Source organism: Martinezella sp. CNPSo 3957 (assembly GCF_057784395.1).
The window spans coordinates 1-57,671 of sequence record NZ_JBXSOU010000007.1; the positions used below are offsets into that span (position 1 = coordinate 1).

The 57,671-nt window shown below is 56.4% G+C and carries 48 protein-coding genes and 5 pseudogenes (1 of these 53 running past the window's edge); 26 read left to right on the forward strand and 27 right to left on the reverse strand.

Translation table 11 applies throughout. From position 1 onward, the window contains the following. From AC13QE_RS17285 to AC13QE_RS17295, 3 genes and pseudogenes are all read left to right on the forward strand, one after another. Positions 1–272, forward strand: a pseudogene (locus AC13QE_RS17285) (hypothetical protein); the annotation flags it as partial. A gap of 520 nt (positions 273–792) precedes the next feature. Next, the gene (locus AC13QE_RS17290; RefSeq protein ID WP_488484584.1) at positions 793–1,842 is read left to right on the forward strand and encodes an alpha/beta fold hydrolase; all 1,050 of its coding nucleotides are present in this window, start codon (positions 793–795) and stop codon (positions 1,840–1,842) included. Between the two features lie 86 nt (positions 1,843–1,928). Next, positions 1,929–2,669 carry a response regulator gene (locus tag AC13QE_RS17295; RefSeq protein ID WP_488484585.1) on the forward strand — a complete coding sequence of 247 codons (741 nt, stop codon included), beginning with the start codon at positions 1,929–1,931 and terminating at the stop codon, positions 2,667–2,669. A gap of 179 nt (positions 2,670–2,848) precedes the next feature. On the opposite strand, the gene AC13QE_RS17300 is transcribed toward AC13QE_RS17295, so the two are convergent. Then, positions 2,849–3,796 (reverse strand): NAD(P)-dependent oxidoreductase, encoded by a 948-nt coding sequence (locus AC13QE_RS17300; protein ID WP_488484586.1) that lies wholly within the window; start codon positions 3,794–3,796, stop codon positions 2,849–2,851. 490 nt (positions 3,797–4,286) lie between these two features. Beyond that, positions 4,287–5,753 (reverse strand): sodium:solute symporter family protein, encoded by a 1,467-nt coding sequence (locus AC13QE_RS17305; protein ID WP_488484587.1) that lies wholly within the window; start codon positions 5,751–5,753, stop codon positions 4,287–4,289. Positions 5,754–6,247: 494 nt separating this feature from the next. Here AC13QE_RS17305 and AC13QE_RS17310 point away from each other — a divergent pair, with 494 nt between their 5' ends. Continuing rightward, positions 6,248–6,970 carry a response regulator gene (locus tag AC13QE_RS17310; RefSeq protein WP_488484588.1) on the forward strand — a complete coding sequence of 241 codons (723 nt, stop codon included), beginning with the start codon at positions 6,248–6,250 and terminating at the stop codon, positions 6,968–6,970. 223 nt (positions 6,971–7,193) lie between these two features. Continuing rightward, positions 7,194–9,731 carry a two-component system VirA-like sensor kinase gene (locus AC13QE_RS17315; RefSeq protein ID WP_488484589.1) on the forward strand — a complete coding sequence of 846 codons (2,538 nt, stop codon included), beginning with the start codon at positions 7,194–7,196 and terminating at the stop codon, positions 9,729–9,731. 22 nt (positions 9,732–9,753) lie between these two features. Here AC13QE_RS17315 and AC13QE_RS17320 read toward each other — a convergent pair whose 3' ends face one another. Together AC13QE_RS17320 and AC13QE_RS17325 are read right to left on the reverse strand one after the other, a co-directional pair. After that, positions 9,754–11,088 carry an MFS transporter gene (locus AC13QE_RS17320; protein ID WP_488484590.1) on the reverse strand — a complete coding sequence of 445 codons (1,335 nt, stop codon included), beginning with the start codon at positions 11,086–11,088 and terminating at the stop codon, positions 9,754–9,756. Positions 11,089–11,251: 163 nt separating this feature from the next. Beyond that, positions 11,252–12,544: a sensor histidine kinase gene (locus AC13QE_RS17325; protein ID WP_488484591.1), complete on the reverse strand. Its 1,293-nt coding sequence runs from the start codon at positions 12,542–12,544 to the stop codon at positions 11,252–11,254. A 552-nt stretch (positions 12,545–13,096) separates the two neighbouring features. Here AC13QE_RS17325 and AC13QE_RS17330 point away from each other — a divergent pair. Continuing rightward, entirely contained in the window at positions 13,097–13,996 is a 900-nt protein-coding gene (locus AC13QE_RS17330) for an alpha/beta hydrolase (RefSeq protein ID WP_488484592.1), read from the forward strand. A gap of 176 nt (positions 13,997–14,172) precedes the next feature. On the opposite strand, the gene AC13QE_RS17335 is transcribed toward AC13QE_RS17330, so the two are convergent. After that, positions 14,173–14,445, reverse strand: a complete 273-nt coding sequence (locus AC13QE_RS17335; protein ID WP_488484593.1) for a hypothetical protein — start codon at positions 14,443–14,445, stop codon at positions 14,173–14,175. Between the two features lie 553 nt (positions 14,446–14,998). Between AC13QE_RS17335 and AC13QE_RS17340 the strand changes: the two genes are divergently transcribed. Continuing rightward, entirely contained in the window at positions 14,999–15,565 is a 567-nt protein-coding gene (locus tag AC13QE_RS17340; protein ID WP_488484594.1) for a response regulator transcription factor, read from the forward strand. 874 nt (positions 15,566–16,439) lie between these two features. Here AC13QE_RS17340 and AC13QE_RS17345 read toward each other — a convergent pair. The 6 genes from AC13QE_RS17345 to AC13QE_RS17370 all read right to left on the reverse strand — a co-directional run bounded on the left by AC13QE_RS17345 (position 16,440) and on the right by AC13QE_RS17370 (position 25,783). Beyond that, entirely contained in the window at positions 16,440–17,687 is a 1,248-nt protein-coding gene (locus tag AC13QE_RS17345; protein ID WP_488484595.1) for an oxalate decarboxylase family bicupin, read from the reverse strand. A 34-nt stretch (positions 17,688–17,721) separates the two neighbouring features. Next, the gene (locus AC13QE_RS17350) at positions 17,722–20,832 is read right to left on the reverse strand and encodes an efflux RND transporter permease subunit (RefSeq protein ID WP_488484596.1); all 3,111 of its coding nucleotides are present in this window, start codon (positions 20,830–20,832) and stop codon (positions 17,722–17,724) included. 4 nt (positions 20,833–20,836) lie between these two features. Beyond that, entirely contained in the window at positions 20,837–22,006 is a 1,170-nt protein-coding gene (locus AC13QE_RS17355; protein ID WP_488484597.1) for an efflux RND transporter periplasmic adaptor subunit, read from the reverse strand. Positions 22,007–22,569: 563 nt separating this feature from the next. Continuing rightward, positions 22,570–24,228, reverse strand: coding sequence for an MFS transporter (locus AC13QE_RS17360; RefSeq protein WP_488484598.1), 1,659 nt, complete (start codon positions 24,226–24,228; stop codon positions 22,570–22,572). Beyond that, the gene (locus tag AC13QE_RS17365; RefSeq protein WP_488484599.1) at positions 24,225–25,379 is read right to left on the reverse strand and encodes an HlyD family secretion protein; all 1,155 of its coding nucleotides are present in this window, start codon (positions 25,377–25,379) and stop codon (positions 24,225–24,227) included. The genes AC13QE_RS17360 and AC13QE_RS17365 overlap by 4 nt, the downstream gene beginning before the upstream one ends. A 263-nt stretch (positions 25,380–25,642) precedes the next feature. After that, a complete protein-coding gene (locus AC13QE_RS17370) occupies positions 25,643–25,783 on the reverse strand; it encodes a hypothetical protein (protein ID WP_488484600.1) in 141 nt (46 codons plus the stop codon). Between AC13QE_RS17370 and AC13QE_RS17375 the strand changes: the two genes are divergently transcribed. Further along, positions 25,716–25,925, forward strand: coding sequence for a hypothetical protein (locus AC13QE_RS17375; RefSeq protein WP_488484830.1), 210 nt, complete (start codon positions 25,716–25,718; stop codon positions 25,923–25,925). The two genes, AC13QE_RS17370 and AC13QE_RS17375, sit on opposite strands and share 68 nt — an antisense overlap. A gap of 178 nt (positions 25,926–26,103) precedes the next feature. On the opposite strand, the gene AC13QE_RS17380 is transcribed toward AC13QE_RS17375, so the two are convergent. Next, complete coding sequence (locus AC13QE_RS17380) at positions 26,104–28,398, reverse strand: FdhF/YdeP family oxidoreductase (protein ID WP_488484601.1); 2,295 nt, start codon at positions 28,396–28,398, stop codon at positions 26,104–26,106. Positions 28,399–29,238: 840 nt separating this feature from the next. Here AC13QE_RS17380 and AC13QE_RS17385 point away from each other — a divergent pair. Further along, the gene (locus tag AC13QE_RS17385; protein WP_488484602.1) at positions 29,239–29,685 is read left to right on the forward strand and encodes a hypothetical protein; all 447 of its coding nucleotides are present in this window, start codon (positions 29,239–29,241) and stop codon (positions 29,683–29,685) included. Positions 29,686–29,996: 311 nt separating this feature from the next. Here the strand turns inward: AC13QE_RS17385 and AC13QE_RS17390 are convergent, their stop codons facing one another. Next, a complete protein-coding gene (locus AC13QE_RS17390) occupies positions 29,997–31,565 on the reverse strand; it encodes a sensor histidine kinase (RefSeq protein ID WP_488484603.1) in 1,569 nt (522 codons plus the stop codon). A gap of 818 nt (positions 31,566–32,383) precedes the next feature. Between AC13QE_RS17390 and tatA the strand changes: the two genes are divergently transcribed. After that, positions 32,384–32,566 carry a twin-arginine translocase TatA/TatE family subunit gene (tatA, locus tag AC13QE_RS17395; protein ID WP_488484604.1) on the forward strand — a complete coding sequence of 61 codons (183 nt, stop codon included), beginning with the start codon at positions 32,384–32,386 and terminating at the stop codon, positions 32,564–32,566. A 299-nt stretch (positions 32,567–32,865) separates the two neighbouring features. Here tatA and AC13QE_RS17400 read toward each other — a convergent pair whose 3' ends face one another. The 4 genes from AC13QE_RS17400 to AC13QE_RS17415 all read right to left on the reverse strand — a co-directional run bounded on the left by AC13QE_RS17400 (position 32,866) and on the right by AC13QE_RS17415 (position 35,873). Continuing rightward, on the reverse strand, positions 32,866–33,765 hold the full coding sequence (locus tag AC13QE_RS17400) for a GNAT family N-acetyltransferase (RefSeq protein ID WP_488484605.1): 900 nt from the start codon (positions 33,763–33,765) through the stop codon (positions 32,866–32,868). 334 nt (positions 33,766–34,099) lie between these two features. Next, the gene (locus AC13QE_RS17405) at positions 34,100–34,315 is read right to left on the reverse strand and encodes a hypothetical protein (RefSeq protein ID WP_488484606.1); all 216 of its coding nucleotides are present in this window, start codon (positions 34,313–34,315) and stop codon (positions 34,100–34,102) included. 465 nt (positions 34,316–34,780) lie between these two features. Next, a complete protein-coding gene (locus tag AC13QE_RS17410; RefSeq protein ID WP_488484607.1) occupies positions 34,781–35,149 on the reverse strand; it encodes a response regulator transcription factor in 369 nt (122 codons plus the stop codon). Positions 35,150–35,216: 67 nt separating this feature from the next. Continuing rightward, complete coding sequence (locus tag AC13QE_RS17415) at positions 35,217–35,873, reverse strand: response regulator transcription factor (RefSeq protein ID WP_488484608.1); 657 nt, start codon at positions 35,871–35,873, stop codon at positions 35,217–35,219. A 934-nt stretch (positions 35,874–36,807) separates the two neighbouring features. Here AC13QE_RS17415 and AC13QE_RS17420 point away from each other — a divergent pair. Next, positions 36,808–37,758, forward strand: coding sequence for an AraC family transcriptional regulator (locus tag AC13QE_RS17420; RefSeq protein ID WP_488484609.1), 951 nt, complete (start codon positions 36,808–36,810; stop codon positions 37,756–37,758). Positions 37,759–37,927: 169 nt separating this feature from the next. Here AC13QE_RS17420 and AC13QE_RS17425 read toward each other — a convergent pair whose 3' ends face one another. After that, on the reverse strand, positions 37,928–38,521 hold the full coding sequence (locus AC13QE_RS17425) for an FMN-dependent NADH-azoreductase (protein ID WP_488484610.1): 594 nt from the start codon (positions 38,519–38,521) through the stop codon (positions 37,928–37,930). Positions 38,522–38,610: 89 nt separating this feature from the next. On the opposite strand from AC13QE_RS17425, the gene AC13QE_RS17430 reads away from it, so the two are divergent. Further along, positions 38,611–39,009 carry a winged helix-turn-helix transcriptional regulator gene (locus tag AC13QE_RS17430; RefSeq protein WP_488484611.1) on the forward strand — a complete coding sequence of 133 codons (399 nt, stop codon included), beginning with the start codon at positions 38,611–38,613 and terminating at the stop codon, positions 39,007–39,009. Positions 39,010–39,521: 512 nt separating this feature from the next. Here the strand turns inward: AC13QE_RS17430 and AC13QE_RS17435 are convergent. Next, on the reverse strand, positions 39,522–39,932 hold the full coding sequence (locus tag AC13QE_RS17435) for a nuclear transport factor 2 family protein (RefSeq protein WP_488484612.1): 411 nt from the start codon (positions 39,930–39,932) through the stop codon (positions 39,522–39,524). Positions 39,933–40,013: 81 nt separating this feature from the next. Here AC13QE_RS17435 and AC13QE_RS17440 point away from each other — a divergent pair, with 81 nt between their 5' ends. Further along, positions 40,014–40,964, forward strand: coding sequence for an AraC family transcriptional regulator (locus tag AC13QE_RS17440; protein WP_488484613.1), 951 nt, complete (start codon positions 40,014–40,016; stop codon positions 40,962–40,964). A gap of 241 nt (positions 40,965–41,205) precedes the next feature. On the opposite strand, the gene AC13QE_RS17445 is transcribed toward AC13QE_RS17440, so the two are convergent. Beyond that, positions 41,206–41,613 carry a nuclear transport factor 2 family protein gene (locus AC13QE_RS17445; RefSeq protein WP_488484614.1) on the reverse strand — a complete coding sequence of 136 codons (408 nt, stop codon included), beginning with the start codon at positions 41,611–41,613 and terminating at the stop codon, positions 41,206–41,208. An 87-nt stretch (positions 41,614–41,700) separates the two neighbouring features. Here AC13QE_RS17445 and AC13QE_RS17450 point away from each other — a divergent pair, with 87 nt between their 5' ends. Further along, the gene (locus AC13QE_RS17450; protein ID WP_488484615.1) at positions 41,701–42,624 is read left to right on the forward strand and encodes a LysR family transcriptional regulator; all 924 of its coding nucleotides are present in this window, start codon (positions 41,701–41,703) and stop codon (positions 42,622–42,624) included. 165 nt (positions 42,625–42,789) lie between these two features. Here the strand turns inward: AC13QE_RS17450 and AC13QE_RS17455 are convergent, their stop codons facing one another. Beyond that, a complete protein-coding gene (locus AC13QE_RS17455; protein ID WP_488484616.1) occupies positions 42,790–43,974 on the reverse strand; it encodes an alpha/beta fold hydrolase in 1,185 nt (394 codons plus the stop codon). Positions 43,975–44,178: 204 nt separating this feature from the next. Between AC13QE_RS17455 and AC13QE_RS17460 the strand changes: the two genes are divergently transcribed. The 5 genes and pseudogenes from AC13QE_RS17460 (at position 44,179) to AC13QE_RS17480 (ending at position 47,266) form a co-directional block, all read left to right on the forward strand. Continuing rightward, a complete protein-coding gene (locus tag AC13QE_RS17460; RefSeq protein WP_488484617.1) occupies positions 44,179–44,757 on the forward strand; it encodes a TetR/AcrR family transcriptional regulator in 579 nt (192 codons plus the stop codon). Positions 44,758–44,804: 47 nt separating this feature from the next. Next, positions 44,805–45,482, forward strand: coding sequence for a TetR/AcrR family transcriptional regulator (locus tag AC13QE_RS17465; RefSeq protein WP_488484618.1), 678 nt, complete (start codon positions 44,805–44,807; stop codon positions 45,480–45,482). A 125-nt stretch (positions 45,483–45,607) separates the two neighbouring features. Continuing rightward, positions 45,608–46,286 (forward strand): annotated as a pseudogene (locus AC13QE_RS17470) (IS6 family transposase). A gap of 54 nt (positions 46,287–46,340) precedes the next feature. Then, positions 46,341–46,448, forward strand: a pseudogene (locus AC13QE_RS17475) (haloacid dehalogenase type II); the annotation flags it as partial. A 26-nt stretch (positions 46,449–46,474) separates the two neighbouring features. Beyond that, on the forward strand, positions 46,475–47,266 hold the full coding sequence (locus tag AC13QE_RS17480; protein ID WP_488484619.1) for an aldolase: 792 nt from the start codon (positions 46,475–46,477) through the stop codon (positions 47,264–47,266). A 100-nt stretch (positions 47,267–47,366) separates the two neighbouring features. Here AC13QE_RS17480 and AC13QE_RS17485 read toward each other — a convergent pair whose 3' ends face one another. The 4 genes from AC13QE_RS17485 to AC13QE_RS17500 form a co-directional block, all read right to left on the reverse strand. After that, positions 47,367–48,389, reverse strand: coding sequence for a Gfo/Idh/MocA family protein (locus tag AC13QE_RS17485; RefSeq protein WP_488484620.1), 1,023 nt, complete (start codon positions 48,387–48,389; stop codon positions 47,367–47,369). Positions 48,390–48,403: 14 nt separating this feature from the next. Then, positions 48,404–48,700 (reverse strand): putative quinol monooxygenase, encoded by a 297-nt coding sequence (locus tag AC13QE_RS17490; RefSeq protein WP_488484621.1) that lies wholly within the window; start codon positions 48,698–48,700, stop codon positions 48,404–48,406. 124 nt (positions 48,701–48,824) lie between these two features. Beyond that, positions 48,825–49,664 (reverse strand): type 1 glutamine amidotransferase domain-containing protein, encoded by an 840-nt coding sequence (locus AC13QE_RS17495; RefSeq protein WP_488484622.1) that lies wholly within the window; start codon positions 49,662–49,664, stop codon positions 48,825–48,827. An 84-nt stretch (positions 49,665–49,748) separates the two neighbouring features. Then, positions 49,749–50,441 carry a type 1 glutamine amidotransferase domain-containing protein gene (locus tag AC13QE_RS17500; protein WP_488484623.1) on the reverse strand — a complete coding sequence of 231 codons (693 nt, stop codon included), beginning with the start codon at positions 50,439–50,441 and terminating at the stop codon, positions 49,749–49,751. Positions 50,442–50,625: 184 nt separating this feature from the next. Here AC13QE_RS17500 and AC13QE_RS17505 point away from each other — a divergent pair, with 184 nt between their 5' ends. Then, positions 50,626–51,525 (forward strand): LysR substrate-binding domain-containing protein, encoded by a 900-nt coding sequence (locus AC13QE_RS17505; protein ID WP_488484624.1) that lies wholly within the window; start codon positions 50,626–50,628, stop codon positions 51,523–51,525. Between the two features lie 25 nt (positions 51,526–51,550). Here the strand turns inward: AC13QE_RS17505 and AC13QE_RS17510 are convergent, their stop codons facing one another. After that, the gene (locus AC13QE_RS17510; RefSeq protein WP_488484625.1) at positions 51,551–52,675 is read right to left on the reverse strand and encodes a zinc-dependent alcohol dehydrogenase family protein; all 1,125 of its coding nucleotides are present in this window, start codon (positions 52,673–52,675) and stop codon (positions 51,551–51,553) included. A gap of 78 nt (positions 52,676–52,753) precedes the next feature. Next, entirely contained in the window at positions 52,754–53,662 is a 909-nt protein-coding gene (locus AC13QE_RS17515; RefSeq protein WP_488484626.1) for a LysR family transcriptional regulator, read from the reverse strand. A 155-nt stretch (positions 53,663–53,817) separates the two neighbouring features. Between AC13QE_RS17515 and AC13QE_RS17520 the strand changes: the two genes are divergently transcribed. From AC13QE_RS17520 to AC13QE_RS17545, 6 genes and pseudogenes are all read left to right on the forward strand, one after another. Further along, entirely contained in the window at positions 53,818–54,999 is a 1,182-nt protein-coding gene (locus AC13QE_RS17520; RefSeq protein ID WP_488484627.1) for an MFS transporter, read from the forward strand. 63 nt (positions 55,000–55,062) lie between these two features. Then, positions 55,063–56,088, forward strand: coding sequence for an LLM class oxidoreductase (locus AC13QE_RS17525; RefSeq protein WP_488484628.1), 1,026 nt, complete (start codon positions 55,063–55,065; stop codon positions 56,086–56,088). Between the two features lie 15 nt (positions 56,089–56,103). Further along, positions 56,104–56,322, forward strand: a pseudogene (locus AC13QE_RS17530) (aldo/keto reductase); the annotation flags it as partial. A gap of 113 nt (positions 56,323–56,435) precedes the next feature. After that, positions 56,436–56,507 (forward strand): annotated as a pseudogene (locus tag AC13QE_RS17535) (IS6 family transposase); the annotation flags it as partial. A gap of 340 nt (positions 56,508–56,847) precedes the next feature. Next, positions 56,848–57,189 (forward strand): ferredoxin, encoded by a 342-nt coding sequence (gene fdxA / locus AC13QE_RS17540; RefSeq protein WP_488484629.1) that lies wholly within the window; start codon positions 56,848–56,850, stop codon positions 57,187–57,189. Between the two features lie 21 nt (positions 57,190–57,210). Continuing rightward, a protein-coding gene (locus tag AC13QE_RS17545; RefSeq protein WP_488484630.1) for a dihydrodipicolinate synthase family protein crosses the window boundary here: on the forward strand, positions 57,211–57,671 show its 5' portion. The gene runs 430 nt beyond the window's last position; the window shows 461 of its 891 coding nt (coding positions 1–461); its start codon is at positions 57,211–57,213; the stop codon falls past the right edge of the window.

Here is a 57,671-nt window from a genome sequence, read left to right on the forward strand (position 1 = left end):
TTGCGCAGCTTCCGCGCCCGATTGTCGCTTCTGCGCTGGAGGCAGGAACGCTCAAAAGTGTCCTGGAACCTTTCGCTCCCATTACACCGGGGGTTTTCCTCTACTTTCCTCACCGTCGGCAGATGCTGCCGAAACTCCGCGCGTTCATCGATCATGTGAAGAGTGGTAATGCTGTTCGTGAGACGGTCGTAATGTCAGCCAATAGCCGCACTCAGCCGGTGGGCGGGATAGGCGCAGGTGCGCCAGCCGGCACGCCACGAAATGACCGCTAGCTCGGATCGACCGCGCGGGCCGCTCATCTGGCTATAGCTCGCGCCATGGTCGCGACGAAACGCAAAATGGAATGAAATCCCAACACAATGAATAATCAGCCTTGTCCGGCAAACTGTTTGGCAACCCTACACACGTTCGAGAATAGAGCCTCATCGCACGAAGGCATACGACTCATTCGGTTAGATAAATGCCAGAAATGGTCGCTGGTTCACCTCCCTTCAAGAGCTCCGAGCCCCGTCTGGGTCAATCCGTATGTGTTGCGTTGGTCGTCGGTGAACTTGATCTGCTGGCGCCGAGCCCGTAGCTCAATGGTTAGAGCCGTCGGCGTCCAACCCACTGGGTAAGAAGCAACGTCCAGGGACGATGCCCCTAAATTACCGCGAAGTGCAGTGCCCCCGGCGTCATGCCGATAGTCGGCGTGGATTGCTACAAACGTATTAAATCGGGAAATATTGGAAACAATGGAGATACTTAGCGGCGGTTCTGTGTCGTCGCTGAATGTGTAACCGGAGAATCAACATGTCAGAAGAAATCAATCACCAGCGTCGCCAAGTGGTCGGTGCGGCCGCCTTGGCGTTCGCCGCAGTTCAGTTCGGGGTTGTCGGCGCTGCGAAAGCAGAGACTTCGCCATCCACTTCTAGTGCGCCGTCAGTTAAAGCGGGCACGCACACTTCCTTTCAGACCTTGAAGCAAATCAAAGCGGGCCTGCTGGATGTCGGGTATGCTGAAGTTGGCCCGGCAGATGGCCCGGTCGTTTTACTGCTGCATGGCTGGCCATACGACATCTACAGCTATGTTGACGTTGCCCCGCTATTGGCCGACGCCGGCTATCGAGTGATCATTCCGTATCTTCGCGGCTACGGCTCTACCAGATTTCTCGAGAAGTCCACTCCGCGCAATGCACAACAGGCAGCCTTAGCAGTGGATATGATCGATCTCATGGATTCCCTGAAAATCAAGAGAGCCATACTCGGTGGCTTCGACTGGGGTGCCCGGACCGTCAATATTATGGCAGCTCTTTGGCCGGACCGGTGTAAGGGGATGGTCTCAGTCAGCGGCTACCTCATCGGCAGTCAGGCGGCGAACAAGAAGCCGCTTCCGCCGCAGGCGGAGCTTGAATGGTGGTACCAGTACTACTTCGCAACCGAGCGCGGCGTTTTGGGTTACGATCAATATCGTCACGATTTTGCGAAGCTGATTTGGAAGCTGGCATCCCCCAAGTGGGACTTCGACGATGCAACATTCGAACGCAGCGCCAAGGCGCTCGACAATCCGGATCAGGTCGCGATCACAATTTACAATTATCGCTGGCGTTTAGGTCTCGAGGAAAGTGAGAGAAAATACGCCCAGTACGAACGCAAACTTGCCGAGTTTCCGGACATTCACGTACCAACGATCACCATGGAGGGCGACGCAAACGGCGCGCCCCATCCTGAGCCTGCCAGCTATGCGAAGAAGTTTACCGGCAAATACGAGCATCGCAACCTGACAGGTGGGATCGGCCACAATCTTCCTCAGGAAGCGCCGCAGGCGTTTGCACAGGCAATCATTGACGTCGATCACTTCTGATCTGTCTGCGGTTGCCGAGAGGGCATTCTCGCTCGGCAACCAAATTGGTGATCAAAGGTAGCCGGGCGAACAAGGGGGCATCCCTGATGGAACATGTTGACCACATCCTGATTGTCGATGACGATCGCGAGATCCGAGAGCTGGTTTCCGGCTATCTGATCAAAAACGGCTTTCGCATTTCGATGGCGGCGGATGGCAGGCAGATGAGGACTTGCCTCGAAGCGAATGCAATTGATCTGATCCTGCTTGATATAATGATGCCGGGCGATAATGGCTTCGCATTATGTCGGCAGTTGCGAGCGAGCAAGCACAAGGAGATTCCTGTGCTTATGTTGACGGCATGTCGTGATGAGGTCGATCGGGTCGCGGGCCTGGATCTAGGAGCCGACGACTATGTTCTGAAGCCTTTCGCCGCACGGGAGCTTCTCGCCAGGATCAAAGCAGTCCTGAGACGAACCAGATCCTTGCCGCCCAATCTTCAAATTAGCAATGCCGCGCGATTGCTGCGGTTCGGATTGTGGCGTCTTGATACCGTAGGCCGCCACCTGATCGATCAAAAGGGCGCCGCAGTCGCGCTGAGCGGAGCAGAACTGCGGCTTTTGCGGGTCTTCATCGATCGTCCCCAAAGGGTGTTAAGCCGCAATCAGCTTCTCGACCTTACTCGGGGACGACACGCCGAGCTCTTCGACCGATCAATCGATTTGTTAGTCAGCAGATTGCGGCAGAGGCTGGGAGATGACGCTCGTGAGCCAGTCTATATAAAGACCGTGCGCAGCGAAGGGTATGCATTTTCCGTGCCTGTGGAAGTCGCAGAGGCCAGGATCTGATTTTTCTCGCTCCTCCTGCGGCGGTTATAGCTCGTTTTCGATACCGAGGGCGACGCATTTTACTCTAGACCCACATGAAGCTTTCTTCAGACATCGCAGGAGATACGGATCGTCAATCACGCCGAGCTCGACGATTGGTATCTCCTGCGAGCAGGGCTCCGTGTCACTTTATCAGGAGATCAGGCAACCTGATTCAAGAGCGGCTCACCCGTGACGAGCCGGACGATATTGTCAGCAACTCCGGCTGCTATATCACTCATCCCAGCAACGGTGATGCCGGCGACATGGGGAGTAGCAATGACATTGTCCATTTGAAGAAGAGGGTCGCTGGAGTCAAACGGTTCGCGCCAGAAGACATCGAGGCCTACGCCCCCCAGATGGCCATCAGCAAGACACGCATAGAGACCGGCGTAATCTATCAAGCCTCCTCGCGCGATGTTTACCACGAAAGCGCCTCTGGGCAGCGCTCTCAATTCCCTCTCCGTAATCGCGTTGACATTGCTTCGCGACTGTCTCAAGCAAACGACGAGAATTTCCGTTTCGGCCAGGCAGTGCTCGATCTCGCTCACTGCGTAACACTTGTCCAGCCCGTACGCTGCGATCTTTGCTGCTGTGGGCTCCCTGGTGCATCCAATCAGCCGGACCCCAAACGCCTTCAGTCTTTGTGCGAGAGGCAGAGCAACGGCACCCAGGCCATATATGCACGCTGTACGACCCGCCAAGCTCATCCCGACCGGTGTCCCCCAGCAGCCAGTTCTGACGTTGTGCTCGGCAAGCCGCAGGCGTCGCAGCAGTGCCAACATCAACAAAATGGTATGTTCAGCAACAGAATCGGCATTGCCGCCGCTCGCCGCGATATTGGCAACAGCTGTACCCTTCGCTCGCGCATGATCGATGTCTACACCTTCAAGACCTGATCCCCATTGCTGTATAAGCCGCGGCTTTGCGCGATCTATCAATGATGCCGTTATCGGATGCATCATCGGAATCATTACATCGTTGCGCTCGGGCAGATTTGCTTCGACACCGTCCCATACGACGATGTTTCCCTCAAAGCTGTGTGGGAGAGCCTCCCGAAGATAGCCGGCAATGTCCGGAAATGACGTTCCGCATAATACGATGTTCATAGCGTTCCTCATTAATCGTCGGCGGCCCTAAGCGATCGCCGGTTGGTCAGAAAGCGATGACTTCGCATGCTCCCGCCAAACAGTGATTTCAGTGGCGAACTCTGCGTTACATTTGAAAGAGGTACACAAATCTATGGCTTAGCCGGACCGCCGACTAAGTGGCTGTAATAATGAGAGTGAAACGTATCTTGGGGTTTCAAAAACCTGCTGATGATATGAATGTAATGATGCAATCCGCGTAAGGGCATCTAACGAGTCGTGTCGTTTTTGTCGTCAAGCTTGAAGATGATCCACATGCCGAGCGCAATGATAAAAACGCTGCAAACGTTCCAAACAAAAAAAATGGGCAAGCCCGCCAGCCGTTCGTCGCTGTTGCAGATGATATTGCCCCCAAAAACCACCAGAACTAGAGTGATTACGAGAATTATTTTTAGCAATTCTCTTTCCTTCTTGGCACTTTATAACCGTGTCTCATATTCGCTGGCCGCTCTTAGTTGTCGAAGCGGGGCGAGGCGAGTGGCCGCGCCGTCGCGATGCTAACAAGGGCGGCGACCAGTATATTCAGGGTAAGGGCGATAAAGCCCGTGTTAATCTCCTTAATTGCTATCGGCGCATCGGGAAAAAAGCTTGAAATTGTCAGCCCTGTCGTGACCACGATCCCAACGGCTCCAACTCCGACGATAATTCCTGCCGCAGCTCCTTCTTTAGTGAGGGGATTTTTCGAGAGAAGGCTTGCAAAGAGTGCAGGGAAAAGCTGGGTGACGATGCTGTATCCCATGATCAGCACTGAAACGATGCTGTCGCCTCCGATAAGGGTGAAATAGACTGCGACTGTGCTAATCGCCACGACTGAGAGCCTAGCTGCAGTGGTCACCTTCGCTTCGGGAAGCAAGGGCGCAATCCGTCGAAGTATGTTGGCAGAAATCAACGTCGAACCAGCGATAAGAATAGTCGAACCGGGCACTAAGGCAGTGAGGACTCCCGCCGCCCCGATAACGCCCACAAACCAGGGGTCGAAAGTTTTGAGCGAGAGCTTCAGAAGAGCAAGGTCGATCTCGCCACCATGCAAGCCAGGGACTTGGAGAACGGCCGCAAACCCGACCAGCATTGCGAAAAGCATTACAAGTGCATACAGCGGCATGAAAACCGCATTGCGCTTGAACGCCCCCTCGGTTCTGGACGTAAATACGGAGGAAAAGGTATGCGGCCACATGTAGAGGCCAAGTGCCGACAGCGCGACTGTGCTGCAATACCAGATGATTGTCTCGCCGCTATCGGGCAATGATAGAAATCCTGGACGCACGGCTTCGATCTGTTCAAACATCGCTCCAATGCCGCCGTAATAGTGATAAGGGAGATAGATACCCAGGAATGCACAGATGATCCACGTCGTGCTATCCTTGACCCCCGCAGCCCACGCTGACCCCCGCATACCTGATGCGATGACGTAGAGCGTCATTATCGCCGCCCCACCGATAACGGCTAGCCAGTTCGGTATTGTTCCACCTGAGACCGTTTCCGCAATGATGCCGAGGCCTCTAAGTTGCAGGATTAAATAGGGTATCAGAGCGACGAGCCCGACAAAGGTGACAAGCATCCCAAGGCCTGGACTGTTATATTTTCTCTCGAAGAAGTCGGGTTGGGTTACCAGGCGCTCTTTGTTGGCAAAGCTCCATATGGGCGGTAACAGCCAGTAGGACAGGATAAAGCCTAGGCAGGTGTAGGTCAGGATATAGAATACAGTGCCGCCCTTTCCGTAGGCATAACCACTCACGCCAAGAAAAGTGAAAGTCGTATAAATTTCGCCTGCCATCAAGACGAAAACGAGGAGGGCTCCAAACTTCCGCCCACCGAGCGCCCATTGTTCGAAACTGACCTGTGGTCGTTTGCGCTCAAGGATGCCCACAACAAAAATAGCTGCTGTGATTCCCAAAACGAGCAAAAGCGCGAGATTCACGGCTGACCGTCCATCGTCGGCAAGGCAGAATGCGAGCACTGGAACAGGTTGCAGCCCGTTCCCGAGACGCCTGGATCGGTTTTATGTTTTGTCGTCATTGTGGCTTCATTTCGAATTGGCGCATCAAGGTGATTAAAGGGCAGGGTACCTCTTCAAACCGATGCTGACTAGCGTTTGGTCGACGCAATGCTCGTCAATCGTCTTACGATCGTAATAGTCCATCTGTCCCAACCGGCTTGGTTCGGTTTCCTAGAACGGAATAGGAGAAGTGGTTTCTGTAGCAACGGTTTCATAATGCCAATGGGGAGGCTAATTCTTGGCCACCTGATGCTGCTCGGCAAAAATTGCAATTGTAACGCAGCCGCCGCCGATGAAATCTCGTTGAAATCCGGCAGCGCAATAGCCAATAGGTGAAAACTTGAGCCAAGAACGCCGCGCTGCCAGCAGATATATGATAGGTCCTGCCAGTGGTCAGGACCGGGTAGGGGGACAACGTGAAACACATTCTTGTCGTCGATGATGACAGCAAGCTTCGGGGACTTCTCATAGATTACCTCTCCCAGCACGCATTTCGGGTGACGGGGGTGAAAGATAGCCACTCCCTTGCTCAAGTGCTGCAGGCTGAGCAGGTCGACCTGATCCTCGTCGATATGAATCTTGGACACGAAGATGGTTTGGAAATCGTCCGGACGCTATCTGGGAAAACCGATGCTCCAATCATCATCATTAGCGGAGACAGGCTGGAGGAAACCGACAAGGTCGTGGGGCTGGAACTCGGTGCATCGGACTACATAACCAAGCCTTTTGGACTCCGTGAATTTCTCGCTCGAGTTCGAGCCGCGCTGCGAGTCCGGCCGGTTGTTTCGGATCGAAAGGAGCGGAAGATCTATTCCTTTGACAAATGGATTTTAAATGCCAAAAAGCGCGAACTTACCTCCTCCGATCAGCTGGACGTCAAGTTAACTGCCGGCGAATTTAACCTGCTCATTGCCTTCCTTGACGCTCCTCGCCAGATTCTTTCTCGCGAACAGCTGTTGTCTGCAAGCCGCGTTCATGATGAGGAAATCTTTGATCGAAGCATCGACGTGTTGATCTTAAGGCTTCGGCGAAAATTGGAGATTGATCCATCTGCACCGAGACTCATTCGTACCGAGCGTGGCGCGGGCTATATTTTTGATGCCGATGTGTCAGTCGAAACTCGGCGACGTCCGAAATGAGATCGCCTATCCTCGCTGGAGTTCCGAATTGCGGGCCATGGCGAGGGCGCCGTCGCCTGACCGCACCCGATGGATAATGAAGTGTTTTCAGATATATTCGACTGAGGATTTGCGATGAGGGCGATGGCGGGAGAGTGATCACCTTTTAGTTTCTTAAGACGAGCAACCCCACGCTGCGGTCCTTGGAAATTTCAATTCTTGAACCTCCCTAGCGACGATTTCGATGGACAACATTTCTAGAGGCCCTCAGCGACGAGCGACGATTGAACTATGGCGCATTGCAGTGCTGGTGGTCGGGGCGCTCTGCTTCGCGTTGCTTGCAGTCGGGCGAACACCCTCGCGAGATACCCATGAGACAATCTTGACATCTCTGAGGGCAATTGACGTCAATCATGCCTCCCTGCAGCGCGATATTTTACGGGCCCGTGCAGGGCTATTAAGGGATTACGAGCCTATTGAAACGTCGATCGCCAATCTTCACGCGGCGGTCAAACGTCTCCGCACTACCTTTCCCGAGAGCGGGGTAGAGAACGTGGCAGCCTTAAACACGGAGCTCGATACACTTTCTACATCTATCGATCGAGACGACCAGCTCGTTGAGCGCTTTAAGTCAGGCAATCTCCTCCTGCAAAGCGCAATGGTGATTACCACGCGGATATTGAGCGATCTTCATGCGAGCGAAGATCCATCCATCGAAATAGCCCTCAAAAAATCGGCAGATCTCGGAAACCTGATGATGCGTTTCGCAGCTGAGCCGACGGAAAGATTCGCGCGCGCGATTGAGGATATGCTGAGCAGTCTTCTGCGGTCCCCCGCTGCATCAAATCCGGATATCCAGACCTACGTCACCAATGCACGGACGATCTTGCAGACCCTGCCCACCGTAGACGACACAATAGAAGCAATTCAGGCATCCCGAACATCTGATGAAGCTCAGATTTTGCAGATGCAATATCTCGACGCCTTCGGCGTCATCAGTATTCGGTCTGCCTGGACTCGGATCTTGCTCGGGTCGATTTCGGTTTTGCTATGTGCCTACGTCGCAATATTGGTGTATCGTCTCAGGGGGCAGACTCATCGCCTCACGCAGCAGCTCGACCTCGAAAATCTGACCGCCGACATCAAGAAGCGGTTCAGCGAGGAACACGATGCAGTTGTCGATGCTGTATCCTCTTCGCTGAAAATCGTCGCGGAGTTCTTTGATGCCGGCGAATACGTTTTCTATATTGTCGACGGCAAATCCAATACCGTAATGCAAAGGCTGGGCAATACATTATTGGGCGACCGAGATCCACTTCGTGACATATTGCGGGAGCAAATCACGGCTACCACAATGAAAGAACGACTCCATTGGGATCGCTTTTACTATAACAATCTCCAGCGGCTGGCGATGCGATCTTTTCCTGAAGGAGCGATGAGCGCCGGTTCGGTGATAGCCGCCAGCATAGATACTGATCAGATTGCCATACTCTTTCTCGGACATCGTGACGTTCGCAGGAAGCCCGGCAGTGACGAAATCAGACTTCTGGGCCAGGCGGTGATTGCGCTCGCTCAATGCATCCGCACTCACGCCGAACGAAAGGAGAGGCAGCAGCTTGAGGTGCGGCTCGAACATGCGCAACGTCTTGAAGCCGTAGGCACGCTTGCGGGCGGCATCGCTCACGAATTCAACAATGCACTAGGCGCCATTATGGGATATGGCGAGATGGCTCTACAGATCAATCGTGGCTCTACGCGAACTCGCCAATATCTCAAGGAGATCGTGTCCAGCGGCCATCGAGCAAAACACATTATTGATCAGATACTTACCTTCAGCCGCAAGCGTGACAGATTAAACCGCCCTTTCGATGTGGCTGAAGCTATCGAAGATATCGTTCCGTTGATCAAGCTTTCATTGCCCGGCAATGTTACTTTGGCCACATCCGTTGAGCCGTCGATGCAAGCTGTCGTTGGCAATCCGATCGATTTACAGCAGGTTCTGATGAACCTTTGCACAAACGCTGTTCAAGCTGCCGTCGGCCATTGCGACGTGAGTTTTGAAGCTCGTCAGGTGGAAATTGAGAGTAGCCTTTCGCTTTCCCATGGTGAACTTTCCGAAGGTCGGTATGTCTCTTTGAGCGTCATTGATACTGCAGGAGGGATCCCTCCAAGCATTCTACCTCACATCTTTGAGCCATTCTTTACGACGAAATCGAAAAGCGGCGGAACCGGATTGGGATTGGCCGCGGTCCATGGTCACGTTACCGGAATGGGTGGCAAGATTCATGTGGAAAGCGAGATTGGTTTAGGTTCGACGTTTAGAATCTACCTGCCTTGCTCTAGTCATGAGCCTGTGCCGCTGACTTCATTCTTCGACGAAAAGGCGGTGCCGCTGGGAGATGGAGAGCTTGTCGTCTTGGGTCAACGAGACAACAATGTCCGGCTTATGTATGAGGAAAAAATTGCTGCCCTTGGATATGAGCCGGTCGGCCTGCCGAGCCTGGCTGGAGTCAAACGATGGCTCGAATCCCATGAGCGGTTTCCCGATATCATACTACTCGATCTGGATCTATGGCAGTCTCCGCCTGACATCAGAGGATTAGCCGCGTCATTCGCGCCAATCCCGGTGCTCTTTTTGACCGATCCCGAGCGGGATAATATGGACCACCGGACATTTGCTGAGATCCCGTTTCTTCGCAAGCCGCTAAGTTCGAACGGTTTGGCCAACGCGCTATTCCAGTCCATGTCAAGCCGGAGCAAGCAAGACTTGGGTGCTGAATAGGAATTGGGAAGCTGTCTCGCGTTCAGAGCCGAGGGGATGCGAAGTATTTGAGGATTTCCGGAGCCTTTCGGACATAAAAACCGAGCGCGATCGCCAATACACCGACGCATGCGAGATAGCTGACGTGTGAAAGTGGATATAGTGCCAGCAACGCGGTCATTCCTACGGGCGTCAAACCTCCAAAGAACGCGTAGGCAAGGTTATAGGAGAAGGAAACACCCGAGAACCTGATATTCGGCGGAAAGCACGACACCATAACGACCGGGACGCCGGCGCAAACGGACCCGGAGAGACCGACAATCACGCTGAGTGGGTAAAGATACGATAAGCCCAATAAAGAGATGCTGAGATATGCGAGACTTCCAATGCCAAGTCCGATGCCTCCGCAAATGAAGAACTTCGCAGAACCAACACGATCAATCAGGACTCCGCCGAGTAAAACCCCAAGCGCGAGGGATAGGGAGCTTATCAGCGCCGCGATGAGGCCCGGTATCGGTTCGACTTTGTGGGACAGCTGAAGGATCGTCGGCACCATGAGCGTAGACATGACGACACTTGCAGACAGGATCCAAGTGCAGAACATCGATATGACAACGCCTCGGAAATAACTACGTACGACGATTTTCAAAGGCATTTCCGGAACGAGCAGGGTTCTTGCCTTGAGAGCCAGGAATACGGGAGTTTCCGCGAGCTTTCGTCGAAGCTTTACGCCTAAAAGTCCAAAGACGCCCCCGACGACAAACGGGATCCGCCATCCGTAATTAAGCATTGCTGTCGGCCCGAAAAATGACGACATCGCGAGCGTAACGCCCGCGCCGAGCGCGACGCCAACCCCGAATCCCGCGCAGATTACTCCGCATGCCAGTCCTGCCCTTCGGGCGGAGATATGCTCCACCGCAAAAGTCCACGCGCCTGGAATCTCTCCCCCAATAGCTATTCCTTGGGAAATCCTAAGCGCGAGCAGCACCAACGGCGCTGCAATACCAATCGTTCGGTAATCGGGCACGATGCCTACGCACAGGGTCGATCCGGCCATTAAAAGAACCGAGAATGCAAAGACATTCTTCCTCCCGAACAGATCGCCAAAATGCGCAAGGATCACGCCACCCATGGGCCTGAAAATATAACCAGCGGCAAATATTCCGAATGTCTGCACGGTAGTGACCCAGACTGGCATGCCTGCAGGAAAGAAGCGTGAGCCGATAGCATCCGCGAGGAAGACGAAGATTACGAAGTCATAAAATTCCAGTGCTCCTCCAGCAGCGATAAGACAGAGCATTTGAATAGAGCCAGAGGGCTCGCAATGCAGGTCGTTGCCGGCTTCGGGATGTCCGATATTTCGAGATTGTGAGCTCAATTTATTGTGCCATGGAAGACGCGCAAATTCTTCCTGGTCCTAATATTGATGGGCCGTCGATGGAAATGGAATCTGATTACAAATGAAAACTAAAGGCTCGTGTACTTTTTCTCGCGCCCCCGATCTTGGTCCCGATGCGCATTCTCGCGATGCGCAGATTCGGTCACGCACATTCACTGATCGAATTCCGACGGGCCGATGAGCAGGTTCGCTCAACTGCCAGTTCAGCAACTAAGCCGCCGCCTGGTCTGTTTCGCAGATCAAAGCTAGCGCCCAATGTTGCAGCGAGGTTTTGCACTATTGCCAAGCCGAGGCCGGCTCCCGAAATATGGGGCGAACTCTTATAATTCGCACGAACGAAGGGCTTCCTCACCACATCCAGCATTTCCTCTGGGATTCCAGGACCGCGATCCATAACAGAAATCCGGAGCAAATTCTCGCTGATGTATGTGACACAGATCTCGGCAGCATTGGAAAACTTTAGGGAATTGTCGATCAGATTCGATAGTGCGCGCCGCAAGGCGTAGGGTCTGGTGACGAGCGTTCCCGGAACATCGCTGATTACGCTTACGGCGCGCCCGGTATCTTGATAATCCAAAGCCAACGACTCGATAAACGATTTTATGTCGATCAGCTTGGGCTCTTCTTCACTCAGGTGCGCACTCTTTGCATAGGCTATTCCCTGCCGCATAAGCCTCTCGGTTTCATCCAAGTCTCGCAGAAACTTCTCCTTGTCGGGAAAATCGTCAGCGAGTTCCGCGCGCAATCGCATGCGCGTAATCGGGGTTTGCATGTCGTGGGAAAACGCTGACAGCATCTGGATACGCTCTTCGATATGGTGCATCAGGGTACTCCGCATCCCGTTGAAGGCCCTCGCCGCTGTTGCGAACTGCCTTACTCCTGATTCCGGACGTGAGACATCAAGCCGATCCGATTGGAAGCCCTCTACCGGTGCCGCGATATATGCAGGCGGTCTTATCACGCGCTTGAGCGCATACAGATAGCAGACCGAGAGCGCGACCAAGAATACAATATTACCAATGAATATACCTGCCACTGGAACAAACGAGCTTACTACTGCGCTGGAACGATCTGATAACCGCTCGTTCGGACGTGGTTCCGGCCAGAAGATCGGCGCAGTGTCGGAGCGACCGTGCAGCACAACTTCATCTCCAGCGTTGCTTTTTATCTGCTGTACTCTCGGCAGGGCGAAGCGGAAGCTCTCCGCCTGAATTGGGAGAGGTACGATTCCATTAGATGACACTTGGTTCCGACGCACCAAGGCAGGATACTTGTTATCGAAACCCACACCTAATGCGCCGGTCGTGGTCGCCAATGTTATAAGACCCAAGATCAGACATAGATGCAAGAGTTTGGCTAAGTGCCCTTGAGTGGTCTGCATTAGTTCGCGCTTCAAATGACAGTCTGTCGGTTTCTCTGTTTCGACCATCGGCATGGCTTCCCCCATAAGCCTATACAACTGGCACGAATATCTCGATCTGAGCTGACGGATTTGTTTCAGATTATTGCAAATAAGTTTCGTCTGTAGCTGGAGAAGGTGGAATGTCGAGTCTCGACAACAACACAGCGGAAATTGGCACGTTTGGAATTGAAGAGGTGTGTATTTGAAATGATCCAGTCGAGACCTGACGGTCGAAAATTCCCGATCAGTTCAAGCGTGCTCACAAAGTGCTGATTGGGGCCATCCCCAACCGCAGTCCTTTGTTGCTTGAACGATTCCACAAAGGCAGACTCGCTCGCGCCCTCATCTTTGGCGGCGATACAGGCCCAATTGGAACAGTCCAGCTTTGAACTCCTATTCCTGAATGCACCTGCGTGACGACTTTAACCTGTATTTTTGGCACGGTCCGATCGACAATCAATCGCTACACTTTGATACAACAAACCCAGAGATCTGAAACATTCGAAACATGTGCAAGCTTTACTCTTTTCCATCACTTTGGTCGACCGAGAGGGCCGAAGACGCGTTGCAATAGGAGAATCTTCGATGCGGACATCAGTATCCTATACAAGTTCTGGGTTAAGGATTGTCGGACACCTTTATAAACCGCAGGAGCCCAACGGACGCTCCATTGTCATTGGGCATCCTGGTACGTCGATCAAGGAACAGTCACCAGCTCTATACGCACAAAAGCTATCTAACCAAGGTTTCACGGTCTTAACATTTGATGCCGCTTATCAGGGTGAGAGCGAAGGTTCCCCACGTGGTCTTGAGAATCCGGCACAGCGGATCGAAGACTTCAAAGCTTCGATTTCGTTTCTCAGTAATCAAGCAGGGATCGATGAGCATAGGCTCGGTGTTCTCGGCATTTGCGCGTCAGGCGGTTATGTCGTGCCCGCGTCTGCCGGCGATCGCAGGATAAAAGCAGTAGCGACAATCGCCGCGGTTGACGTCGGCCTCCAAGTCCGCGTCGGCCCTGATGGCGCGCAGAACCCAGCTGTTATGGACAATCTTTTGAAAGCAGCCGCGCAGGCACGAACGCGAGCGGCAAGGGGCGAAGAAATGGGTAGCTTCCCGATTTTTCCTGCAAATGAAGAGGAAGCGCGTGCCGCGGGCCTTCATGTCTTCGAAGGTTGGGACTATTACTGCACGGACCGATGCAGCCACCCGCGCTCAGCAAAGTCCCTTACCTGGGATAGCCTCGACAGAATGGCAACGTTTGATGCCTTCCGTTTTATCGATATGATCGCACCAAGACCCCTCTTGATGATAACGGCCGAGAAAGCCGTGACGGCATGGATGACGCGTGAGGCGATCGCGCGAGCAAAAGAACCCAAGGCGCTGTATATCGTCAAAGATGCCACCCACGTGGATCTCTACGATCGGCAAGGAGCGGTGAACGAGGCTGTGGCGCAGTTGATCGCATTTTTCTCCGCGGCTCTATAACCTCGAAATGCACGGAAGGAGCCAGCGACGCTCGCCTTTGACTCTATTCGTCGTCGCAAGCTGTATAAGCGGATCATCGCGGCAGATGTCAGGGCAAGAGATGGCGGCGTTTCTGTCCCGTTTATGACGAAGTAGAAATCCACGGCGCGGTGTTCACCGCGCCGTGGCCCAGCGGGTCAGCGATCGTCGTCGCCTGGACCGATAACGCACGTGGGAACGTAGCAATTTTCGAGATCCGGAACGAGGCGCGGTTCAAGAATCTGGCCCCCGTCGCACTTGGTATCGCTGTTTACGTAACGAACGTAAAGATCGAGATCGGGCTCCTTTTTGTCAGTGTAATGATAAAGATAGGCACCACTAGCTTCGATGTCGTGCTTCAAGCCGTCACAAGTCTGGGCTGCGAACGCTGCAGGAGCCAAAACTCCGCTCATAACCGTCACCAGCGCCAAGCGGGATCCTAGCGATGAGAGGCTAATGGAGCGACTGCTTAAATTGTAGGATGTGGAGTTCATGTGTGCGTATTCCTTTTTGTTAACAAATGGAACTTAGTGTATTTGAGTCAAAGTTTGTATTAAATCATCGTATCGTTGTATATGTACAATAGTATAGTAATATAACGTGTCGCTGCGGGAGTTTCGTTGGTGATTTGTCAAGAGCTGTGATGCGCACTGACTTTTGATCGAGGCCCGTTTTCTAGGAATAGACTACAACGTGAACCCTTGCTGATGTAGATGCAGGCTCATGATCGTCTCGCTCAGCTTGATCACCAACATCAACTTTCGATGGACGGAAGGGTGCTGGCTGTAACGCGCTACACGGTGGAAGAATCAGACCGCACTTTGAGGGATATTGCCTCGGTATTGAAAGAGCCCACCACTATGGCTCGAACAGCGGTCATTGAATACGGTCTACCAACTGCGCTACCCGATCTATCCGTACGTATAGTATCTGACACAGCCTTGCCCTCTTACACTTCAGGAAACGGAAGCAAAGGAGATGGCGATGACGCCTGTTGATCCTATTTATTCTAGCGAGCATCCAGTCGCCATCACAAGAACCGCAGTGCTGATCGTCGATCCCGGTGTCGGTCCCACATCTCCACTTGCCGAGCACCTCGCCGAACGTGGTCTTCATATATGCTTTGCAGATACAATTGATGCGGCGAAGCGACAGCTTTGCCGAACCGTAGTCTCTTTTGCCGTTGTCGAGTTCGTCCTGGACGATGGCGATGGGCTGGATTTTGTAAGGACAATTGCAAAGCGCTATCCGCTCTGCCGTACACTAGTTCACAGCCGGTTTTGTAATCTCGCCAATACTGTAAGTGCGATCAAGGCGGGTGCCACGGATGTCCTACCTAAGCCGGCTGACGTTGGTCTGCTCGTCGGTATTCTATTGAACGAGCATTCTAACCGGCTGATGCTGCCATTATCCCTCCCGGCACCAAACAGCATCCGCCAAATGCATATCAGAGATGTCTATATGTCGTGCGACGCGAATGTGTCGCGCGCGGCACGTCAGTTATCAATGCACCGAAGGACGTTGCAGCGTCTGCTTAAGCGCTGCACCTAACCGTGATAGGATTGCGACCGATGTCAGGTCAAGTGCGCCTGTACACTCAGTCCCGTTAGGCGCCTCTCCCGTCGGAGTGGGAGGTTATCGAGTGATCGGCGTCCCGTGCCGGAGGACGCGCAGATAGCAGTTTCATATCCGGACCATCCCATGCGGTGGTGATGTGCACATAGGTAACCTTGAAGAATTCGCAAATCGCTTCAGCCTAACCGAGGGAATCATCACCAAACTCACGAGTTAGCCTCGATTGATATCGTTGAGACGGAGCGCGGGCCTGATGTTTCGTTATCCCTAGAGCCGAATCCTATGCGCCAGACATGGGGCCGCTCGCGTTGAGGACCGTGCAGGCCGGCACAATACGCTTTATAAGGCCTGCAGTGCCGTGATTCCGGCACGATCAACGGCAGGGATGGCGCTGCCATGGCAACGAGCTGCATCTCGGTCGAGACGGCGGCGAAGAGGCAATCCTCGGGATCCCGATGCCGATCGCGGCCTCTGCCCCAACCACACTCGTTATCGCAAGGCTCAGGCGGGCAGGATTGACCCTGGACTGTCTCGTTCGCGGTAGCGACTATGAAGTCTTTGGATGGGAACCGTGTCTTGATTGCCGTCGTCATAGCTGAATAGTGCGATTGGCGGCAGAGATGGCTGCTGTCGAACGACAGCCGTGCCGAGTGCCTTTTCATACAGCCTAGTGCCGCTGCGTCCAATTCGTTTCATGGCAACGTCTCACTTGATAATCCCGGCTAAAAATAGACGGTGCGAAGTCTGTCGGGCTTGCACGTATAATTCTGCCGGCGCTCGCTGGAGCAAGCGCGTGCCGCTAAACCCCGCCTGGACATCGCAACGCCTCGTGACGTCGCGATGTCGGGATTCAGCGCGGCAGGATACCCGGCTGGTCGGCGGGAAACCTGGCAATGTCGGCAGGGCTGACATTGAGGTGCTGTGCGACAAGGGCCGCGGGCGTGTGCGTCAACCAAGACGACAGGCCGATCTCCTGGTACTCGGCGACTTTGAAAACTGCCACAAACTGCAGCTCCGTATTGCCGGTATTCTCAATGATGTGTCCCTGGCTCTTTTTAACATATCCGATGTCCCCCGGCCGGAAATCGGCGGTCTGACTGCGAGGGCCGGCGTCGAATACCGTCATGCGGCCCTCGCCCTTGATCCAATATTGCCACTCGTCTGCATTGGGATGCCAATGCATTTCACGCACTCCTCCAGGCTTGATCGTCTCTATTGCCGCGGCGATGGTCTTGGATACTTTGAAAGTGCTGCTATCGGCCAGTTGGAGCGTCCCAGAGGCATTCTGTTTGAGTGGAGGCGAGGCCGTCAGTCTGTATGTGAAGGGGTAGGGAGGTAAACCGGCGGATGCCACGGCCTCTTGATCGGCCGCAAGCGGTCCAGGTTCTTTTCCTTGGAAAATCCAGAGGTCCTGCAGCGGGATATTTTTGAAAATTTCTTGAGACACACCGAAATTCTTGCCTAGTAGCTCCGGCGAGGTATGCGCCAGCCAATCGGTCAAAAGCAGCGTGCCATACTCCGACTGATCGCCTTCGTCGAAAACGATGACGAACTCGCAACCGTCAGGACCAAGTCCCTGCAGCGAATGCGGAAAGCCTGCCGGGAAATACCAAAGGTCGCCGGCTTGGACATCCTGCACGTAAGCTCGTCCTTGCGCATCAAGGACCGTGATGCGGCAACGCCCATTGGTCATGATCGCCCATTCTGCGGCGCGGTGCCAATGCATTTCGCGAATTCCGCCAGGCCCGAGGCGCATGTTGACGCCTGATACGGCTTCAGAGATCGCAAAATCCGCTTTGGTAACCTGGCGGGCCCACCCGCCGTTTTGAATGCGCTTTGCAGCGTTGTTGAATGAGCCCCAAAAGAGCTGCATGTCTCCGACGTCCGTGGCGGGCGGACTCTGAAAGGATGGAAACTGCTCATTTATCGCCTGGTTCTTGGGACCAGGATCCGACAACCCCGCAGGATTGGCATTGACGGCTCCCTCGGCGGGCTGATCCGGATTGCCGAAACTGGCAGCATGGGCAATTCCTGTCGCAAGCGCGGTGCCTCCCATAGCCCCTAGGGCAAGTACTGTGCGTCGGGATACTGGATCCATAGGTGTCACTCCTTTGACGTGGACGAATGGGGGATTATTCTGCTGGTGCCTCAGCACCCGAAAAGGGGGCTCGCTTTCGGCTGACGATGCCGTTGAGTTTTTCGAGGTAAAGGTAGACAACGGGGGTCGTGTAGAGGGTCATGATCTGACTAATCACCAAGCCACCGACCAGTGCATAGCCGAGCGGCTGGCGAAGCTCCGAACCCGTACCGTGACCGATCATCAATGGCACTCCGGCAAGCAGGGCTGCGCAAGTGGTCATAATGATTGGGCGGAAGCGAAGCAGGCAAGCCTGCCGGATGGCGGCCTCCGGCGACAGTCCCTCCTGACGCTGCGCCACGATAGCGAAGTCGACAATCATGATGCCGTTCTTCTTCACGATTCCTATCAGGAGAATGACCCCAATCAGTGCGATCACGGTGAAATCAAAACCGAAGAGCCACAGCATCGCCAACGCGCCGAGACCGGCAGAAGGAAGGGTCGAAAGAATTGTCAAAGGGTGGATGTAACTTTCGTAGAGCACGCCAAGGATCAAATAGATCACTGCCAAGGCAGCGAGCACAAGCAGTGGCTCGGTCGCCAATGCGCTTTGGTAGGCCTGGGCGTTGCCTTGAAAGCTGCCAATCAAGGTCGCCGGTTTACCCATCTCTCTTTCCGCTTGAGCAATGGCAGCTACCGCCTGGCTCAGTGCCACACCCTTGTTGAGGTTGAAGGATAGGGTGACGGAAGGAAACTGGCTTTGATGGTTGACGGCAAGAACTGCCGTCGGCTCGGTCGTTTGCGTGACCAATTGATTGAGCGGAACCTGTTCACCTGTCAATGGAGACTTAAGATAGATGCCATTGATCGCGAGCGGCGAATTCTGAAACTGTGGTGCCAGCTCAAGCACGACGTGGTAGCTGTTCAGATCTGTGAAGTACTGCGTGACCTGACGTTGACCAAACGCGTCATAAAGGGTGTTATCGATGATCTGTGGCGAAATGCCGTAGCGTGAGGCTTGGTCGCGGTCGATTTTGAGCGTCACGGTGGCGCCGCCATCCTGCTGGTCAGTTGCCACGTCGGTAAGCTCTGGCAATGTTTTGAACTTCGCCAGCAACTTGCTCGCCCAGTCGTTCAACTCTTGGGCGGTGCCGTCCTGGAGTGTGTATTGAAATTGGGTCGCCGAACTCCTGCCGCCCACATTGATATCCTGCGCCGGCTGCAGGAAAAGCTGGGCTCCCTCCATCTGTGCCAGTCTTGGCCGCAGGCGATCGATGATTTCAGTTGCCGACGCGTCGCGCTTGTCGAGCGGCTTAAGAGTGATGAACATGCGGCCCGTATTTGCCGTCTGGCCTGCGCCACCTCCCACCGCCATGCCAATGGTCGCGACACCTGGATCGCTGGCGATGATTTTGCCCGCCTCGATCTGGCGTCGCTCCATCTCGGCGAACGAAATATCCTGGGAGGCCTCGAGTATGCCCGTTATCAGACCCGTGTCCTGTGTTGGAAAGAATCCCTTCGGAATATCGACGAAGAGCAAACCGGTTACACCTAGCGATGCAAGGAAGGCGAGCATCGTAGCGCGATGATGGCGCAAGGCGATATCGAGCGTGCGTCGATATCCGGCAAGGAGCAAGTCAAAGGCCCGTTCGAACGCCATGTAAAGAGCGCCATGGCGTACGGCACCTTCGGCTCGCAGAAACCGTGCACCCATCATTGGCGTGATGGTCAGCGAAACTAGCCCGGAAATGACGATTGTCAGCGTCACGGTAACGGCGAATTCGCGAAAGAGTTCGCCGACGATGCCCCCCATGAGAAGGAGCGGTATGAAGACAGCTACGAGCGAAACACTGATCGAGATGATGGTGAAGCCGATTTCACTTGCGCCGTCGATTGCGGCCCTCATCGGCGTCTTCCCCATCTCCATGTGACGGTGGATATTCTCGACCATGACGATTGCGTCATCGACGACAAAGCCGGTGGCGATGCTCAGCCCTAAAAGAGAAAGATTGTCGAGGCTAAACCCTACGGCCCACATCAAGGCAAGTGTCGCAAGCAGCGCCAGGGGCAGGGTGACACTCGGGATGACGGTCGCCCACAGATTGCGCAGGAAGAGAAAGATCACCATCACGACCAGCACGACGGTAATGATCAATGTCTTCTCCACATCAAGTACCGAGGCCCGAATTGTTACCGTTCGATCACTCAAGATCGAAAGGTGGATAGCCGCAGGTGCGATTGCTTGTATTTGAGGTAGTGCCGCTTTGATCTGATCGACCGTGTCGATCACATTCGCACCGGGCAGCTTGAAAATCGGAAGCACAATCGCGCGCTTGCCGTTAGCCCAGGCCGCAAGTTGCGTATTCTCGGGGCCATCGACCGCCCGACCAATATCTCGGATACGCACTGGCGCGCCCTTGCGATATGCAACGATTGCATCGTTCCACGGTGCCGCGGCCAAAAGTTGATCATTGTCGTAGATTGTATAAGTCCGCTCCGCCCCCTGCACACTTCCTTTGGGAGTTTCCGTAGTGATGCCCGTAACTGCGCTCCGCACATCCTCAAGAGATAGTCCTAAATCCGCGATTTTACTTGGATCGACTTGTAAGCGCACGGAAGGTTTCTGTTGGCCGAAGATCAAGACCTGAGACACACCGTTGATCTGGCTAATGTGCTGCGCGAGCACACTTTCGGCATAGTCGTCGACCTGAGTGAGCGGCAGAGTGTCGGACGTCAGCGCTAGAACCATGATGGGCGGATCAGCGGGATTGACCTTTCGATAGGTGGGCGGCGAAGGTAAATCCGTCGGAAGCTGCCCGCCGGCCGCGCTGATAGCTGTTTGCACGTCCTGCGCAGCGCCGTCGATGTTGCGTGAGAGGTCGAACTGGAGAGTAATGGAGCTGTTGCCGATCGTGCTTGTAGACGTCATCTGGGTAACGCCTGAGATCTGACCGAACTGCCGTTCAAGGGGTTGCGTGACTGATGAGGCCATTGTTTGCGGATCCGCGCCGGGCAACTGCGTCGTTACCTGGATGGTCGGGAAATCAACTTGCGGCAAGGGTGCAACGGGCAGAAGCGGATAGGTCACGACGCCCATCGCCAACAGTGCTGCCATCAACAATGACGTGGCGATCGGCCGGTGAATGAACCAAGAGGAGATCGACATCGTCCTACTCCTTGACGGCTGGTTGGATGGATACATGCGTTCCGACGTCAAGGCGGTATTGACCAGCTGTCACAACCTGCTCGTTACCTTTTAGTCCACTCGATACGGTCGCGCGTGCGTTCTCAATAGGGCCAACCTTTACTTTACGAACGGCCGCGTTTTCGTTGCTGTCGATGGTGTAGACAAAGAAGCCTTCGGCGCCGCGCTGCAGAGCAGAGGAAGGAACCGTGAGCGCCTGATGCAGCGTCTTCTGCGTCAATCGTAGCAGCACCAATTGCCCAGGCCACAGAGCATCGTCGCGATTTTGAAATGTAGATTTGAGCCGTACCGTGCCGCTGCTTTGATCTATGACGTTATCAACAACCGAGAGAGTGCCTGTCGCAAGCGAGCTGGATTGATCCACGGAAAGTGCAGCGACTTCAACAGGGCCGTTTTTCAGTGCATCGCGGACGGCGCCTAAATCGTCCTCGCGAAGCGTTGATAGGACAGTGATCGGCTGGGTCTGGGTCAGGGTAACAATGGGAGTGGTGTCGGTCGTATGAACCTGATTTCCTGCGTCAACGAGTCTGATGCCAGTGCGGCCATCGATCGGTGACCGGATCTCGGTGTAAGACAGCGAAACATCAGCAGCCTCCTTGGCAGCCTGATCCTGAGCCAATTGAGCCATGAGGCTGGCAACCCGGCTCTGCTGCTGTTCCACAACCTCCTGGGTTGCGATCTGCTTTTGCGCCAGCTGTTGGTCCTTGGAGAGCAAGTACTGCGCATTTGCGAGATCTGCCTGATCCTGTTTAATTTTTGCGGCCGCCTGATCGGACGCAGCCTGATACGGGCGGGGATCGATGACGGCAAGAAGGTCGCCCTTCTTGACAAAATCGCCTTCCTTGAACAGGACGCTCTGGAGTTCGCCATCGACGCGAGTCTTGATATTGACGGTGTAGTTCGCTTGCACCGTTCCGATACCATCGAGATAGACCGGTATCTCTTCCAAGGTCGGCTTTGCGACCTGCACCGGCACTGCCGGGATGTTTCCCGCTGGGGCCGCTGTGGTTGGCTCAATCCCGGCGAGGAGGAGCGCCGCTGCCGATCCGCCGGCGATGGCCAGCACGACGATACCGGCCACAATTGCAGATCGTCGATGCCTGGGAGGAGTAAAAATGGTGCGAATTGTTGTCATGGCAGGCTCCGATAGGAAAGCGCAGGGTCAGCAGCTGAACGATCGGTAGGGGGAATGCAAAGCCAGGTGCTGACTTGCGCCATCGCCCATACGAGCGGGACGGTAGTTCGCAGAATCGGCAGCCGGCTCGCGTAACGCCCTCTGACGTCAATTATGTCGCTGAGATGGATAGCGATTGATTTGATGATGTCGTCCAGTGAGCGGCCCGAGACGACCGACGTAAACTTGAACCTGGACATAATGTCCCCCTGTCAGCGAAATCATGAAGGAAGTGTATGGCTGAAGGGCAGATCTGCGCACCTATACATAAGTCTAACTGCATCTCGCGAATGGTATATGGGTCTTCGTTGCAACGAAGGTGTGCGGTACCGGCATACCGGCTTGGCAATATCTCTTGGATTGAAATCTGGGCCGAAAGGCAGGAAACTCGGTTGTGGGCCGGGAGCTGGGTGGTTAATGTAGTCCGTCAATGCTTTGGCAGAGATGATCGAGCGCCTGAGAGTGTCGGGCCTCTTTGCCTATGTCCCCATCAACTCGCGCGCGGCTTGCGAGCATTTCTTGTTTCAGTCTGTCCCCAATCTACGCATAGGGCCGGTCTGCGATGCGGACGCAACTGCCTTCTCCTGCACCGCTGCCTCGGTCGCCTTGCGCTGAAAATCGGGGTGCAATGGACCGAATGGCGTAGGACCCATAAAAACGACGAGCAGTAGACCGGTAATGGCGAACCAGAACGAGAGCACAAAGCCGTCCGCATAGGCAAGTACGTCGGCCTGTGTGCGGACTTCGGTCGCCACCACTGACAAGGCTTCCATGGTCGCCCGCGCAGATGTTCCAAATAGGGTTTGCAGCCTATTAAGCGTTTCATGGAGGTCTCGCGAAGAAGCCGCGATCGACCCGCCCAGAATGTTGGAGTGAAACTGTTCGCGCTGCCGCAGCCAGGTATCGAAGAGGCCGACTGCCAGTTCCGCGCCCCCGAGCCGTACCACCTGGATATAAGCGGAAGCGGCGGTCGCTCGCTTTGGATCGGTGTTCGCCAGCAGATAAACGACCGTCGAGAAGAACGTGAATGACTGGCCGGCAGTGAGTAGCAAAACGACCGACAGGAAATTCCGAGGCGACCACTCCACGGTCAACCTTGAGCCAGCGAGCGATCCAATCACCATCGCGACTAGACCGATAACGATACCCAGCCTGGCATCCATTCGGCGCTGTAGATAGACAGCCAAGACAATAAACGCGAAAACGGGAAGGACGCCTCCCATAACGTAGAGTTCGACAATGGAAATCGGTCTAAGCCCGACCACGTTCTGCAGGAAGGCGGGAATGATAATCGATTCGCCCGAACTTGAGAGCGTGAAGGCGATGATGACAGCGTAGCCCGTCCCAATGTTCCGCGATAGAATAACGCCGGTGTGAGCCCAGGGAGACTTCACAAGGCACTCATTGATGAAAAATCCGCTGGCCAGAACGGCGCCTCCGATTCCAAGCGACGTGACGATACCCGACTGAAACCAGTTGAGCCGGTTTCCCTGGTCGAGCGCGATGTAGAGCATCGTCATCGATGAGCCGAGAAGCAGCATGCCACCCCAATCGGCGTTTTGAAGCAGAGTGACGTCGATCTCTTCTTTCGGAGCAGCGAGGATGAGCAGCAGTGCGATAAGAGGTGCGACTACAACGTCCTGCCAATACACCCATTGCCAGCCGAGATAATCACCGCAAACACCGACGAGGACGAAGCCGAGATTTTGCGAGAGCGGAACGCGAAGCGCGTAGATGGCAATTCCGACCAACCAGTATTTTTTGTCAAGGTTGCGGAAGATCACCATGATCGTCGCCGGGATGAACACGCCGAGCAATAACGCCCGTATGGCATGAAGGGCAAACAGGATTGTTCCGTCATGCACTATTGGGATGGAATATGAGATGCCGGCATAGACGAGACTTGAGGGGACCATCACGCGGCGGACGCCGAAAACGGTAGCAATCCATGCAACTGCGGATGAAATGAAGATCTGTGGTGCGTTGGCGACCGTGCTAAGCCAGGACCCTTCGTCGACCCCCAAGGAGTAGGCACCGCGAAGGTCCGGCAAGCTGGCCGTAAAAACCCTCGTATCGAAACCGACAACAAAGGACGCAAGCAAAAGGGCAGCAACAACGAGGTAGGGGCGGCTGGCGGTCGTGCCGTTCGTCATCGGCCCCGAGGCAGTCGACGCGGCGCTCATGGCTTAGCATCCGTGTTCATCGATGTGTCGACGTTGACGATGGCCGACATCCCGGGTCGCAGTTGGTCGATGAGCGGCTGGCCCGGATCAAGATCGACCCTGACCGGTATGCGCTGCACAACCTTGGTGTAATTTCCGGTCGCATTGTCCGGCGGAAGCAGTGCAAAGATAGCGCCGCTTGCTGGCGAGAGCCTGGAAATTTTGCCGCGGAGCGTTTGACCTGGAAATGTATCTATGGTGATTTTTGCCGTGCGCCCAGCGGTGATACGGGCCACCTGGGTCTCCTTGAAGTTCGCTGTGACGTAAACGTCTGGAAGCGGTATTTCCGAATTGATGGTCGTGCCAGTTGCAACGAAATCGCCTTTATGGATCAGACTGCGACCAAGGACCCCGTCAAAGGGAGCGAAGATGCTGGCATACCCCTGACGGATCACCGCCGTGTCGAGATTCCCTTGTGCGGCACCAACCTGCGCGCGCAGAAGCGGGCCCTGTCCGTCGAGCACCTTCAACTGGGCTTTCTGCTGATCGATCGCGGCAGCGGTCGATTTCGCGCCGGCCTGAGCCTGGAGATAAGCCAGTTTCGCCTGCTGAAGTTGCTGCTGCGAGGTGGCATCACCTAGACTTGTCTGCCGATGGAACTCAAGTTCCGTCTGCGTCTGCAAGGCAAGCGCCGATGCGTTTTGCGCTGATGCCGCATCGATGACAGCTTTCTGCAATTTGATCTCGTTCTCGAGGTTTGCGAGCGAGGCACTGGCAGACGCCAGGTTTGCCTTGGCGACTTCGACGGCGGCATCATATTCGCGGGGGTCGATTTGCGCTAGTAACTGACCCTTACTTACCCGCTGATAGTCGCCAACGGGAACGCTTAGTACCGTGCCGCTCACTTGCGCGCTCAGGGTGGAAATATCGGCATTGACGACAGCATCGTCAGTTGATTGGCTGGCTGCGTCTGCCACCCAGCGGTTCCAATCTGCCATGGCGACAGCAACACCAACTCCGGCGGCGATCACTGCGAGCAAGGGGATGGTGAGGCGCCTGAGGGTCGTTGCGACAGTTGAAGGCTGTTGGACTGGCTTCTGCATCTCCCCGACCGGTGTGCGACTGGACGGCTGCGACAGTGCAAGACTGGTAATACAGGGCTGATCTGCCATGACGGTCTCACTTCTCCCTGTGGTCTGCAGAAGCCCCAACAGGTACCGGCGGCGGTACGAATGAAAGGTGCCCGCTGCTGTGGAACTGTACCGAGGATCCAAGTGCCATAAAGATCGAGCCTCCAATCAGATTGCCGAGCGTAATCGACACCAGGTTGTGGATCGCGCCGACAGGGGAAACGATTGCCGGGTATTTGCGGGTAAGCGGCGTGCAAAAGGTAAACATCTTAGTGAAGCGTCACCAAGCCAAACAGATTGCCGATTCACGCGCTAAAGCAGACGCGTAGCACGTCCGACAGCCATGCCTGCCCCGTCCGTACCGCGAGCGGAATACACATGGCTGTGCCGGTAAAAAGCTCTGCACCTGCGAACACAACGATCGTCAGGGCTGAAGAAAAGACCACGCCCTGCCATGGCCACTTCAATCAGGAATACAAAGAAGTGCGCCGGCACAATCAGCTGCTTGTGCTCGCCCGACACGGCGAAGTTCATGATGAAATCCCTGCACATTTTGAATTCCTTGCTTCTGACCTCAGGCCAAACTGAGTTTCTGGCTGGCTGCTGGAAAAATGTTAGCCGTAGCGGGTGCTGTATTGAACCGTACGTAGGTATAGGTGAGCTGGAGGAACGTGTAGCGTCTTGACGAATTCGCGTAGGATCCTTGAGTCACGTGCGCACGGCCTACATCGGTAACACCGGCAAGCAAATTTCCTGGTTCGATGATTTAGTTGTTGCTGGCAGCAATGATAACGGGCACGCCCTTGTAGGAAGGGGTTCCGGAGAGACGATCAAAATGGCGCAGGGAGATCACGGCATTCATTTCCGGGTAATAGCCGGCTGCCGATCCCCTCGGGATGTTGTATTCAACCGCCGTGAAGCCGCGGACCACATGTGTTCCCGGTTCGGCGCGAATGAGGCCGTGAACGTCTATTCGGTCGCCGTCCTTGAGACCAAGGCGAACTAGATCGTCCTTGTTCATAAAGATGACGTCGCGCCTGCCAAAGACGCCACGGTAGCGGTCATCGAGGCTGTAAACAGTAGTGTTGTACTGATCGTGGCTGCGGATCGTCGTGAGGATCAGGACATCAGGGTTCTTGACCACCGGATCTTCGTTCAGGCCAGACGCGACAAAAAAGTTTGCCTTGCCGCTTTGAGTGTTCCATCGACGAAAGGAAGCCGCGACGTCGAGGCGAAAGCCGCCGGGCACGCGCACGCGCTTATTGAAGGCGTGGAAGTCCGGGAAGACAATTTCGATCTTTTCCCGAATCCGATCGTAGTCTTCAATCAGCCCGTCCCAATCGATGCCGTAGCGCTCGCCGAGCGTTGCCTTGGCAATACCGGCGATAATTGCGGGTTCGGATTTCAAGGCATCACTCGGCGGCTTGAGGAAGCCGCGCGAGGCATGCACCATCGACATTGAATCCTCTACCGTGACCGCCTGTGGCCCCGAAGCCTGGGTGTCGAGATCGGTCCGGCCGAGACAGGGAAGGATAAGCGATGTCTTCGCCGTGAGGAGATGGGAGCGATTGAGCTTCGTGGCAATATGGACTGCTAGATCGAGCTTGCGCATTCCCTCCCAGGTAGCTTCTGGATCCGACATTGCGACGGCTAGATTGCCGCCAAGGCAGATTAGCGCTTTGGATTCACCGGCGATAATCGCCTCGACTGACTCGATTGCATTGTGGCCCTTCAGCTCAGATGGGCGAAAGCCGAATGCTCGTTCCATTCCATCGAGCAGGGCCTTGTTTGGAACCTCGGTGATTCCCACCGTGCGGTTACCCTGGACGTTGGAATGCCCGCGGATTGGGGCAATACCGGCGCCATGCCGACCGATATTGCCACGTAGCATCAGCAGATTGACAATCTGTTGCACGTTATTGGTGCCAGTTGTGTGTTGGGTGATGCCCATGCCGTAGCATACGATCACATTCCTGGCCGCTATGTAGACATTCGCCGCACTCTCGATCGCATTCTTTGCGAGGCCACTGATGACAACGATCTCGTCCCAGCTCGTCGCGTCCACGTCCGCCCGTACCAACTCGAACCCAATCGTATGTGCGCCGATGAAGGGTCTGTCGAGCACGCCCGGGCCTCCGGCAGCAATTTCGGCCGCATCACGCTCAAACACTGCCTTCATTATACCCTTAAGCGCCGCGAGATCGCCGCCGGTGCGTAGTTGATGATAGGCGAAAGCAATCGGTGTTGCCGAGAGCGTCGCCATCTCAACGGGATCCTGGGGTGCCGCGAAGCGCTCTAATGCGCGCTCCTTTAGCGGATTGAAGACGACGATTGGCACGCCGCGACGTGATGCATTGTGCAATGTCGTCATCATACGTGGATGGTTTGTTCCGGGATTGTGGCCGAAACTGAAGATTGCGTCTGCATGGTCGAAATCTTCAAGGGTGACGGTGCCTTTTCCCACCCCGATCGACATCGGAAGTCCAACGCTCGTGGCCTCGTGACACATGTTTGAGCAATCGGGAAAGTTATTGGTGCCATAGGCGCGGACAAAGAGCTGATAGAGGAAAGCCGCCTCGTTCGAGGCGCGGCCAGATGTGTAGAATTCCGCCTCGTTTGGATCGTTGAGCTTGTTGAGTTCCGCCGCGATCAGTTTAAAGGCATCTCTCCATTCGATAGGTTCGTAGCGATCGGTGTCGCTGTTGTAGTGCAATGGCGACGTCAGCCGGCCCTTGTCTTCCAGCTCGTGATCGGTCAACTTCCAAATCTTGGCAACACTATTGCTTCGAAAAAACTCTGGATCTAAACGCTTTGCTGTCGATTCCCAGGTGATCGCCTTTGCGCCGTTCTCACAAAATTCGAATGATGAAGTGTGCTTGGGATCCGGCCAAGCACAACCGGGGCAATCGAACCCCTCAGGCTGGTTAGCCTTTAGAAGCGTTATGGTACCCTGTGCCACCACCTGTTGATGCGCGAGTGTTTCGGCGACCGCTTTGAGGGCACCCCAGCCGCCGGCGGGATGATCGTATTGTTCAATGCCCTTCGGGCGATGATCTATCATTACGAGGTTCCTTTCGTAAGTTGCCGCAGAAGAGCGGCACGGTCGGTGGCGAAGCTGGTGTCACGCACGCTTTGGGGGTTCCGATCTCTTCTCGGGGTACCATCGGCAAGCCGGCTTGTCGTCCGTGGCGGGCCGCGGTGCGAAGCCATGGTCTCGCATCTCCTGTTTCGCAGCGGTTCTCAAAAAAAGGCCGCCTCCTGGGCGACTGGAGACGGCCTTCATAGATCCTGGGAGGATCGAGAGCTTCGGCGGAGGGGACGACGTCGAAGCCGGTAGCGGGGAAAGCGCTACCCGCCTCATTGAGTGGTTGAGGCGATGAATGGAAAATAGACCCACGCCCCGCGTTATGTAACTACACTTAAGTATGAACTGCTCTAGACGGATGGCTGCGAGCGCCAAATCAGCGGTGCCAGCAGCAATGTGGACATAGGTGTGTTGTTCGCAAAAGGCCTTGATCGGAGATTCTCAGTTATAGCTTATCAGCACCTCATGCCAATTTTGCGGTTACGCTCATGGCGCGCGGTGTCACAAACCTTTGCCGGCCCCTCCAGTGCGCGGGACCAGGACTGTAGCGCTGCCACTTCTAGTGATGATCGCGAGCAAGCGGGCGCTACAATCGATCCAAAATGGTCTTCGTATCGTTGTAGAGCCGGGAGGGCGCGTTCGCACATGCAGGCGCGTCGACTGAGTCCGACGGTGCCGCGGAATGCCAGAACATCATGACGAAGGTATTCGGCAAACCTATGCTGAAGGATAGGTGCCTAAGCTGAATGTATCACTTTGAATTGGGAAGGGAGCGCCGCATGTTCCGTGTGCCGTAATTGTCATAGGAACATTGAAATGCCTGAATTTAAACGCTCGAAACAATCGAAGTACTTCGTCAAGGGTATGGTCACGCTCATCTTTATGCTCGCTCTGACATCCTGTCAAACGAGTGCGATCAGGGTGCGGGACAAGGAAGACCGCTTGGCAGCGGCGGGATTTGCTGTGCGCTCGGCAAATACAAAGAAGCGGGAGCAAATGTTGGCGCGTCTGCCGCCTAACAAGTTCCTCACACGCCTCAATGGAAAAACCGTCAGTTACGTTTACGCCGATCCTGCAAACTGCCACTGCCTATATATTGGCTCCCAAAAGGCCTACGATCGCTATCGAGCTATCCAGCTGCAAGAAAAAATCGCCAATCGGCAATTGCTGGCTGCCCAAACCTATAGCGACACCGCCTGGGATTGGAGTGCATGGGGACCAAATTTTCCGGACTTTTACGTCGGCTCCCGATACGGCTGGTAACTGCAGCAGGCAACCGGTTTCCCTCTCCTCGTGGTTTGTCGGTAGAAATTTATGTCTGGCAGCTCCCAGCTGCCAGCGCCACTTCAGCTGCAAGTGGCGCTCCTCGAACGTCACGCGCTCCCGGACCATCATGAATTAAGCCGAACCATCAAGCTTGCGCCGTCAGCCGGTTCGGTCCTAAAGCCCATGACGCGGTTCGCTCTCAGAACTGAAATCAAGCCACTGGCCAAGGGTTTCGTTGGCAACGATCTGTTGAGCCACTGGGTGAGGGCGGCCGCTGTTCTAAGCAATTGATGCCCGGTCGGCAATCTTCACTTTGGCAGTTGGATTTCAAACAGTGCGCCGCCCTCTGGGTGGTTGCTTGCCTTGAGCGACCCACCTCTTGCCTCGATCATGTGTCTGCAAATCGATAGACCCATACCCATTCCGTTTTTCTTCGTCGTGAAGAAGGGAGAAAATATCTTTTCTTTAGCTTGCGATCCGAGACCGCTGCCAGTGTCTCGGACCGATACAAGTAAAGTTTCCTTATGGTCCTGACTATCCAGAGTGATGGTTATCAGTCTTCGCTTCGGTGAGGCCGCGCTGATTGCTTGAGCCGCGTTAGAGATAAGGTTTATCAGCACCTGTTGCATCTCGATCCTGACGCCTTGAATAGGTGTAAGTTCACCTTTCTGAATAACTTCAACCGCTGTACGCGCACGTTGAAGATCATGCTCCATGAGTGTCAGCGTTTCACCGATAAGAACATTGAGATCAAACTCTTCTATGTCCTTCTGCTCGGTCGAGAGTATGGAGCGTACCGTTTTAATAACTTCATTCGCTCTATTGCTATCGCGAATTATGCGCTCCGCAGAGCGACGCGCGGCATTGAGGTCGGGCGGGTCTTTGTCCAGCCAGCGAAGCAACGTTTGAGAGTTGAGACTGATCGCGCCGAGCGGTTGGTTCAGCTCGTGGGATAACGATGCTGACAGAATACCAACAGTAGCCGCTGTTTGTGCTCCGCTGAGCGCCGCCTGAGTTTCTGCAAGCGCTCTGCGCGCGTCCTCGCGGTGCGTGATGTCGATCATACTGACGACGACGCGATGAAATGCCGATGGATCGTGTGGAAGACCAACATTGAGCAATACAGACCTGATTTCACCGGTGTTGCTGATCACCTCCGTACGGCCTTCAAAATATGTGAGGCCATCCATGATGGCCTGGAGGAGAGCCATAACCACCGGGCTATCGGATGAGATATTTGCTGTCAGTGGGCCTTGCAGCGGGTGCGCTGGTGATGATGAGAAAAGTTCGTTGGCCGCCTCGTTAGAGGAAACGACTTCTACCATCTCTAAGCATTCGGCAAAAAAATCTGGATGAGCTTGCGCATAAGTGCTGATGTTGGTTACACTCCGGGCTTTGAGATCCATCAGATAATTGCGCACTTTCGAATAGTCCTGCTCCAACAGAGCGATACGCGCGCGATGAAAGATTGAACGATAGCGTGCCTCGCTTTCGCGCAAAGCGGCATTCACTCGTAGAAGTTCGGTGCGGGCTTGAGCGTTGCGTAGAAGCAAACCTGTCGTCACAAAAATGGCCGCTAGCGCAACGGAAAGTCTTAAGAGAGCTCCGACATCGAGCGTCGCACCATGATTGATGAAAAGCCCAACCAATGCAAGACAGACGAATGTTGCTGAAAGTACGATAAGCCCGACCCGATCGGCGGTTTGTGCACCGAACATAAGCGCTATAGCGTAGAGCACCGCCACTGCTCCCTCGATCCGGGTGAACACATCAATCACGAAAACTGCGCATCCTATTACCAATGCCAGGAAACAGAAGAATAGGTCATCGTGACGAGCGTCACGTCCGGTAAGACTGAGATCCATACCATTTGTCATCGAGCTAGCTCTCCCTTTCAAGCAACACACTCATCCGAATTTTGACGGGCCTGCACTAATCAAGGATGTTCTCGACCGGAGCAGGGCGCTTGGCTTGGTCGTCATTCTCGCTGGCAGAGGTCCTTCAGCGGGAGGATGTAACCGTCATTGGCAAGGCGGCACTTCCAAAATACCCTGGAAGCAATATACGGCCATCGGTTCGTGCAACTAGACAGAGGTTCTGTATCCAAAACATTTCGGAAAGGAGGAGGTTATGTATCGTATCTTATCCAAAAACATTTTTCTTACATTTCGATACAAATGATCGGAGGCGGACAACTACTATTCCTCCGATCGTCGGCTCGTTTCTGTAGACCTTAGCAAAGCGAGGTGATCGGCCAATGAAGCCGCTCCCAAAGGTGAGAACTCAGACGCTGACGGCCTCCATTAGAGTTGTGCCGCTACCGGCGAAGGCGGAGGTTGAAACCTAAAAATATCTCGGCGAAGGGGGAGCCAAGAAATCCCCTGGCGAGGGATCCGTAATCTGTTTTTGCAATGCTATACAGTGCGATACAAAATTCCGGGTGTTCTGAAATTTGACGGATACATTTCGAGATGACTCTGGCGACCAGATTGGTGATCGCTGCAGGAGCGCACAGAGAAATTTGCTATTCCTCGCGCAATCGCCGTTCCGGCAGCTGATCCTGGTGTTGCTGAATAAATTCCATAAATCGCCTCTCGGGTAGCCTCTATGGTACAAGTGTCAGCTGGTTATTGGGTTTACGGACGCCAAGCCGATCGTGGCAAGAAGAATTTGCACAAAGATTGTGGAGGTCGAAATGGGATCGCTTAGCGTATGGCACTGGCTAATCGTGTTCGCGATTGTCATGCTATTGTTCGGGCGAGGCAAAATCCCCGCTTTGATGGAGGATATCGCCTCCGGCATCAGGAAATTTCGCAGGGAATTTCCAGCAGACGACCTTATCGAGTGTCACAAGGACGATGTAAAGCACGAACAATAACTTCGCTGCCGTTCTTCGGTTTTTTCCTTTGCGAAAACGGGGTCACTGCCCGAATAAGAGCTTCAGTGCCCAGGCATATGTGCATCGGCTACTGGTAGTTAACCGTTGCAATCTAAGTAAATGGGAGTTGCTGGGAACCTGCATCAAATGTCCGGAGCGTAACGGTACAGAGGCAGTCAACGAGGTGCAGTTTAGAAGGCTTTAGATCCCAGCGCTTGCGCGCGGGGCTGGGAAATCCAGCCGACCCGCGCACTTCCCAAGATCAGTTGTGCGTTCGTATTTGACCGGCGAACGACCGCTTAATTAATCTGTGCGAGCGAAATTCTCTCTGCCTCTTTATTGAAATCATGAGCTCGGTTGATCTCTCGGAGGTAGGTGACACTGCCTCGGGTGGCGCGCTTAAGGAGGCGGATCGTTGACGTAGGGCGGTACCCAATCCGCTCAAGGATGTGAAGGCTTGCTTGCGTGGCATGCATGAAAGACCTGCTGAGACCCGTTGCTCGGAATCCTTCATATAAAGCTTTTCGGACGGTGGCCTCTGCGTATCCCCGGCGCCGCATCTCAGGCTCAGTCGCAATCAGTGCGACAACTAACTGTCCGTTCGTCTCGATTGCTGCGGCAGTTGAGACTGGAACGCCGGCTCGCAGCCCGAGATACGCAAACGCGTCCTTGCGCCAGAACCATGACCGGGCAAAACCGTCTCGCCCATGTTCGAGTGATATTTCGTATGCCCGGGAGTTGATATCCGCGAAGGCCAGCAGCTGTTCCTCATTGGTGACACGGGCAAAAGTCAGTTCAGGATGCGAGTGAGCTTCCTGCGGAACGCCTTCCAGAACCATGCCGCAGCCGGTGTCTGCGATCTCCAAGCCGACCTGGCTTGCCAGTGATGGCAGGTGTCTTCGAATGTCGGGTGATAGAAGCTCCTCAAATAGCCAGAAAAACCCGGGCCTCGCACGATGATCCATATATTCGCTCACAGCATGGAGCTGCTTTGCAAGCGACTCCTGGTTCCACAGCGGTTCAAGAAGCGTAATGGCGTTAAAGAACGGAAACTCACTGTCGGCCCATCGCCTGGCCAGGCCGTTCTGGCTCCAGACGGCACCTGCTCCATAGTCGAAGACGATCTTTTCCCATGTATCGGCGAGTTGGGCGATCGATTCACGCAACTCTGCATGGGGACGACTTTCTTCTTTATGCATAAAATCCTCCAATCGCTAAATGGCGTCTCAACAATCGGATGTTCCAGTGCTCTGAGAATTTCGAATCTCCAAAAGTCGGTTTCAGACGAAATTTTGCACCTCGATAGCTCGATCGATGGTCTTTCAATTGCGAGTGCCATTTCTCGCGCATTGCGACATCCGCGATTTCGACGAATCGCGTCTGAATGCGTCTGTTCAGATCAGAAATGGCGGTTTCGGCGAAGTTGAAGTCTAGCGCCCTTGAGACGCCGGTGAGGAATATTCCGGATGCACTACTAAGGCAGATAGAATGCGTGCATCGACTGCTGTGCTCTGGAGGTTAAATATCACGAAGTCATTCGAACAGGTTCGTAATCACGTCGCGCAGTTGCCCGTGATCAATATAGGCTTTGTCGCCCACTGCATTTTGCGTCGGATGTGAAAATTCGACGTTCTCGTAGTTCGGAACATGGAGAGCCTGCTCGACAGTCACAATCCCCAGGGGAATGTATCCGCAAGCCCTCCTAGCAACAATTTCGATCAACGGGAAAACAGTTCGCGTGTTCGTCATTCTCGGGCTCGCTATATTCGGAGTTCGACAAAAGAAAGGATCAGCAAGTTGAATCTCGGCTGCGTAGCTGTGACAATTATGGCGCATATAAATTGACTCGCTGGCAATGCGCGTAAGGAGACCCTGTGAAGCCAGGCACGTGGCTGCCCAGCTGCGCTAGAGTGCGCTGAGTAGTGCACCCTAGCAACTATTCTCACCGAAGATATTAGAGGAACTTCCGATTTTTGGAACAAACATGATATATATGCCAATATATACCAAGGTATTGTAAGAATAACGCAGAAATGGAATAGATCGGCGCGCTGATTATATACGCGCTATGGCGCGCGATTTGTGCCGATCTTTCGATCTGTCTTTGCTCTTCAATTGCCGACCCTGCGAGGTTGGATTGAAGTACGCTCCAAAAGGGTTCAGAGAATGGTTTTTGTGCAACGAAGAATTTGACGGCCGTGCTTTCGAAGCTGCTTAGTGCGTTAGCGCGGCTTCAAGACGAGCAATCAACCGATTGATGTCGACTGGCTTGCCAAGAAAGGCAAAGGCGCCACCTTCCATCGCGATCCTACGCGTCCGCTCGTCCTTGTACGAGGTGACAAAGATTATCGGGGGGCGATCCGAATGCTTGTTCAACTCCTCCTGCAGCTCGATTCCACTAACGCCAGGCATGCTAACGTCGACGAGTATGCAATCAATCGCCGATCGCGGTTGAAAGGCCAAAAATTCTTCTGCTGAGGCGAAGAGATGACATGTGTAGCCGTATGACTTCATAAGGTCATCGATCGCTTCACGGATGGCCTCGTCGTCGTCGACAATAGCTATGGTAGGTGCTGGGGGCAATTGACCGACCCTTTTTACATTTTGCCAAGTTCATTTATGCGCCCCTTATTGCTTCCAGGCTACGATACTAAGATACAGGTGCTCGCACATCCTTGCTGAGCATTTCAAATTTTCTCACAAGCTCGGGGACAGATCGGGCCTCCATCTTGCGCATAACATTCCCACGATGGAGTTTCACGGTTACCTCACTGATGCCGAGCTTGTAAGCGATTTGCTTGTTCATCAGGCCCTGAACCACTGCTTGCATGACTTCACGCTCGCGCGCGGTCAAGTTTCCGGCAAGCGCAGCTAGAGCGACGCTCTCTCCATTCTGGCGTCGGAGAGCGGCGTCGCGATCCATCGCTATCGCGACAGCGTCGAGAATGTCCTGGTCCTTGAATGGCTTGGTCAGAAAGTCGATAGCGCCGGCCTTCATTGCCCGCACGCTCATCGGAACATCACCGTGTCCGGTCACGAATACGATTGGCATCTTACAACCGATGCTATGCAGTTGAGCCTGGAAATCCAATCCGCTGACGCCGGGCAGTCTGACATCGAGAAGTATGCATCCTGGTCGGTCAAAATTAGCAGTCTGCAGAAACGCATGAGCGTTCGTAAATGCTTCCGCTTCGAATTTCATCGATTGGAATAGATCTATGAGCGCCTCTCTGACGGAGATATCGTCGTCGATGATGAGTACCACGGGCTTAGCCGGTTCCCTGTGTTGTTTTCGAATTTCACTCACGTTCCATCTCCAGTGTTATCGGCGGTTCATCTCGAAGTCAGCTCTCGGTAGTTGCCACAAGCTCTTTGCCATTACGTTTCGACTATTCCTTGTTTCAGGATATTCGTGAATGTACTTCCGGTGCACATTCACGCTTCCAGTGCGCTCTGGAAATCGGCGATATACGTTTAGCCGAGTGTGCACGAGTGCATTGCGGATGACTGCAGGACGCGCCAAATGGCGGGGCATGCGCATATTGCGTTGACGAACGCACGCTCGATTTCTATGGCGATCTCCCCCAGAAAAACGTCGACCACTTGCCATTGATAGGTAGCGTGATGTTAGCGCGCGATTTTGAAAGGATGTCTTTTGGTTACAACAGAAACGTTGTCCTGGGGTGAGTTACCGAAATTGGTTGATATCGTTGTTAAGCGCCATACGAAATTGGGAGTTAAGAGGCTCCCTTAACACTGATCAAAATATCCGTGCCGCGCCCTAGGCCTTTTAGTTCCACAATAGAGCCTTGTCGCGCGAAAGGCACACGCTCAGTATGTTAGATAAATCTACTGAAGGGTCGCCGGTTTGAATCCCTTCACATCATACGGATCCGATTTTGTTGGCTGCGGGTCTTCGTTTTTGAATATGGCATCGCAGCCAAGCGCGGGACGACTTTCAGACACTGTGGTCAGTGTCCCCAAGTAGCTGAGCGCCATAAAACTCGAAGACGACGCCAACGCCAGCCTGAGGTTACCTAAAGGTAGGAAGCCGAGATATTTCGACCCGTGGAGAAATCGCCCATCGCATCGAAAAATTGAAGCGCGACAAGTTGCATCTTTCACGACGCACCAAGCAACTTGCGACTATCGAAAGCACAGTTCGGGAACGCTCCACGTACCAGCACCAACAGCTGTCACCCGGCAGTGCCGGGTGACAGATCCTCCGTCCACTGTCGGATGTGCTCTCGCTTCTGAAGCTGCGCAGCTATGTGTCGGGCGGCTTTGAGGCGGGCGGCGATTGGGCGATCAGCTTCGGGCCGCATGAGGGGATCAAGTTCCACGCCGTCGTGACCGGCTCGTGCTGGCTATCGGTCGAAGGCGAGTCCCCCGTTCAGGTCAGCGCCGGCGAATGTTTCCTGCTGCCGCGTGGCCGGCCGTTTCACATCGCCAGTGACCTCTCGGTCGAGCCGGTCCATGTCAGCCAGGTCCTGCCGCCTCGGCCGAACGGTCGCATCCTCACCTACAATGGCGGCGGCGACTATCTCAGCATCGGCGGCTATTTCACGTTGTCGGAGGGGCAGTCGGAGCTGCTTTTGAATGTGCTTCCGCCGCTGCTGCACATTCGAGACCGGCCCGGCAGCGCGACGTTGCGCTGGTGCGTCGAGCGCATGCGGCAGGAGCTTTCGGAGGGACAGCCCGGCGATTTCATCATCGCGCAGCAATTGGCGACCATCGTTCTAGCGCAGGCGCTGCGGCTCTACTTGTCCGATCGAACGACCGAAGAAGCGGGATGGCTTTCGGCGCTGGCCGACAAGCGATTGCGCGCGGCCATCGCGGCGATGCACGGCGCACCTGGCCAGAGATGGACGCTGCAGACCCTCGCCAGAGAGGCGGGTATGTCGCGCACCGCCTTTGCGGTGATCTTCAAGGAAAGGGTCGGCCTGTCGCCAATGGACTATCTGACCCGCTGGCGCATGCTGCAAGCAGCAGACAGGCTGACCTCGACTCGTCAGTCGGTTGGCGAGATTGGGGCGGGGCTCGGCTATGAGTCCGAGAAGTCATTCAGCACGGCGTTCAAGCGGGTGATGAACTGCTCGCCTCGCCAATATGGCCGTCGGGAAGTGGAGGCGGGTGAAAATGGGCTCCGCCTCGCGCCTGGCAGTGAACAGATATCCGCTTCGCTCTTTTAGCGGCAGAGCGGACACGTTCAATATGGTGCCTGTTTGGGCTCGGATAACCAGCGTTCTCGGCCGTGATCGCGCTCGCTCGCGGGGATCGATGCTATGGCTTGGGCCAAGCACGCTGACCAGAGGTCAGTGCCGTTCACGGCGCGGGCATGTCGTGCGTTCGCCCGTACTCTCAAGCTCCGAGCGTAACCGGAGCGCCAGCGTTCGGAGAAACTTTGCGCGCCTCTTCAAGTGCGCCCGCAATCGAGGCGCGACGCACCTCCTCGCTTCGCCCGAGCCCCTCGGCGACAATAAACTCAATATCCGTGATACCCATGAATGTGAATGCGGAGCGGAGCAGCGTTTCGGCATGTTCAAACGACTGATACGACGAACCGTCGCTGTAGACGTTGCCGCGCGCCAGCGCGACGATTACGCGCTTGCCCTGGGCGAGACCGATCGGCCCGTTTTCGCCGCGTGCGAAGGTCTTTCCTCGTACGACGATATGATCGATCCAAGCCTTGAGCTGGCTGGGAACCGAGAAATTGTAGAAGCCGGCCCCGATCACCACAACGTCCGTGTCGAGGAATTGCTGCACGTCAGTGCCGGTGTCGAGCACCTTGAACGCGTCGAGGGTGAGATGCGGGAGCGGTTCGCTGGCAAGGTCGCGATAGGTGACGTCCACCGCGTCATGTGTTTCGATGATCCGCTCGACGATAGCGGCAGAAAGCTTTCGGCTGGCCGAGTTTTCGCCCATGATGCTGGAGTCGAGATGAAGAAGCTTCACTGGATATCTCCGGTCTTGATTTGTGACCAGGACTATCTATGTGACCAAAGGCGCTCCGCCAAGAACGCATATTTTTAGGACCTGGTCAAATGGATATGCCCACCTCGCCGGGCGTCAGCACCCAATGCCACAAAGTCGGCAAGGTGCTCGCCATCGTGGGCGACAAATGGACAGTGATGATCGTCAGGGTGCTGGTCGAGCGGCCACACCGCTTCAACGAGATCAAACGGACGGTCGGGGGCATCTCGCAGCAGATGCTGACGCGCACCCTGAAGGCGCTCGAGCGCGACGGGATGGTGAGCCGGACAGTCTATCCGACAGTGCCCCCGCAAGTCGAATATGCGCTGACGGAACTCGGACAATCGCTGGCCTTGCCAGTTCGCGCGCTGGGTGCGTGGGCGGGAGAGCATCTCGACGAGATCGAGAACAACCGGGCGCATTATGATCAGGACAAACGTGTTTCCACCGATCGAGGTGGATCAAAGTAGGCCCACGTTCTGCGAGAAGGGGTAGCTCGACATCGCTCGCCGGCATGACTTTCGGAGCCACAGGCGTGCCCGCAACGTCGAGCACGATGCGGCACCCCACTCGTCGAAGGCGATATACTTCGCCCATCGCCGCCGTTCCCTCTAGAGTCCACGTCGTCCTGCTGCTGGTGAGCCGCCCGCTCCGTCTGCGGTAGGTGCGTCCTGCTGCCGGAGGCGCCCGTGGTCGGCTGATCGGTCGTCCAACCACATCAATGCAGAGCCTCGTCGCCGCCGCCTTGCGCGGCTGACGATACCGGGACGTTACTCGGTCAATTCGGCTGGTTTCGACTCGATTGCCGCGGGCGCTAAGGTGGCCGAGTCGCCTCGCGGCTCCGGCTGGACATCCGGCCGATCCGTATCCCATGGATCGAGAAAGACTTGCAAGCATTGGAGATAAAGCGGCCCTGCGGAGACAACGGAGGTTCTGCGAAAATCTTGCGGATCCTTACGCTACAGCCGCGCGGTCTAGCGCGCTAGGCTGATTGCCCGAAGAAACCAGCCATGTAAACGAACCGTCCGGAAACATCCGGCCTGACAAAGTTGTATCCGGTCGCTACCTTCATCCCGTCGGGCTGATGCATGGACCAAATCGTCAACAACTCGCCGTGATGGATGAAAATCTTCTCCGTCTCGAAATAGGTGCCTGGCATCTTTTTCTGGAAGTCCTGAATATGAGCAATGAGACCGGTGCGGCGCTCACCTTGACCTCCGGGATTTGTAAAGACGATATCGTCAGCGACGCTTTGCTGGAGCAATCGTTCCCGTTCGTCGGCGTCGATAGCCCCATAGGCCGCAAGATATGCCTTCCAGTTATTTTTCAACGTTTCAGGGCTCACTTTAAGATCCTTCCAAAGTAGCGATAGCCGCCATGACCGTCTGACCACTTGGATGTAGAGCCGATCTTGTGTACTGTCGATAATTGAAGATATATTACTGATTATCGAAAGTCTAAATTGGCGGACGTATTGCTTGACATCATACGAATTCTTCGTCCGCGAGCCGTACTCTTCGCCGGTGTCGACGCGTCGGGAGAATGGGCTCTCGGATTCCGTGAGCGAAACGACCTTCTCTTCTGTTGGGTGGAACAGGGAGAATGCCTCGTTATTCGGCCAGATCATCAACCCCTCCTGCTCAGGCAGGGAGATTTTCTCCTGATCCGGGCGTCGACGCCCTTTAGGCTCGCCTCGAGCAGCTCCGCAATTGCTGTCGATAGCGAGATTGCCGCCATGTCTTCAAAGGGCAAGCGACTTCGGCTGGGCTCCGGCGACGATCGACAGACGACGCTTCATGCTGGAAAATTCATCGTTTCTACAGCAAACCACGGTCTGCTGGAGGAGCTGCTTCCGCAGACTGTGGGAGTCTCGGCTTCGGACCCATCCGTCGGGCGGATCCGAGCCCTACTTGCTATGAACGAAGCGGAAGCCCGCTCGCCTGGACCGGCAAGCGAATTCGTGATCATACGGCTGGTCGAGTTGATCCTTGTCGAAATCCTCCGGAGTGGCTTTGTCAGCATAAATGCGGAAAAGAAAGGGCTCCTGGCTGGACTTGCCGATCGAGACACGGAAAGAGCCATCGTCGCGATGCACCGAGATGTCGCACGCAATTGGACTGTCGCCGAGCTGGCAAAACTCTGCGGCGTGTCACGAGCGGGTTTCGCCGCAAGATTCAGGCGCGTTTTCGGAGTGGGGCCGATCGAGTATTTGCTGCGATGGCGCATCGCATTGGCGAAGGACGAACTCCAGGATGGTACGAAGACGGTTGCGCAGATCGCGTTTTCCGTAGGATTCGGCTCGTCGAGCGCCTTCAGCTCGGCTTTCACAAGGACAGTCGGCTGCTCTCCCACTCAGTTCGCGCGCGCATGCGGGACCGAGGCAACCGAGGCACTACAATCTGATCGCACATTGGTCAGGAAATGAGATAGGACGGCTGCCGGCATTAAGGGTGGCTATGGTCCGAACCTCAGGCGGCTCTGTCTCAAAACCTGCTGAAATCGAGAAGCCACATGGACGAGTAGGCGCTCCCGCCATGCGGGAACATCAGTGGCGCGCAGTCTGGTTGCCGCTGGCGATAACAAGGGTATCTCCAAGGCTCGTAGGGATTTGGAGAGGACCAAAGTGACTATTGATCAGCAATGGCATATCCTGGGAGCCGATGCATTCACGCCCGCTTTTCGATGAGCTCCAACACCGGCGCGCCGATCAAGGGAGCCAGCCGCTGTTGTATCGCTACGATGTTGGCGAGCGGCCGCCACTGGACCGACATGCTGGTGATACGGCCGTCCTCGCCGATCCGCATATCGTCAACGCCCGTCACTTCAATGTCGCCAGCCCGGATGCGCAGCATTACCGCGGCGCGCTTGTCGCCCGCGATGACTTCTTCCGTCGTAAATGAATCGACACCCGAGTGCAGCACACCCAACACCTTAACGACGGCATCGCGGCCAACAAAGGGATCGACGACAAACGGGCTCAGCATCACGATGTCGTCGCTTAGATGCTCGCTGAGTTTGTCTACCTCGCCGGCGTCCATGGCGTTCAGAAATGGCGTTACATGTCGCATATCCATGCCGATTTTCCTTCTGTTGATTTGGATTAAATCGCATGGCGCCTCCCAACCTTGTAGCGCCGGATCAGGCGTGACAGTATTGACACCATGTCAACACCAACAATCAGTACAATTCAGCTGCAATGCTTCGTGCGGATCGTGGACACTGGATCGTTCGCCGAAGCAGGTCGGCAGCTCGGCCTGTCCACATCAGGCATCTCGAAGACGATCGCACGCTTGGAGGAGATGAGAGGAGTGCGACTGCTCAATCGCTCGACGCACTCTCTTTCCTTGACACCGGAAGGTGAGGAATTGATCGGACTCGCCCGCGAAGCGGTTCAAAGCATCGAACAGGTTGATACGGCCTTGACAACGGCGGCACGAGACGGTGCCCAGGGTCGCGTTCGAGTTAGCGCGCCAACCGCTTTTCTCAGCGCCTGTCTTGCTCCCCTCACTTCTGCCTTCAGGCTCGCACATCCCGATATCCTGCTCGACTTGCGCGGCAGCGATCAGATGATCGACTTGGCGGAGGATGGGGTCGACATCGTGTTGCGTGCGGGAACTGTGGACGGCATCCCTGGGCATCTTCAGCGGACGCTGTTCGACTTTGCGTGGGTCGCCTGCGCGTCGCCCGCCTATTTATCCAACCGAGGAGAACCATCGACGCCCGGTGACTTGTCAAATCACGATCTTATCGGTTTCCGCAACCAACGCACCGGGGCTGTGGATGCATGGCGCTTTGGTACTCGTGATGGTGGAGCTTCGGAATTGCGATGGTACCCGAGCCCCGCACTGATCCTTGACGATGCTAACGCCGTTGCCCGGACAGCAATCGCCGGTGCCGGCATAGCGTGGGCGCCCCGCTGGCTGGTCGCGGACGCATTGCGAGCCGGCAGCTTATTCCCCGTGCTTGATGAGTGGCCATGCGAACCGACAACGATGTGGATGATCCGTCGAAACCATGCGCTTAATCCGACGCGAATGGATCGCGTCATGACGTTCTTCAGGAAGAACGTGGCGGCATTCCGCTAACATTCCAGCCCGATCATGTCGTTGAGGAAGGCCAAACCGAAGCCGGAGGCGAGCGCCAGATCTGGACCATCAAATCCAAGGGCCTTACCGAAACTGACCGGCGTTACGAGACGGCTGTTTCGGGCGCCGTCAGTAGTTTCACGAGTCCGAGAGGAATTTTTCGACCTAACCCGGAATGGGATCCGCCGCACCCGCCTCCTTAGCGAAGGCGAGCAGGAGCTCGCTTAGCCGAACCGGCTGTTCCTGCTGGATCCAGTGACCGGCGCCGTCAATCAGCTCGACGCCAGCCATCCTCGTTGCCGCCTTCGTCCTCATAAGATCGAGTGCGCCCGGCGCCGAATAGGTGCCCCAATCGCTCGTCCCGCCAATGAAGAGTGACGGGACATCGATCGTCTTGCCGGAATACAGGCGCAACTCAGCGTTCAGATCGGGATCGGAAAAGACGCGATACGCCTGCAAGGCCCCTTGAAATCCGGTGCGGCCATACTCCTCGGTGTACACTGCAAGTTCCGGCTCGGTGAGCCATTTGCAGGATTGGACCTCGGCAGCGGAAGGTTGGAATGGCGCGACGGTCTCTGGCATCGTCTTGCCGAGATCCATCACGTAATAAGTTGGCATCTGTGCAAGATCTGCCGCGGTTCGCCCCTTCAACGGATACGGCTTGTTTCCCGGCCAGTCGCCGCTCTTGACGTGGAAAAATGCACGAAAAAACGCATGCAAGCCTTGAGGGGGGTGCCACATCTCGTCGTTCGCCCGCCGTGAGCTGAGATATTGTTGATAATGCTCTCTCGGCGGATCGAGCGCCGCCAGCGCCGCTGCCAACTTTTGGCTCTCATTGTTCGGTTGGGCCGACGGTGCTTCGCTGTCCGCAGTGTTGAACGCAAACGCCGGCGGACCAGGGAACGGTGCGCTCATCAGTACCACCGAGGGAAAGACGTCAGGTCGGGCGAGCGCGCAATAGGCGGCCACGGGCGAGCCGAGATCGTGGCCGGCGAGCATTGCCGTGCGCCGATACCCCAACGCCGAAACCAACGCGAGGGCGTCGCGCGTCATGTTCAAGAGGCCGAAGGGTGCTAGCGGCGAGTCATACGCATTCACCCAGCCGGTTGTGTGGCCAAAACCCCGTTGGTCGGGCGCCACAACATGGTATCCAGCGCCAGCCAGGATTGGGATAAGGTGTCGCCAGCCGTAAGCCAGATCCGGAAAGCCGTGGAGAAGCAGCGCGAGCGGCCGGCCGGGGCTTTCGTGACCGGCCTCGAGAATATGGACATCGAGGCCGTTGACCCCATGGATCATGCGCGAGCGGACGCCTTTGGGAAGCGTTCCCCCGCCGTACGGTGATGAGGTCAAATCACTTCCTCCTATGGGGTTTGCGCGAGCCGGGCGAAGTGACGCTGCAGCCACGCTGGCCGCGCCCATCGCCAGGACGGCTCGCCGGGACATCGACGGTTTGAAACGAATGGGATGACTCATGCGCCGGCCTCTTTCTATGGTGATCACCATATTATGGCGATCACCATAGCGGCGTCAAGAGAACCGTGTTATGTTCGTTGCATGCCACGTAAGACCGACGCCCGCGCCAACGCGATTGCCACCGCCCAAAGACTGTTTCGCATCCAAGGCTACACTGCCACTGGATTGACTCAGATCATTGCAGAAAGCGGTACGCCTAAAGGATCGTTCTACTTTCACTTCCCACGCGGCAAGGCACAGCTCGCAGAAGAAGCGATCGATCAGTACGTTGCGAGCCGAATTGCGGTTTTGCGAAACATTTCGGCGAATACGGAGGGCGATGCTCTAAATTTTGTTCGCCAGATTTTCAGCGCATTCGCCGCCGAAATGGTCGCCTCTGATTTCCAATACGGATGCCTGATGCAAAATCTGGCGAATGAGCTGCCCGCACTCGACGCCGAGTTGACCAAACGGGTAGCGCGCGGATTTGTTGATTCGACCGAGATTATTGCGGAGCATTTCAGAGGATGCGGTTTCGCTCCTGCGCGCGCATCCTCTACCGCGGCCGCACTGGCAGCCGCCCTCGAAGGTGCGCGAACGATTGCCCGCCTGGAACGCACGCAGGCTGTATTCGAGGCGCTGGCGGATGTTAGTGTCCAGAGGTGCTTACCACCAAAATGACGGGAACGTTCGCCGGAACGGTGTTCCAGACATGTCATGGTGCGCGCATGTCTAAACGAACTCATCAGACCACGCGGCGCGGGGACGCCCTTTCCAAAGCACGGATTGTTGAGGCGGCAATCGAGATTATCGATACGCGCGGGGAGGCTGCTCTGACTTTTCGGGCGCTTGCGACACAGCTGGCGACGGGCAGCGGGGCGATCTACTGGCATATCGCCGACAGGAACGACCTCCTTGCCACCGCCACAGGAGATGTTCTCGCCCGCGCTCTGGCGAAAATGGCCAAGGAAGAGGAGCCAAGGACCGCGATCCGCGCCATCGCGCTTGCGGTATTCGATGCGATTGACGCCCACCCCTGGGCCGGCGCTCACCTTTCCCGCGAACCGTGGCATTCCGCGGTTGGAGAGATCTTCGAACGCATCGGCGGATGGCTCCAGCCGCTTGGCGTTCCTACGGATGCACAATTCGACTGCGCCTCAGCGTTGACGAACTACATCCTCGGTGTGGCCGGTCAGAATGCAGCCAATGCTCGCACGCTTCCGAGCGGAACGGATCGCAAGGCGTGGCTGGAGGCCGTGGCAACGCGCTGGATTCAGGATGATCGAGAATTGCGTCCATTTCTTCGGCGGGTGGCGGCGCAGCTCAGCGAGCATGACGATCGCCAACAGTTCGCTGCCGGCGTGGACTTCATCCTGGAGGGCGCCTGCGTCAAGCGAAACGCTTGAGCAGGGCGCTTAGCGTCGTGGCGGCCCGAGCCGATTCTGTCGCAAATTTCCGCCCCGGCTTTACAACCTGATTGCTCATGACATAGATCCGCGGTGAAGAATCGCAGGTGAGTTGAGTTTCCGCCATGGTCGATTTCAAAGACAGTCACTATCCAAAAGATGTGATTTTATACGCGGTGTTTTTCTACGTCCGATATGCGGTCTCCTATCGCGATCTGGAAGAGATTATGGCCGAGCGCGGTGTGGCTGTTGACCATGTGACGCTGAATAGATGGGTCGTGAAATATTCACCGCTCATTGCCTGTAAGGCGCATCGCCGTAAGTCGGCGACCAGCCGCTCCTGGCGAATGGACGAGACCTATATCCACGTTAAAGGCAAGTGGACCTATTTCGTGCCGTCGATAAATTCGGCAAAACCCTTGATTTCATGCTGTCCGAGCACTGTGACGAGGCTGCGGCCAGCGCCTTCTTCGCCCACTCGATCACGAACAATGGCTGGCCTGAAAAGGTCGTCATCGACAAGAGCGGAGCGAACCTCGCAGGGCTGCGGAATATCAACTTCGTCCTGCTTTGCAGGGATGGTTCTGGCTGATCGAGGCCCTGCAGGTCAAATACCTCAACAACATGATTGAGCAGGACCATCGTTTCATAAAGAGACTGACCCGGCCGATGAAGGGATTCAAATCCTTTCAGTCGGCATCAGCTACCCTGAATGGCATCGAAGTGGCCCACATGATCCGAAAACAACAATTTCCAGCGAATGGCCAATCGGCTTTTCAACAATTCGCTGCACTTGCTGCTTAACTGCCTCCAGCAATAGCCGTCTCTGCGGCCTTCCTAAAAGTTTGCGACAGAACCGATCGCGGAACCGGCCGGAAGCCGCTTGCCGACTACGTGCCGAATAAAACGGTCACCCGGCTTGACGAGGTTTGCCGATTGCTTTCCGCTGCGGGCTGGATGGAATAGGCGATTGTTCTGACGGAGATATATTCATGGCGCATGAACTTAAACGCGGCGAGGCCGCACCGGCCATCCTGCGAAACACCGATCTCGACGGGGAGGTGATTTGGCAGGCGCGCATCGATCTTGCCGCCTGTCTGCGAGCTGCGGCACGATATGGCCTCGAAGAGGGCATCTGCAACCATTTTTCGGCACTTGTGCCGGGACATGCCGATCTCTTCCTGGTCAACCGGCTCGGCTGGGCTTTCGAGGAGGCGACGGCGTCCAGCCTCCTGATCTGTGATTTCGACGGCAATGTGCTGTCCGGCGACGGCGAGCCAGAGGCGACGGCCTTCTACATCCATGCCCGCCTGCATAAGATGGCGCCGCACATCGGTGCGGCATTCCATACCCATATGCCGAATGCGACTGCGCTCAGCATGGTTGAAGGGGAGCCGCTCATCTGGGCCGGGCAGACCGCGTTGAAATTTTATGGCCGCACGGTCGCCGACGAGGACTATAACGGTCTCGCGCTCGACGAAAGTGAGGGGGATCGTCTGGCGCGTGTGCTTGGCGACAAGGCTATTCTCTTCATGAAAAATCATGGCGTCATGGTCTGCGCGCCGAACATCGCGGAAGCCTGGGACGATCTCTATTATCTTGAGCGCGCGGCAGAAGTGCAGTTAAAGGCGATGAGCACGGGGCGGCGGCTTCTCCCGGTCGATCCCGACATCGCGGAAGCGACCGCCAGACAGATGCGGGAGGGTGATCCCGAGAGCGCACGGCTGCATCTGGAAAGCATCAAGCGCCGGCTCGACGTCCAGGCGCCCGACTATCGGCTGTGACTGCTCGGTGCGATAAAGATGGAGCGGCGGCGGTATGTAGCACGCCGCTGTTCATGGATTTTGTCTCATGTTCCGATTTGAGGTTCATTGTCGGGAGGGCTCAGCCCTGCGTCTGGATTTCTCGCCAGATCGCGTCGAGGAAGCTTTGCGTCTTCGCGGTCGCCTCAAGCCATTTCTCCCGTCCGGCGGCGTTGCCGTTGCGGATCAGATCGGCGAAATTCTCGATCATTAGGCCATGCTGCGATCGTTCGCTCGGCGTTTCGACGAAGGCGAAATCTTTCCTCGTGGCCATGCCGGAACGATGGACGAAACCCGTCGGAATGTCGGGATTGTCGAAGCCGAAGCCGCTGCGCCAGTCGAGAACGAAGTCGTCCTGCGTCAGGATGCCGGAGGTTCCGGCGACGGTCAGGTCCATCACTGCGGCGCCTGCGGTATAGCCGACATCGAAGGTAGCGGTCTTGCCGGCGTCGAATTTCAGCACGCCGGTCGCGCGGATGACCGCATTCGACTGCAGATCGCGCTCGCCAAAGACCTTGATATCCTCGAGGGTGTCCGGTGCGAGATATTCGACGACGGCCCGCATCGAGTACCAGGCCATGTCGCCAACCGCGCCCATCGGCTCGTCGGTCAGGTCGAAGCGGATGTTCTCCCGGTCTGAGAAGGGGAAATAGAACATGGTGTGCAGCGAGCGCGCGGAGCCGATCAGTTCGCCAAGACGCTGACGCATCGCGGACGTGCGCGGATGATGGACAAAGTGGGTCGCGTCCATCAGCACGAGGCCCTTCTCGCGGGCGAGAGCCGACAGGCGCTTGAAAGAGTCCGCGGAATGCAGCGGTTTTTCGATGAGAACGTGCTTGCGGGCGGCCAGTGCGCGGCTTGCGACGTATTCCTTCGCTGAGGTGGGGGTCGCGACATAGACGGCATCGACATCGCCGCGTGCGATCAATTGATCGGCGCCCTCGATGGCGATGGTGCCCGGATAATGAGCGACGAAGTCCTCCGCCTTCGCAAGCGTCCGGCTCGAAACGGCGGCAAACCGTGCGTTGCCGGACAACTGGATTTCCGGGGCGAGGATGGTCGCGATGAAACCTGTGCCGATGATTCCGATGTTCACCTTAGTCATTGTTATGTCCCTTCTCAGGCGATCTGTTCGAGGGGATGGATCTCGATGCTAGCGATCGTTCCTGGCGGCAGTTGCGCATTGAAGACGCGGATGGCTTCGCCGGACATGTGCTGTTCCCATACCTGACGGGACGCCCATTCCTCGATGAAGACGTAAACACCCTTCTGGTTGAGGTTGCGATGGAGATGATAGGAGAGGCATCCCTCCTCAGCTCGTGTCGAGACGGACAGTTCCGCCGCATATGTCTCGAATGCGCCTTCCTTGCCGGGCGTTATCACGACGCGCGCCATGACTTTGATGCTGCTGGTCATTTTTTGTCCTGTCGAACCGGTTTCAGCTCGCGATATGGAGCGCCGGTCAAGCTGTGTGCTGAGGTGAATGACGCCGGGACGCCGCTCCGGATTGGGAGCGGTGCCGGCTGATCGTCCGGCTGGGTTATTTCAGCCGCTTGAGCAGTTCGGCGGCCACGGCCGGGGCGGAAGCGGGGTTCTGGCCGGTAATCAATTCGCGATCGGTCACGATGTGTGAGGTGAAAGGCGTCTGGTTGCTGATGAAGTCACCCCCGGCCGCTTCCAGGGCCGTCTGCGGGTAGAATTTCATTTCGCCGCCATTCAGCAGGCCCTTGGCGAGACCCTCTTCCTCATTGCTGATGACGGTCATTTTATAGCCTGCGTAAATCCAGCCGTCGGCTTTCGCCGAACCGCTTGTCTCAAGCTTCGTGGTGAAGCCCTCGGCGTCTGGAAGGGCCGAGAGCAGGGCGATCGGGCCGTGACAGGCGAGCGCGGTTGTCTTGCCCTTGATATGGAAGGCGGTCAGAAGCTTGCCCAGTTCCGGGCTGACCAGAAGATCCTGCATCGGGGCATGACCGCCCGGCACATAGATGGCATCAAAATGGTCGTAGCCGATCTGCTCGACGCGGGCGAGGCTGATGACCGGCGACTTCTCTGACGATGTCAGGTTGAGCTTTTCGAGCAGCGCACTGCTTTCTTCCATAGCGGCAACGTCGTCACCGAAATGCATCTTGTCCACCGAGGATTTGTCGAGGGTAGGGGCGCTACCCTTCGGCGTGGCGAAGGTAACGTCGTGACCTGCATCCAGCAGTGCCTTTACCGGCTGTATCAGTTCGTTGAGATAAAAGCCGGTCTGGAAAACCTTGCCGTCCTTCAGGTCGAGGTGATCGGAATCCGAGAGAACGATCAGGACATTGGCTGCCTGTGCGCTGAATGCGCTTGTTCCAAGAGCAAGGGCGAGGGCGAAAGTGCGGATGGGTTTCATGTTCTTTCTCCAGACATAGGCACTCCCTGCCCCGCATGGGCGGGGAGCGCTGATGTGTTGTTGGTGGTGGTGTGGTGACGCCGTTCAGGCGGTCAGGAGGTCGCGCAAGGATTCGCCGACGCCGGTCGCCGATTGTGGGTTCTGACCCGTGACCAGCCTTCCGTCGACAACAACCTTCGCCGTCCAGTCGGCGGCCGGATGATGATGTGCGCCGCGCGCGGTGAGCGTGCTAGCGAGCAAGAAGGGAACGGTCTTGTCCAGCTTGACAGCCCGTTCCTCGTCATCGGTGAAGGCAGCGACATTTTTGCCGGCGACAAGATTGGCACCATTGCTGAGCGTGACATTGACCAGCGCGGCCGGGCCGTGACAGACGGCGGCGACAACGCCGCCCGCTTCGTAAATGCTGCGGGTAATGTCGTTGACCGCCGGGCTTGTCGGGAAGTCCCACATCGCACCGTGCCCGCCGGCGAAAAAGAGCGCCGCGTAATTTTTCGGGTCGACTTCGGCGAGGCGCGACGTGTTGCGAATAGCATTACGGAAGCCTTCGCTATTCCAGTAGCGCGCATTGGTCGGGTCATTGAGATCGAGGCCATCGACCGGCGGTTCTCCCCCCTCAATTGAGGCGAATTCGACAGGGATACCAGCGGCATCGAGGACGGCAAGGGGATGTGTGACTTCGCCGAGGTAGAAGCCGGTGGGTTCACCCGTCTCGCCCTTGGTGCCGTGGCTGGTGAGGACGAAGAGAACCGGTTTGATAGGCTGAGTTGCGCTTGACATGAATTGCTCCTGAAATCTGAGACTGGATCGCATTTGATGAGGTAAATGTATTGAAGCCTGCCGAGTGGATAAATGAGCCTTCGGGGAATTCATTTGTTCTCAAAGGGACGAAATCTCTTTGTTGACGCGATGATCGGGGATAAGACTTGCCCAAGGGAAGCTGACTTATTCGCAAGGGGCCAAAATGGGGCGGCGGTTTGATCATCTCGGCGACGTGGAGGCATTCATCATCGTTGCCGAAAAAGGTTCGATGACGGAGGCAGCCGTTGGGCTTGCGACGACAGCATCGGTCCTCAGCAGGGCGATCACCCGTCTGGAGGCCCGGCTTGGCGCACAGCTGATGCGGCGATCCACACGGCGTCTGAGTTTGACGGATGAGGGCCGGGCCTATCTCGAGCAGGCACGTGCGGCGTTTTCGGTGATCGACGATGCGGAACGGGCAATTCAGGGGCCGACGGGAGCCTCATTGACGGGCCATGTCCGCATCAGCGTACCGACGACCTATGGCCATTACCGGCTGCCTGCCATGCTGGACCTCTTCATGCAGGCCTATCCTGAAGTCCAGATCGAATTGAGCATCACCAATCGCAATGTCGATCTGGTGGCGGAAGGTTACGATCTGGCGATCCGCCTCGGCCCCTTGCCCGATAGCGGACTGGTGGCGCGCAAACTGGAGGACGCGCCGTTGCGCCTTGTCGCCGCCCCGCATTATCTCGAACGGGCGGGCATGCCCCTGCATGTCGAAGACCTGGCTAAACACCAGTGTCTGCCTTTCGTGATGCCGAGCACGGGGCGCTGCGCGCCGTGGCTGTTTCGTGTCGAGGGGCGCGATCTGGACTGGACGCCAACCGGCCGCATTCGTGTGTTTGACGATGTGCTGGGTGTCGTGTCCTTGGCCGAAAGCGGCCTCGGCATCTGCCAGACCTATGATTTCATCGTTCGCGACCGCGTCAAAGAAGGGCGTCTTGTCGAGGTGCTGGACCATGCGCAGGGCCGCTCCCGGCCTTTTTCGCTGATCTTCGCCCCGCACCGGCGTCTGTCGGCCGCGACACGCACGCTCATCGACTTTTTCGTGGAGAGATAATCGCGAGCGGGCTGTGCGGCCGCTTTCAGAATTCGATGACTTGCCGAACGGCGCTGCCGTCGTGCAGGCGGTCGAACCCTTCATTGATGTCTTCGAGCTTCAGCCTCCCGCTCAGCAGGCGGTTCACCGGCAACCGGCCATCGCGATAGAGGGCGATGAAGCGCGGAATATCCCGTAGAGGCACGCAGGTGCCGATATAGCTGCCCTTGAGCGTCCGCTCCTCACCGACCAGCTGGACGACATTGACCGGCAGAGCCGCGCCTGACGGCGGAAGACCAGCGGTAACGGTGGTGCCGCCACGCCGGGTCATCTTGAAGGCGTTTTCGAGGGCGCGAATGGAACCGGCCATCTCGAAGGCATAATCGGCACCGCCGGAGGTGATTTCGCGAACCTGCTCCACGGCATCCTCATCGCGTCCGTTCACGACCGCGGTCGCGCCAAGTTCGCCGGCAAGCGCAAGCTTTTCCTCGGAAAGATCGACGGCGACGATCTTGCTGGCGCCCGCCGCCCGGGCTCCGAGAACCGCGGCAAGGCCAACACCGCCAAGCCCGATGACGACGGCGATCGAGCCGGCCCTGACCCTGGCCGTATTCACCACGGCGCCGACGCCCGTCAGAACCGCGCAGCCGAAAAGTGCTGCCTCGACAAAGGGCAGATCCCGTTCGATCTTGACCAGTGAATTGCGCGACACGACGGCATATTCGGCGAAGGCCGACACGCCGAGGTGATGATGGACGGCCTGGCCATGATAATTCAGGCGGGTGGCGCCACCCAGCAGCCTGCCTGCGGCATTGGCGGCGGCGCCCGGTTCGCACAAGGCGGGCCTGCCTTCCGCGCAGGGCATGCAATGGCCGCAACTCGGCATGAAGACCATGACCACATGATCGCCGCGCTGAAGATCGCGCACGCCTTCGCCCAGCGCCTCGACGACGCCTGCCGCTTCATGCCCGAGCGCCATCGGCATCGGGCGGGGCCTGTCACCGTTGATGACGGAAAGATCGGAATGGCACAGGCCTGCGGCGCGGATGCGGACGAGGACTTCGCCCGGGCCGGGCGGAGCAAGCTCGATTTCTTCGATCGCAAGCGGTTTGCTGGTGGCGTAAGGGCGAGACATATTCATCTCTCGCAATATCGCGGCTTTGACCTGCATTCTTTCTCCCTCCACGTAAAGTCGTTCATCGATGCCATCTTTCCACGTCATTGATGGCACGCGCAATTCCATCAACCGCTATGCCCGGTCCCTGCCGACATGTTCGGCGAGGAAGTCTATGAATGCGCGGATGCGGGTCGCAAGGTGCTCATGTCCGGCGAAGACGGCATGGATTTCTTCTATATCTTCGGGATTGTAGTCCTCCAGCACCGGCACGAGCATCCCGGCATCGATATCGGGCTGGACATGGAACTGGCCGACGCGGCCGAGACCACTACCGGCAAGACAGAGCCGGCGCATGATCATGCCGCTGTTGACGGAGCTGTTGCCGGATACCGGCAGCCGATAGATTTCCGTCGATCCCGGATTGCGGAACGGCCATTCATTGAGGCTGCGACGGAAATTGAAACTGAAGCAATTATGGGCTGAAAGATCGGCCGGTGTCTTCGGCATGCCATGCCGTTCGAGGTAAGCCGGTGAGGCGATGATGACCCGCCGGCTGTCGAGAAGTTTCCTGGCTTTCAGGGACGAGTCGTCCATGGCCCCGGAGCGGATGGCGATATCCGTCCGTTCCTCGATCAAGCCAATGATGCCATCCGTCAGCGAGATATCGAGCCGGACTTCGGGATAGAGTTCCAGAAAGGCCGGTACGAGCGGGAGGAGAAACCGTTCACCAAAGCCAACGGAAGCATTCACCCGCAACAATCCCCTCGGCATCAGTTTTGCGCCCGCCGCTACGATCTGCTCTGTCTCGGCGATATCGGCCAGAATTCTCCGGGCGCGTGCCAGATAGACCTCTCCCTCCGGCGTCAGCGTCATCATACGGGTGGAACGGACGAGCAGGCGGGTTCCGAGCCGGTCCTCGATGCGGGTGACAAGCTTGCTGACGGCTGACGGCGAGAGCTTCAGGCGCCGTCCCGCTGCCGAAAAACTCTGCAATTCCGCAGCGCTTACAAACACTTCCATTTCGCCGGTGCGATTGTCCATGTGCCCTCTTTGTGAATTCAATTCAAAGTTATTTATCAAATAGTGCCGATTATCACACAAGTCCTCTTCGACCATATTGCGTCAGAGCAATTCCAACCGACAGCGACGCTGTCCCCGCAACCCTCACCCGGGCGGTGAGCGGAGAGGAACCTGTCATGCCCTTAGCCATATTCGCCTTGACGATCGCTGCCTACGCGATCGGAACAACGGAATTTGTCATTGTCGGCCTGCTGCCGACTGTCGCGAACGACCTCCACATCACCTTGCCGCTTGCCGGCCTCATCGTCAGCGTCTACGCGCTCGGCGTCACCTTCGGTGCGCCGATCCTGACGGCACTTACCGGCAAGATTGAAAGAAAGCCGCTGCTGCTTGGCCTGATGGCCCTGTTCATCGTCGGTAACACCGTCGCGGCCCTGTCGCCAAGCTATGAGATTCTGCTCGTCGCCCGTGTCCTTGCCGCCTTCGCTCACGGCGTCTTCTTCTCGGTGGGCTCCACCATCGCCGCCGATCTCGTGCCGGAAAACCGCCGCGCCTCCGCCATCGCCATGATGTTCATGGGGTTGACCGTCGCCATCGTCACCGGCGTTCCGATCGGCACCTATATCGGCCAGGTCTTCGGCTGGCGCGCGACCTTCTGGGCCGTTGCCGCCCTCGGCGTCGTCGCCTTCGCCGGTATCGCCGCGCTGTTGCCAAACACGCTGAAGAAGGCACCTCCGGCAAGCATTCTCGATCAGGTCCGCGTGCTCGGCTCCGGCCGCCTGCTGATCGTCTTCGCCATGACCGCACTCGGCTACGGTGGCACCTTCGTAGCCTTCACTTTCCTGGCGCCGATCCTTCAGGATGTCACCGGCTTCTCCGAATCCAGCGTCAGCCTGATCCTTGTGCTCTACGGCATCGCCATTGCAGCCGGTAATATCGGCGGCGGCAAGATCGCCAACCACAACCCGGTCAAGGCACTGATCGGCCTCTTCCTGGCGCAAGCCATCGTGTTGCTCGTCTTTTCCTTCACGGCCGTCTCGCCGGTCTTGACCCTCATCACGCTGGTGGCGCTCGGCTTCCTGTCCTTTGCCAATGTCCCGGGCCTGCAGCTTTATGTCGTGCAGCTCGCCAAGGAACACCGTCCGGGTGCCGTCGATGTCGCCTCGGCACTGAACATCGCCGCCTTCAACCTCGGCATCGCCATCGGCGCATGGCTTGGCGGTCTGGTCGTTGAATCGCCGCTGGGCCTCGTATCGACCCCGTGGGTCGGCGCCATCCTCGTCGCCGTCGCCCTGCTGCTGACCATCTGGAGCGGCGCACTTGACCGCCGCGCGGCCCCGGTGCTGAAGGCCGCCTGATGCCTGAAGGCCCGGCGCATAGGCGCCGGGCCGACTCGACCCGATTTATTCCGGAGAATTTTAATGTCCCCTTCAAACACAGGCCGTTCTTCCGCGCTTGAGCTCATTCGCAAACCCGCAGGTGGCTTGACGCTCGGCATCGAACTGCCGCTCGACGATGACTGGTCGCCGGAGCGGGAAGAGCAGCGCGCCCGGGAAGGCCGTCCCTTCGGCGTTCCCGATCTCACCCGCTATCCCGATCTCATCCGCCAGGTCGACCGTTCCGGTTTTGCCGCCGTGTGGATGCGTGACGTGCCGGTTTTCGATCCAAATAATTTCGGCGATGCCGGCTCGGTCTACGATCCCTTCGTCAATCTCGGTTACCTCGCCGGCATCACCCAAAACGTGGCGCTGGGTACGGCCGCCGTCGTCCTGCCGCTGCGTCACCCGATGATGGTCGCCAAGGCCGCCGCCTCCGTCGACAGGCTGTCGGGAGGTCGCCTCATCCTCGGCGTCGCCTCCGGCGACCGGCCGGTGGAATATCCGCTGCTCGGTCTCGATTTCGAGGGTCGCGGCGAAGCGTTTCGTGGCGCCGTTTCCTATCTGCGCGATGCCTGGAAGACCGGCGGTCTGCCGATCGGCGACGGCCGGATCGAACCGAGCCTCGACCTGCTGCCAAAGCCGCAGCAACCCCAGATCCCGATGATTATCGCCGGGCAGGGCCAACAGTCACCGGACTGGATCGCCGCCAATATGGAAGGACGGTTCGTCTATCCGAACGGGCTGGAGCGGCTTGCCGCCCAAGCCCGCGATTGGACCGCTGCCCGTAAAGGTCTCGGCCTGCCGCGCGGCGCTTTTGTCAGCGCCTTCCATCTCGATCTCGCCAACGATCCGAACGAACGGCCGACACCGCGCCGTTTCGGCGCGCGGCTCGGGCGCAATGCCTTCGTCGATCATCTCAATGCGCTGGAAGACGCCGGCGTCGATCATCTCGCACTGTTGCTGCGGCCGTCACGGCGGCCGCTCGATGAGGTGATCGACGAATTGTCGCGCGATGTCCTGCCTGTCCTCAACCGCCAACCCTCCCCGGCGAAGACCGCTGCGGAATAATCAAGGAGCAAATCCATGCACACTGTAACCGCCAACGGCGCCACCATTCCGGCCCTCGGCTTCGGCACGTTCCGCATGCCTGGTCCCGATGTTCTCAGGATCGTTCCGCATGCGCTGAAGGCCGGTTTCCGCCATGTGGATACCGCGCAGATTTACGGCAATGAAGCGGAAGTCGGCGAAGCCATCGCCAATTCCGGCGTCGCCCGTGGTGATATCTTCCTGACCACCAAGGTCTGATGCGCCATCGACCTTTTCCAGATTCCAGATATTTCGTTGGACGGTCTATTAGTTGTAATGGTGATGTCACGTTGCTGGTGGCTTAACGGTTGATGGCTGAGCGGTCGGGGATGAATTTATCGATCGTCAGCTACAAGAACCATCGCTTTCCACCGCAGATCATTGTCCATGCGGTCTGGCTTTAGTTTAGGTTCCCTTTGAGCCTGCGGCTGGTCGAGGAAATGCTTTTGGAGCGCGGCGGGGGCGCCAATACATCGCCGCGAGCGGCTTCACGACTTTTTTAGCGCCCCATCTTCTAAGAAAAAGCCATTCTCGGATGATATTGCTGCAGATGAGTAGACCACGAGGCGGCCACTGAATGTCGGCTGAAAGGCCTATGCCATGTGCCTTTCGTACCCCTCTCTCGGCCCCGACCATTGCCGTTTCGGCAAGGAGAGAGCCGAAAATCGGCGCTTCTTAAGAACGCTTCACTTTGTCATAGTTTGCTAAAGGCGTCATTCAGAGCGCCGTGAGGTGAAGGTCATGGCTTACGTAATTACCGAACCCTGCATTGATATGAAAGATGGGGCCTGTACGGTCGCTTGTCCGGTCGACTGCATCTACGAGGGCGGTAGGATGTTCTACATTCAGCCGGAGGAATGCATCAATTGCGGGCTCTGCCTTTCTGTTTGCCCGGTCGACGCCATCTTGTGGGACGAGGAAATGCCGACGGAACGGCTGTTCCTGCGCGATGTCAATCGCGATTTTTTTGCCGATAGCGTCACCGGGTGGGGCGCTCCCGGTGGTTGGGACAAGAGCCGCGTCACCAGCCTCGATCATCCTTTCGTGGCAGACTATCGCAGCCAGTCCGAAAAACGAATCTGACAAAATGGGAGGACCCTTCTCGTGACACAGAACCGGATTGCCGGCGTGATCGCCGCTGTACCCACGCCTTTCGACGATCAGGGCAACATCGATGGTGCCGCCTTCATCGAACATGGCCGCTGGTGCCTTAACAATGGCTGCGATTTCCTGAACGTGCTGGGCACGACGGGCGAGGCCAATTCCCTTTCTGCCACCCAGCGCAGCACCCTCATGACGACCGCAGCGCGGGAGTTGGATGGCAGCAGGCTGATGGTCGGGACCGGCACGCCGGATCTGGAAACGACGGTTGCGTTGACGCGCCGCGCATTCGATCTCGGCTTTGCGGCGGTGCTCGTGCTGCCGCCCTATTACTACAAGCCGGTCGAAGAAGACGGCTTGTTTGCCTGGTTTGCCGAGCTTGTGAGAATGACGGCGGAAACGCCGATCGCGATCTACCTCTATAACTTCCCGCAATTGACCGGCATCGAGTTTTCGCCCGCCTT

What these genes read in the sequence shown, in the direction of transcription:
- AC13QE_RS17290 (WP_488484584.1), top strand. Translation starts at nt 793, where the DNA reads ATGTCAGAAGAAATCAATCACCAGCGTCGCCAAGTGGTCGGTGCGGCC.
- AC13QE_RS17295 (WP_488484585.1), top strand. Translation starts at nt 1,929, where the DNA reads ATGGAACATGTTGACCACATCCTGATTGTCGATGACGATCGCGAGATC.
- AC13QE_RS17300 (WP_488484586.1), bottom strand. Translation starts at nt 3,796, where the DNA reads ATGAACATCGTATTATGCGGAACGTCATTTCCGGACATTGCCGGCTAT.
- AC13QE_RS17315 (WP_488484589.1), top strand. Translation starts at nt 7,194, where the DNA reads ATGGACAACATTTCTAGAGGCCCTCAGCGACGAGCGACGATTGAACTA.
- AC13QE_RS17325 (WP_488484591.1), bottom strand. Translation starts at nt 12,544, where the DNA reads ATGCCGATGGTCGAAACAGAGAAACCGACAGACTGTCATTTGAAGCGC.
- AC13QE_RS17330 (WP_488484592.1), top strand. Translation starts at nt 13,097, where the DNA reads ATGCGGACATCAGTATCCTATACAAGTTCTGGGTTAAGGATTGTCGGA.
- AC13QE_RS17340 (WP_488484594.1), top strand. Translation starts at nt 14,999, where the DNA reads ATGACGCCTGTTGATCCTATTTATTCTAGCGAGCATCCAGTCGCCATC.
- AC13QE_RS17345 (WP_488484595.1), bottom strand. Translation starts at nt 17,687, where the DNA reads ATGGATCCAGTATCCCGACGCACAGTACTTGCCCTAGGGGCTATGGGA.
- AC13QE_RS17350 (WP_488484596.1), bottom strand. Translation starts at nt 20,832, where the DNA reads ATGTCGATCTCCTCTTGGTTCATTCACCGGCCGATCGCCACGTCATTG.
- AC13QE_RS17355 (WP_488484597.1), bottom strand. Translation starts at nt 22,006, where the DNA reads ATGACAACAATTCGCACCATTTTTACTCCTCCCAGGCATCGACGATCT.
- AC13QE_RS17360 (WP_488484598.1), bottom strand. Translation starts at nt 24,228, where the DNA reads ATGAGCGCCGCGTCGACTGCCTCGGGGCCGATGACGAACGGCACGACC.
- AC13QE_RS17365 (WP_488484599.1), bottom strand. Translation starts at nt 25,379, where the DNA reads ATGGCAGATCAGCCCTGTATTACCAGTCTTGCACTGTCGCAGCCGTCC.
- AC13QE_RS17375 (WP_488484830.1), top strand. Translation starts at nt 25,716, where the DNA reads ATGGCTGTGCCGGTAAAAAGCTCTGCACCTGCGAACACAACGATCGTC.
- AC13QE_RS17380 (WP_488484601.1), bottom strand. Translation starts at nt 28,398, where the DNA reads ATGATAGATCATCGCCCGAAGGGCATTGAACAATACGATCATCCCGCC.
- AC13QE_RS17385 (WP_488484602.1), top strand. Translation starts at nt 29,239, where the DNA reads ATGCCTGAATTTAAACGCTCGAAACAATCGAAGTACTTCGTCAAGGGT.
- AC13QE_RS17390 (WP_488484603.1), bottom strand. Translation starts at nt 31,565, where the DNA reads ATGACAAATGGTATGGATCTCAGTCTTACCGGACGTGACGCTCGTCAC.
- tatA (WP_488484604.1), top strand. Translation starts at nt 32,384, where the DNA reads ATGGGATCGCTTAGCGTATGGCACTGGCTAATCGTGTTCGCGATTGTC.
- AC13QE_RS17400 (WP_488484605.1), bottom strand. Translation starts at nt 33,765, where the DNA reads ATGCATAAAGAAGAAAGTCGTCCCCATGCAGAGTTGCGTGAATCGATC.
- AC13QE_RS17405 (WP_488484606.1), bottom strand. Translation starts at nt 34,315, where the DNA reads ATGACGAACACGCGAACTGTTTTCCCGTTGATCGAAATTGTTGCTAGG.
- AC13QE_RS17430 (WP_488484611.1), top strand. Translation starts at nt 38,611, where the DNA reads ATGGATATGCCCACCTCGCCGGGCGTCAGCACCCAATGCCACAAAGTC.
- AC13QE_RS17445 (WP_488484614.1), bottom strand. Translation starts at nt 41,613, where the DNA reads ATGGATATGCGACATGTAACGCCATTTCTGAACGCCATGGACGCCGGC.
- AC13QE_RS17450 (WP_488484615.1), top strand. Translation starts at nt 41,701, where the DNA reads ATGTCAACACCAACAATCAGTACAATTCAGCTGCAATGCTTCGTGCGG.
- AC13QE_RS17460 (WP_488484617.1), top strand. Translation starts at nt 44,179, where the DNA reads ATGCCACGTAAGACCGACGCCCGCGCCAACGCGATTGCCACCGCCCAA.
- AC13QE_RS17465 (WP_488484618.1), top strand. Translation starts at nt 44,805, where the DNA reads ATGTCTAAACGAACTCATCAGACCACGCGGCGCGGGGACGCCCTTTCC.
- AC13QE_RS17480 (WP_488484619.1), top strand. Translation starts at nt 46,475, where the DNA reads ATGGCGCATGAACTTAAACGCGGCGAGGCCGCACCGGCCATCCTGCGA.
- AC13QE_RS17485 (WP_488484620.1), bottom strand. Translation starts at nt 48,389, where the DNA reads ATGACTAAGGTGAACATCGGAATCATCGGCACAGGTTTCATCGCGACC.
- AC13QE_RS17490 (WP_488484621.1), bottom strand. Translation starts at nt 48,700, where the DNA reads ATGACCAGCAGCATCAAAGTCATGGCGCGCGTCGTGATAACGCCCGGC.
- AC13QE_RS17495 (WP_488484622.1), bottom strand. Translation starts at nt 49,664, where the DNA reads ATGAAACCCATCCGCACTTTCGCCCTCGCCCTTGCTCTTGGAACAAGC.
- AC13QE_RS17500 (WP_488484623.1), bottom strand. Translation starts at nt 50,441, where the DNA reads ATGTCAAGCGCAACTCAGCCTATCAAACCGGTTCTCTTCGTCCTCACC.
- AC13QE_RS17505 (WP_488484624.1), top strand. Translation starts at nt 50,626, where the DNA reads ATGGGGCGGCGGTTTGATCATCTCGGCGACGTGGAGGCATTCATCATC.
- AC13QE_RS17510 (WP_488484625.1), bottom strand. Translation starts at nt 52,675, where the DNA reads ATGCAGGTCAAAGCCGCGATATTGCGAGAGATGAATATGTCTCGCCCT.
- AC13QE_RS17515 (WP_488484626.1), bottom strand. Translation starts at nt 53,662, where the DNA reads ATGGACAATCGCACCGGCGAAATGGAAGTGTTTGTAAGCGCTGCGGAA.
- AC13QE_RS17520 (WP_488484627.1), top strand. Translation starts at nt 53,818, where the DNA reads ATGCCCTTAGCCATATTCGCCTTGACGATCGCTGCCTACGCGATCGGA.
- AC13QE_RS17525 (WP_488484628.1), top strand. Translation starts at nt 55,063, where the DNA reads ATGTCCCCTTCAAACACAGGCCGTTCTTCCGCGCTTGAGCTCATTCGC.
- fdxA (WP_488484629.1), top strand. Translation starts at nt 56,848, where the DNA reads ATGGCTTACGTAATTACCGAACCCTGCATTGATATGAAAGATGGGGCC.